The 57,671-nt window shown below is 68.3% G+C and carries 49 protein-coding genes (1 of these 49 running past the window's edge); 22 read left to right on the top strand and 27 right to left on the bottom strand.

Annotated features, from left to right (window positions below; genetic code table 11):
• The 4 genes from VF329_15485 to VF329_15470 form a co-directional block, all read right to left on the bottom strand.
• Positions 1-628 carry the 5' portion of a fasciclin domain-containing protein gene (locus tag VF329_15485; protein HEX7082410.1) on the bottom strand. It extends 824 nt beyond the left edge of the window, so the window shows 628 of its 1,452 coding nt (coding positions 1-628); the start codon lies at positions 626-628; the stop codon falls past the left edge of the window.
• 191 nt (positions 629-819) lie between these two features.
• Positions 820-1,458, bottom strand: coding sequence for a GDSL-type esterase/lipase family protein (locus tag VF329_15480; protein ID HEX7082409.1), 639 nt, complete (start codon positions 1,456-1,458; stop codon positions 820-822).
• Between the two features lie 137 nt (positions 1,459-1,595).
• Positions 1,596-4,724, bottom strand: a complete 3,129-nt coding sequence (locus VF329_15475) for an efflux RND transporter permease subunit (GenBank protein ID HEX7082408.1) — start codon at positions 4,722-4,724, stop codon at positions 1,596-1,598.
• Positions 4,725-4,774: 50 nt separating this feature from the next.
• Positions 4,775-5,920 carry an efflux RND transporter periplasmic adaptor subunit gene (locus VF329_15470; GenBank protein ID HEX7082407.1) on the bottom strand — a complete coding sequence of 382 codons (1,146 nt, stop codon included), beginning with the start codon at positions 5,918-5,920 and terminating at the stop codon, positions 4,775-4,777.
• Between the two features lie 363 nt (positions 5,921-6,283).
• Here VF329_15470 and VF329_15465 point away from each other — a divergent pair, with 363 nt between their 5' ends.
• Genes VF329_15465 through VF329_15455 form a run of 3 tightly spaced genes read left to right on the top strand, consistent with a single transcriptional unit; the run spans position 6,284 to position 8,722 of the window.
• Positions 6,284-6,718, top strand: coding sequence for a DUF3019 domain-containing protein (locus VF329_15465; GenBank protein ID HEX7082406.1), 435 nt, complete (start codon positions 6,284-6,286; stop codon positions 6,716-6,718).
• Positions 6,715-7,422 carry a response regulator gene (locus VF329_15460; protein HEX7082405.1) on the top strand — a complete coding sequence of 236 codons (708 nt, stop codon included), beginning with the start codon at positions 6,715-6,717 and terminating at the stop codon, positions 7,420-7,422. The genes VF329_15465 and VF329_15460 overlap by 4 nt, the downstream gene beginning before the upstream one ends.
• Before the next feature lie 7 nt (positions 7,423-7,429).
• A complete protein-coding gene (locus tag VF329_15455; GenBank protein ID HEX7082404.1) occupies positions 7,430-8,722 on the top strand; it encodes an ATP-binding protein in 1,293 nt (430 codons plus the stop codon).
• A 68-nt stretch (positions 8,723-8,790) separates the two neighbouring features.
• Here VF329_15455 and VF329_15450 read toward each other — a convergent pair whose 3' ends face one another.
• Complete coding sequence (locus VF329_15450; protein HEX7082403.1) at positions 8,791-9,606, bottom strand: MipA/OmpV family protein; 816 nt, start codon at positions 9,604-9,606, stop codon at positions 8,791-8,793.
• Positions 9,607-9,834: 228 nt separating this feature from the next.
• Here VF329_15450 and VF329_15445 point away from each other — a divergent pair, with 228 nt between their 5' ends.
• The 3 genes from VF329_15445 to VF329_15435 all read left to right on the top strand — a co-directional run bounded on the left by VF329_15445 (position 9,835) and on the right by VF329_15435 (position 13,319).
• The gene (locus VF329_15445; GenBank protein ID HEX7082402.1) at positions 9,835-11,043 is read left to right on the top strand and encodes a DUF6152 family protein; all 1,209 of its coding nucleotides are present in this window, start codon (positions 9,835-9,837) and stop codon (positions 11,041-11,043) included.
• A 155-nt stretch (positions 11,044-11,198) separates the two neighbouring features.
• Positions 11,199-11,804, top strand: coding sequence for a hypothetical protein (locus VF329_15440; GenBank protein HEX7082401.1), 606 nt, complete (start codon positions 11,199-11,201; stop codon positions 11,802-11,804).
• Between the two features lie 396 nt (positions 11,805-12,200).
• A complete protein-coding gene (locus tag VF329_15435) occupies positions 12,201-13,319 on the top strand; it encodes a 5-methyltetrahydropteroyltriglutamate--homocysteine S-methyltransferase (protein HEX7082400.1) in 1,119 nt (372 codons plus the stop codon).
• Here VF329_15435 and VF329_15430 read toward each other — a convergent pair.
• From VF329_15430 to VF329_15420, 3 genes are all read right to left on the bottom strand, one after another.
• Entirely contained in the window at positions 13,316-13,600 is a 285-nt protein-coding gene (locus tag VF329_15430) for a hypothetical protein (protein HEX7082399.1), read from the bottom strand. The two genes, VF329_15435 and VF329_15430, sit on opposite strands and share 4 nt — an antisense overlap.
• A 66-nt stretch (positions 13,601-13,666) precedes the next feature.
• Entirely contained in the window at positions 13,667-14,560 is an 894-nt protein-coding gene (locus tag VF329_15425) for a DUF1932 domain-containing protein (protein ID HEX7082398.1), read from the bottom strand.
• Between the two features lie 2 nt (positions 14,561-14,562).
• Positions 14,563-15,246, bottom strand: a complete 684-nt coding sequence (locus VF329_15420) for a helix-turn-helix domain-containing protein (GenBank protein HEX7082397.1) — start codon at positions 15,244-15,246, stop codon at positions 14,563-14,565.
• A 114-nt stretch (positions 15,247-15,360) separates the two neighbouring features.
• Between VF329_15420 and VF329_15415 the strand changes: the two genes are divergently transcribed.
• A complete protein-coding gene (locus tag VF329_15415) occupies positions 15,361-16,155 on the top strand; it encodes a hypothetical protein (GenBank protein ID HEX7082396.1) in 795 nt (264 codons plus the stop codon).
• Between the two features lie 304 nt (positions 16,156-16,459).
• On the top strand, positions 16,460-19,144 hold the full coding sequence (locus VF329_15410) for an ABC transporter transmembrane domain-containing protein (protein ID HEX7082395.1): 2,685 nt from the start codon (positions 16,460-16,462) through the stop codon (positions 19,142-19,144).
• Between the two features lie 63 nt (positions 19,145-19,207).
• Here the strand turns inward: VF329_15410 and VF329_15405 are convergent, their stop codons facing one another.
• The 4 genes from VF329_15405 to VF329_15390 all read right to left on the bottom strand — a co-directional run bounded on the left by VF329_15405 (position 19,208) and on the right by VF329_15390 (position 23,892).
• Positions 19,208-21,538 carry a PAS domain S-box protein gene (locus VF329_15405; protein ID HEX7082394.1) on the bottom strand — a complete coding sequence of 777 codons (2,331 nt, stop codon included), beginning with the start codon at positions 21,536-21,538 and terminating at the stop codon, positions 19,208-19,210.
• A 205-nt stretch (positions 21,539-21,743) separates the two neighbouring features.
• Positions 21,744-22,334 carry a DUF6152 family protein gene (locus VF329_15400; protein HEX7082393.1) on the bottom strand — a complete coding sequence of 197 codons (591 nt, stop codon included), beginning with the start codon at positions 22,332-22,334 and terminating at the stop codon, positions 21,744-21,746.
• An 18-nt stretch (positions 22,335-22,352) separates the two neighbouring features.
• Complete coding sequence (locus VF329_15395; protein HEX7082392.1) at positions 22,353-22,778, bottom strand: hypothetical protein; 426 nt, start codon at positions 22,776-22,778, stop codon at positions 22,353-22,355.
• Positions 22,779-22,800: 22 nt separating this feature from the next.
• On the bottom strand, positions 22,801-23,892 hold the full coding sequence (locus VF329_15390; GenBank protein ID HEX7082391.1) for a DUF6152 family protein: 1,092 nt from the start codon (positions 23,890-23,892) through the stop codon (positions 22,801-22,803).
• A gap of 218 nt (positions 23,893-24,110) precedes the next feature.
• Here VF329_15390 and VF329_15385 point away from each other — a divergent pair, with 218 nt between their 5' ends.
• From VF329_15385 to VF329_15360, 6 genes are all read left to right on the top strand, one after another.
• Positions 24,111-25,310: an aspartyl/asparaginyl beta-hydroxylase domain-containing protein gene (locus tag VF329_15385; GenBank protein ID HEX7082390.1), complete on the top strand. Its 1,200-nt coding sequence runs from the start codon at positions 24,111-24,113 to the stop codon at positions 25,308-25,310.
• A 142-nt stretch (positions 25,311-25,452) separates the two neighbouring features.
• Positions 25,453-25,848 (top strand): DUF6152 family protein, encoded by a 396-nt coding sequence (locus VF329_15380; GenBank protein ID HEX7082389.1) that lies wholly within the window; start codon positions 25,453-25,455, stop codon positions 25,846-25,848.
• Between the two features lies 1 nt (position 25,849).
• Positions 25,850-26,719 (top strand): hypothetical protein, encoded by an 870-nt coding sequence (locus VF329_15375; GenBank protein ID HEX7082388.1) that lies wholly within the window; start codon positions 25,850-25,852, stop codon positions 26,717-26,719.
• 3 nt (positions 26,720-26,722) lie between these two features.
• Positions 26,723-27,697: an MBL fold metallo-hydrolase gene (locus tag VF329_15370; protein HEX7082387.1), complete on the top strand. Its 975-nt coding sequence runs from the start codon at positions 26,723-26,725 to the stop codon at positions 27,695-27,697.
• Positions 27,694-28,575 (top strand): hypothetical protein, encoded by an 882-nt coding sequence (locus VF329_15365; protein ID HEX7082386.1) that lies wholly within the window; start codon positions 27,694-27,696, stop codon positions 28,573-28,575. The genes VF329_15370 and VF329_15365 overlap by 4 nt, the downstream gene beginning before the upstream one ends.
• Before the next feature lie 74 nt (positions 28,576-28,649).
• A complete protein-coding gene (locus VF329_15360; GenBank protein ID HEX7082385.1) occupies positions 28,650-29,909 on the top strand; it encodes a GGDEF domain-containing protein in 1,260 nt (419 codons plus the stop codon).
• 35 nt (positions 29,910-29,944) lie between these two features.
• On the opposite strand, the gene VF329_15355 is transcribed toward VF329_15360, so the two are convergent.
• The 5 genes from VF329_15355 to VF329_15335 form a co-directional block, all read right to left on the bottom strand.
• Positions 29,945-31,990 (bottom strand): peptidase M4, encoded by a 2,046-nt coding sequence (locus VF329_15355; GenBank protein HEX7082384.1) that lies wholly within the window; start codon positions 31,988-31,990, stop codon positions 29,945-29,947.
• A gap of 14 nt (positions 31,991-32,004) precedes the next feature.
• Positions 32,005-34,908 carry a caspase family protein gene (locus tag VF329_15350; GenBank protein ID HEX7082383.1) on the bottom strand — a complete coding sequence of 968 codons (2,904 nt, stop codon included), beginning with the start codon at positions 34,906-34,908 and terminating at the stop codon, positions 32,005-32,007.
• 203 nt (positions 34,909-35,111) lie between these two features.
• On the bottom strand, positions 35,112-35,348 hold the full coding sequence (locus VF329_15345) for a hypothetical protein (GenBank protein HEX7082382.1): 237 nt from the start codon (positions 35,346-35,348) through the stop codon (positions 35,112-35,114).
• Positions 35,345-35,554 (bottom strand): hypothetical protein, encoded by a 210-nt coding sequence (locus tag VF329_15340; protein ID HEX7082381.1) that lies wholly within the window; start codon positions 35,552-35,554, stop codon positions 35,345-35,347. Before VF329_15340 ends, VF329_15345 begins: the two co-directional genes overlap by 4 nt.
• Entirely contained in the window at positions 35,554-36,018 is a 465-nt protein-coding gene (locus tag VF329_15335) for a helix-turn-helix domain-containing protein (protein ID HEX7082380.1), read from the bottom strand. Before VF329_15335 ends, VF329_15340 begins: the two co-directional genes overlap by 1 nt.
• A gap of 219 nt (positions 36,019-36,237) precedes the next feature.
• On the opposite strand from VF329_15335, the gene VF329_15330 reads away from it, so the two are divergent.
• A complete protein-coding gene (locus VF329_15330; GenBank protein ID HEX7082379.1) occupies positions 36,238-37,368 on the top strand; it encodes a DUF1566 domain-containing protein in 1,131 nt (376 codons plus the stop codon).
• A gap of 19 nt (positions 37,369-37,387) precedes the next feature.
• Positions 37,388-38,374 carry a DUF1566 domain-containing protein gene (locus tag VF329_15325; GenBank protein HEX7082378.1) on the top strand — a complete coding sequence of 329 codons (987 nt, stop codon included), beginning with the start codon at positions 37,388-37,390 and terminating at the stop codon, positions 38,372-38,374.
• A 48-nt stretch (positions 38,375-38,422) separates the two neighbouring features.
• On the opposite strand, the gene VF329_15320 is transcribed toward VF329_15325, so the two are convergent.
• From VF329_15320 to VF329_15300, 5 genes are all read right to left on the bottom strand, one after another.
• The gene (locus tag VF329_15320) at positions 38,423-40,942 is read right to left on the bottom strand and encodes an ABC transporter permease (GenBank protein HEX7082377.1); all 2,520 of its coding nucleotides are present in this window, start codon (positions 40,940-40,942) and stop codon (positions 38,423-38,425) included.
• Positions 40,943-41,273: 331 nt separating this feature from the next.
• On the bottom strand, positions 41,274-42,368 hold the full coding sequence (locus VF329_15315; GenBank protein HEX7082376.1) for a hypothetical protein: 1,095 nt from the start codon (positions 42,366-42,368) through the stop codon (positions 41,274-41,276).
• Positions 42,369-42,390: 22 nt separating this feature from the next.
• Positions 42,391-42,603 carry a hypothetical protein gene (locus VF329_15310; GenBank protein ID HEX7082375.1) on the bottom strand — a complete coding sequence of 71 codons (213 nt, stop codon included), beginning with the start codon at positions 42,601-42,603 and terminating at the stop codon, positions 42,391-42,393.
• Positions 42,600-43,592, bottom strand: coding sequence for an NAD(P)-dependent oxidoreductase (locus VF329_15305; protein ID HEX7082374.1), 993 nt, complete (start codon positions 43,590-43,592; stop codon positions 42,600-42,602). Before VF329_15305 ends, VF329_15310 begins: the two co-directional genes overlap by 4 nt.
• A 113-nt stretch (positions 43,593-43,705) precedes the next feature.
• Positions 43,706-44,263 carry a hypothetical protein gene (locus tag VF329_15300; GenBank protein ID HEX7082373.1) on the bottom strand — a complete coding sequence of 186 codons (558 nt, stop codon included), beginning with the start codon at positions 44,261-44,263 and terminating at the stop codon, positions 43,706-43,708.
• Positions 44,264-44,350: 87 nt separating this feature from the next.
• Here VF329_15300 and VF329_15295 point away from each other — a divergent pair, with 87 nt between their 5' ends.
• Together VF329_15295 and VF329_15290 are read left to right on the top strand one after the other, a co-directional pair.
• Complete coding sequence (locus tag VF329_15295; protein ID HEX7082372.1) at positions 44,351-45,997, top strand: response regulator transcription factor; 1,647 nt, start codon at positions 44,351-44,353, stop codon at positions 45,995-45,997.
• Between the two features lie 165 nt (positions 45,998-46,162).
• The gene (locus VF329_15290; GenBank protein HEX7082371.1) at positions 46,163-47,317 is read left to right on the top strand and encodes an acyl-CoA dehydrogenase family protein; all 1,155 of its coding nucleotides are present in this window, start codon (positions 46,163-46,165) and stop codon (positions 47,315-47,317) included.
• Positions 47,318-47,453: 136 nt separating this feature from the next.
• On the opposite strand, the gene VF329_15285 is transcribed toward VF329_15290, so the two are convergent.
• From VF329_15285 to VF329_15275, 3 genes are all read right to left on the bottom strand, one after another.
• The gene (locus tag VF329_15285; GenBank protein ID HEX7082370.1) at positions 47,454-47,966 is read right to left on the bottom strand and encodes an OmpH family outer membrane protein; all 513 of its coding nucleotides are present in this window, start codon (positions 47,964-47,966) and stop codon (positions 47,454-47,456) included.
• Positions 47,967-48,300: 334 nt separating this feature from the next.
• Complete coding sequence (locus VF329_15280) at positions 48,301-48,954, bottom strand: carbonic anhydrase (protein ID HEX7082369.1); 654 nt, start codon at positions 48,952-48,954, stop codon at positions 48,301-48,303.
• A gap of 224 nt (positions 48,955-49,178) precedes the next feature.
• Positions 49,179-50,291 (bottom strand): NADH:flavin oxidoreductase/NADH oxidase, encoded by a 1,113-nt coding sequence (locus VF329_15275; GenBank protein ID HEX7082368.1) that lies wholly within the window; start codon positions 50,289-50,291, stop codon positions 49,179-49,181.
• A 550-nt stretch (positions 50,292-50,841) separates the two neighbouring features.
• Between VF329_15275 and VF329_15270 the strand changes: the two genes are divergently transcribed.
• Together VF329_15270 and VF329_15265 are read left to right on the top strand one after the other, a co-directional pair.
• The gene (locus tag VF329_15270; GenBank protein ID HEX7082367.1) at positions 50,842-51,660 is read left to right on the top strand and encodes an alpha/beta hydrolase; all 819 of its coding nucleotides are present in this window, start codon (positions 50,842-50,844) and stop codon (positions 51,658-51,660) included.
• 47 nt (positions 51,661-51,707) lie between these two features.
• On the top strand, positions 51,708-52,100 hold the full coding sequence (locus VF329_15265; protein ID HEX7082366.1) for a VOC family protein: 393 nt from the start codon (positions 51,708-51,710) through the stop codon (positions 52,098-52,100).
• A 50-nt stretch (positions 52,101-52,150) separates the two neighbouring features.
• Here the strand turns inward: VF329_15265 and VF329_15260 are convergent, their stop codons facing one another.
• Positions 52,151-52,651, bottom strand: a complete 501-nt coding sequence (locus VF329_15260) for a VOC family protein (protein ID HEX7082365.1) — start codon at positions 52,649-52,651, stop codon at positions 52,151-52,153.
• 103 nt (positions 52,652-52,754) lie between these two features.
• Between VF329_15260 and VF329_15255 the strand changes: the two genes are divergently transcribed.
• Entirely contained in the window at positions 52,755-53,771 is a 1,017-nt protein-coding gene (locus VF329_15255) for a GlxA family transcriptional regulator (GenBank protein ID HEX7082364.1), read from the top strand.
• Between the two features lie 19 nt (positions 53,772-53,790).
• Here the strand turns inward: VF329_15255 and VF329_15250 are convergent, their stop codons facing one another.
• Positions 53,791-56,232 (bottom strand): fused MFS/spermidine synthase, encoded by a 2,442-nt coding sequence (locus VF329_15250; protein HEX7082363.1) that lies wholly within the window; start codon positions 56,230-56,232, stop codon positions 53,791-53,793.
• 173 nt (positions 56,233-56,405) lie between these two features.
• Between VF329_15250 and VF329_15245 the strand changes: the two genes are divergently transcribed.
• Positions 56,406-57,671 (top strand): amidase family protein (locus VF329_15245; protein HEX7082362.1); only part of this gene is annotated, 1,266 nt, incomplete at its 3' end.

Genomic DNA, 57,671 nt, shown 5'->3' with positions numbered 1-57,671 from the left:
CCCGCAGCTCCGCCGCATCGTTCAACGCATCGGCCGGCCAGAACCGCTGGCCGATCGCGTCCACCTGAGCCATGAGCCCGCCGTCGGTCAAGCGATACGCACGAATGCCGCCGAGAAACTGCTCGACGGCCGCAACGCCCTCGTCCCCGGCGACCGCGTGCGCGGAGAGATTTCCGTCCCACAGCCCCGAGACGAAGTCGCGGTAGGTTTGCTCGTCGGCGATCAGCAGCACCAGCCTGTAGTTCTGAAATCCGACTCCGATGCCGACTCCGGCCGCGCCGACGCGCATGAACGTGACATCCCCGCCCGCGAAAGGCCTGGCCACGCCCGTGCCGCCGGCGCCGGTGAGAATGAGCCCGCCCTGCGTCGTGTCGAAGACCGCGTAGCCGTAAGCCTGCTCCATTTCGCGCGCCGCGGTCGGATTACGCTCGCGCAGCTCCTCGATCGCCTCTTCCGCCATTCGAACGATGTCGTCGAGGCGCTCGGCAGTCCGGCTCTCGTCGTCCGCCTCGCGCGTCGCCGTTGTGTCCTCGTTTTCGCTTTCGCTCTGCTGACCATGAACGACGCCGCAGCCGAGCGCGATCGCGGCGGCGAATGCTGTTGCATAAGCCTTTGATTTTCCGCTCATGCCAAACTCCTCGTGTCATCGACCCTCTCCCGACTGACGCAAAGGTCGTGCCATCGGAAGGTCCCGAAGCGATCGGCGGACTCTGAAAGCCGGCTCCCGGCACGGTGGGCTCCTGCAGCCGGGCGCAGGGCAGGGGCGAATGAGGGCTGAAGAGGCGAAAAAGGGAATGCGCGGCGTGGTTGCGCTCGGCGCTACTCGCTGAAGCCTGCGAGCAAGCCCGCGCGGGCGAGGTCTGACGCGATTCGCTCGGCCATGATGCGGTAGCCGGCGGCGTTCGGATGGATGCGGTCCGAGCGGAGCGCGGCGTCGGAGAGGACGTCGGCGAACACCTCGTCGACCAGCAGCACGTTTTCCTCGTCGGCGAGCGCGGCGTAGATCGGCGAGTCGCCGAGCCGGCCGGTGACGGCGCCGAAGAGCGAGAGCTCCGGCACGCTGATCAGCACCGGTATCGCCCCGGTATCGCGCACGGCGGTGACGATCGCGCGAAGATCTTCCTTGACGCCGCTCGCCGGGCGGCGCTGAAGGAAATCGTTGCCGCCGAGCTCGATGATCGCAACGGCCGGACGCGCCTCCCGGAGCGCGCCCGAGATCCGCTCGGCGGCTTCTTGGGCCGTGTCACCGGGGATTCCCGCGTTCACGATCTGCCACCCGGTGAGGTCGGCGAGGACCGAGGGGTAGCTTTCGCCCCGCCCGGCGCCCGTGCCGTACGTGACGCTGTCGCCGAACGCGAGCACGACCGCACCGGCCGGCAGCGGGTCGTAGCGCGGAGGCTCGCCGCAGGCCGCAAGCAGGACGAGCAGCGCGGCGGCCAGATGCCGTGGAAACCCCATGGCGCCACTCTAGGCCCGCGCACCGAATTCCACCGTGACCGGGCGCAGGAAAAATCGTGTCAGACACGATTTTTCCGAAAAAGGTGTCTGACACTTTTTTCAGTGTCAGACACCCTTTCTTGCGGAGACGCCTTTTTTCAGGCGTTTGCGCCGGCCAGAGCGGGGGCCGGCGTGCGGACCTCGCGGTGCTCCTTGGCGAGCAGCACGTAGAGCGCGGGGACGACGAACAGCGTGAAGATCGTGCCGATCGTCATGCCGCCGACGAGCACGAGCCCGATGGAGTTCCGCGCCGCGGCACCGGGGCCGTCGACCAGCGTGAGCGGGAAATGGCCCGCCACGGTAGCGACCGACGTCATCAGCACCGGGCGCAGACGCGTGATCGCCGCCTCTCTCACGGCTTCGAGCTTGCTCTTTCCGAGCACCTGCATCTTGTTCGCGAACTCGACGATCAGGATGCCGTTCTTCGCGACCAGGCCGACGAGCGTGACGAGCCCGACCTGCGCGTAGATGTTCATCGTCGTCGTCCAGCCGTCCGTGAAGTAGGGCAGACCGATGTCGGGCATCTTCAGGACGGTGAAGATCAGCGCGCCGAACATCGCGAGCGGCACGGACCCGAGCAGGATCACGAGCGGATCCCGGAACGAGTTGAATTGCACCGCGAGCACGAGAAAGATCGCGAGGACCGCGAGCCCGAGCGCCGGTAAGAATTTGCCGCCCTCCGTGCGCAGCTGCCGCGATTCGCCGGTGTAGTCGACCGTGTAGCCCGGCGGCAGAATCTCCTTCGCCGCGGCCTCCAGGACTTTGAGGCCCGCATCGATCTGCGCGGTCATGCCCGAAAGCTTGATCGCATTCAGCTGCTGGAAGCGGTTCAGCGACCGCGGCACGGTCGTATCCCGGAGCGTCGCGATCGTCGCGAGCGGCACGAGCTCGCCTTGCGGTCCGGTCACGAAAATGTTCTGCAGCTGCTCCGGCGTCAGACGCTCCGCGCGCTCGATCTGCGGAATGACCTTGTACGCGCGCCCGTCGATGTTGAAGCGGTTGACGTAGTTCCCGCCGAGCGCGGCCGCGAGATCCGCGCCGATCTGCGCGTTGCTCAGACCGAGCGCCGCCGCTTTGTCATAGTCGATCACGATCTCGGTCTGCGGCTGGTCGTACTTCAAATCGATTTCCGGCGGATAGTAGAAGACGCCGCTCTCCGCGGCTCTCCGCCGAAGCTCGAGCGCGAACTCGAGCATCTCCTCGGGCTCGGCCGTCGACGTGATGACCATCTCGACCGGGTAGTTGCTGCCGCCGGGCAGCGCCGGCGGGCGGCCGGCATACACCTGCAGGCCGGGAATCGCCGCGAGTCGCGCCTGGATCTCCGGCAGGATCTCGGCGACGCTGCGCTCGCGCTCGCTCCATGGCTTCAGCACCATGCCGCCGAAGCCGCCCACGCCTTGCGCGACGCTCATCGGGTCGGTCGGCGACAGCAGCAGCTGGAACGTGAGATCGCGCTCCGGCGCGTCGAGAAACACCTGCTCGACCGCGCGTCCGTAGTGCGCCTTCTGATCGGCGGACGCGTTCGCCTGGTTCTGAATGATGCCGAACACGAAGCCTTGGTCCTCGAGCGGCGCGAGCTCCTTCGGCGAGAGCATGTACATCGGCACCGCGAGCAGGCTCAGCACGGCCCACACGGCGTAAACCGCCGGCCGCGATCGCAGCGTGCGGTCGAGGGCGCCGCCATACGCGTCCCGCAGCCGATCGAAGGTGAAGGCGCCCCAGCCGGCGAAGCTCTGCCGCTCGCGATCGGAGCGCAGGAGCTTCGCCGCCATCATCGGCGACAGCGTGAGCGCGACGATCCCCGAGATCGCGACCGCGCCCGCAAGCGTCAACGCGAACTCCCGGAAGAGCGCGCCCGTGAGGCCGCCTTGCAGCCCGATCGGCGTGTAAACCGCCGCGAGCGTGATCGTCATCGAAACGATCGGGGCGGCCAGCTCGCGCGCGCCGCGCCGCGCCGCCTCCAGCGGAGCGAGTCCCTGCCGGATGTGCCGCTCGACGTTCTCGACCATCACGATCGCGTCGTCGACGACGAGGCCGACCGCGAGCACGATCGCGAGAAGCGTGAGCAGGTTCAGCGTAAAGCCGAAGACCTGCATGAGAAAAACGCCGCCGATCAGCGAGACGGGAATCGCGACCAGCGGCACCAGCACAGACCGCATAGACCCCAGAAACAGGAAGATCACGAGCACGACGATCATGAGCGTGTCGACGAGCGTGCCTTCGACCTCGCTGATCGCGTTCTCGATGTACTCGGATGCGTCGTACGCGATGTCGGCCTCGATGCCGCTCGGCAGGTCGCGGCGAATCTCCGCGAGCTCGGACCGGACCCGATCGATCACCTCGATCGTGTTGGCGGTCGGGAGCGTCAGGATGCCGACGAACACCGCGGACTGGCCGTTCATCGTCACGCGCGTGTCGTAGTCCTCGGCGCCGAGCTCGACCTCCGCGACGTCCCCGAGCCGCACGAGCGCACCGTTCTCCCGCCGGATCACGAGCCGTCGAAACTCCTCGGCCGTGTGCAGATCGGTGTTCGCCGTCAGGTTGACCTGGACCAGTGCGCCCTTCGTGCTGCCGACCGCGGCGAGATAGTTGTTGGCCGCGAGCGCCGCGCGCACGTCCGCCGGGCTCACGTCGAAGGCCGCCATGCGGTCCGGATCGAGCCACACGCGCATCGCATAGGTCCGCGCGCCGAAAATTTGCACGTCCTGAACGCCGGTGAGCGCCGCGAGCCGCGGCTGCACGCTGCGCACGAGATAATCGGTGATCTCGCTCTGCGAGCGCGTGCTCGACGAGAAGCTCAGGTAGGCCGCCGCGAAGTCCGAGTCCGCGCTTTGCACGCTGATCGACGGAATCTCGGCTTCCGCGGGCAGCTCGTTGCGCACTTGGTTCACCTTCGCCGTGATGTCGACGAGGGCCTTGGTCGGGTCGTAGTTGAGCTTCAGCCGTGCGCTCACGAGCGAGAGGCCGAGCAGGCTCTTCGACTCGACGTACTCGATGCCGTCGACCGACGCGATCGCGCGCTCGATCGCGCTCGTGACGAAACCGCGCACGACCTCCGCGCTGGCGCCGACGTACACGGTAGAGATGTTCACGACCGCGTTGTCGCTGCGCGGATATTGGCGCACGCTCAGCGACGACCACGCGTTCAGGCCCGCGATCACGATCACGGCGCTCACGACGATCGCGAGCACCGGCCGGCCGACGAAGGCGTCGGTGAAGCTCTTCATGGGCGCAGCTCCTTCATTCGTTTCATTGCCCGGCTTCGGCCCCGCCTTTGTCAGCCGTTGCCGGGGCTCGGCGAGAGCGCGAACTCGGGCCGAAGCCCGTTATCGACGACGACGGGCATGCCGGCGCTCAGCTTGAAGACGCCGGTCGCGACGATCCGCTCGTGCTCCGCGACGCCGCTCTCGACGACCACGAAATCGCCGCGGCGTGCGCCGAGCTGCACCGGACGCTCGGTCACGACCAGCCCGTCGCCGCCGGCCGACTCGGCCGGCTCGATCACGAACACGGAGTCGCCGTGCGGCGCGTGCACGACCGCGGTCGCCGGAATCACGAGCACGGGATCGGCGCGCTCGAGCAGCACGTCCACTGACACGAACATGCCGGGCCGCAGCCGCCGGTCGCCGTTCGGGAACGTCGCCTGGACGCGGACGTTGCGGGTCGCGCGATCCACCTGCGGCTCGATCGCCGTGATCTCTCCGGTGAACCGTTCGTCGGCATAGGCATCGACCGTCGCGACGACCCGCTGGCCCGCCGCGAGCTCGCCGAGCCGCCGTTGCGGCACGGAAAACTCGACGAACACCGGGTCGAGGGACTGCAACGACACGACCGGCGTTCCTTTCGTCAGGAAATCCCCGATGCTCACGCGGCGGATGCCGAGCTTGCCCGCGAACGGCGCCCGCACGACCTTCTTCGCGATCACCGCGCGGAGGTTGTCCACTTCCGCGTTCGCCTGCTTCCAGGCGGCTTCGGCCGACTCGAGCTCGGAGCGCGAGATCGCGTTCTCCGCGATCAGCCGCTTCGCCCGCTCGAACGTCAGGAGCGCGAGGTGGGCTGCCGCCTCCGCGGCGCGGAGCTGGCTCTGCTCGATCTCGTCGTCGAGCCTCACGAGCGCGTCGCCGGCTTGGACCTCCGATCCCGGCTCGAACAAAATCTCGCGCACGACGCCGTCGGCTTCGGTGCTGACCTCCGTGCCCTGCACCGCGACCACCGACCCCACGGACGACACCTGCCGTTGCCACGGCCGCCGCTCCACGTCGACGCTGTTGACCGGCGTGGGCGGGGCGACTTGCGTGGCGAACGCCTCGCCGATCGCCGCGATCTGAAGCGCCTTGATTCCGGCGATCGCCGCGACGATGACGACCGCGATGCCGGTTCCGGTCAGTGCCGCCGATACCGCTTTTCTTCTTCTCCGGTCCACCTTGTCCTCCTCGGGCGTCTTGCCCGCGACTAGTCGCCTGGCGCGCCGCCCGATCGACAGACCGCGAAAGTCCCTTTTCGCGACCGTCGAAGTCGTGCGGTGCGCCAGGTGCGCGCAGCCTAGTCGCCCGCGCGCGCGGACTCTGTGTGCATTGTTTGTGCGATTTGTCGAAGCCGTTCGCCGCACGCGCCGCGCGGCCGAGCGACGAACGGCCGTTGCCATGCAGCCGGGGCTGCGCAACAATTCGCGCGAACGCGGTCCGTGCCGCACTCGCCGGCCGCGGGCCGCGACGGCGGCAAACTGGAATGGTCTGCCGTCCGGTCACAGTTGCTCACAAAGTCGATACAGATTTGCGCGAAGCGTGTGCTGCGCGTCTGCGATGATTGCGGCGCCGCGGTCGGTTGGGCGTTCGGCGCATTCCTCGTGGCGGTCGCCGGTTTCGGTGCCGCTGCGTATGCCGCGGAGGGCCGGGTCGCGCTGACCGTCAAGCCCGTGCTGTGCATCACGGACCGGCGTGAAGACGGCTGCGCGATCTCTATCCTGGTGTCTTGGCACAGCGACGACGCCGGAGCGTACTGCCTGCACAGCGATGTCGCGGACGGACCTCTTCGCTGCTGGGCGCTCGCGGCGTCGGGAATGTTCGTGGAAGAGCGTGTGCTCACTGAAACCATCAGGTACTGGCTGACCGAAGGCGGATCCGAGGTGCGCCTCGCGGAGGCCACGCTCGAGGTGATGACGACCGATTCGGACGACCGCCGGCGCAACCGGCGGCGCCGCCATGTATGGGACATCCTATGAGCAACGAGCCCGTGGACGTGCTGCTCGTGGAGGACGATGCGCGCCTCGCCGAGCTCACGAGCCGGTACTTGCGTCAGAACGGCCTCGCGGTCACCGTCGAGTCGAACGGCGCGGCGGCCGTGGCGCGGTTTCACGAGGCGCGCCCGCGGCTCGTGCTGCTCGACCTGATGCTGCCCGGCAAGGACGGGCTGACGATCTGCCGGGAGCTGCGTCAGACGTTCAAGGGTCCGATCCTGATGCTGACGGCGAAGGACGCCGACATCGATCAAGTCATCGGCCTCGAGGCGGGCGCCGACGACTACGTCGCGAAGCCGGCCGAGCCGATGGTGCTGCTCGCCCGTATCCGCGCGCTGCTGCGCCGTGCCGACAACGGGCAGGCGGCGGACGGCGTGCCGGGCGACATCGTGCTCGGGAGCCTGCGCGTGAGCGAGGCGTCTCACCGCGTGTGGCTCGAGGGCCGCGAGATCGCTCTGACGACGCAGGAATTCGAGCTGCTTCGCGTGCTCGCACGATCGGCCGGCACGATTCTCAGCCGCGACGAGCTCTTCAAGCAGGTGCGCGGCATCGACTACGACGGCCTCGATCGGTCGATCGACGGCCGCATTTCCAGGCTGCGCAAGAAGCTCGGCGACGACGGGCTCGCGCCGAAGCGCATCCGCACCGTGTGGGGCAAGGGGTATTTGCTGGTGCCTGACGCCTGGTGATCGGCCTATGGGGCTGCTCTCGCCGCGCCGGCACGGCCGGCTGCTGTTCCGCACGTACATCGTGATCGTCGGCGGGCTCGTCGCCACCGCGGCGCTCTTCGACTACGGCTTCGGCCGTTTGCAGGAGGCGCGCGCGCCGACGACGACGGGCTGGGTCGAAGGCAACCTGAAGCTCATCGAGCGCCGGCTCGCCGAGGCTGCGGCCGAGGAGCGGCCCGCCGTGGTCGAGGAGCTCGAGCGCGAGCTCGGCTTCCCCGTCAGACTGCTGCCGCTCGACGCGGTCGTGCACGTCGGTGAGACGCCGGAAGGCACGCAGGAGCTTTTCGACGAGAAGGGACGCTCGACGTTCTTCCGGCCGTCCGCAACGCTCGGTGCGGCCCTCCAGATCGGCCCTCTTCCCGCCGACTCGCCGCAGAGCCGGCTCATGAGCTTGGTTCCGCACCTGTTCTATCTCTCGATATTCGTGCTCGTCGGGATCTGGCTATGGCCGCTGATTCGCGATGTGGATCTTCTCACGACGGCGGCGCGTGACTTCGCCGCGGATTATCGCCAGCCGATGGTCACGCGCGACAAGGCCGGCACGCTCGAGGAGCTCGCCGGAAGCTTCGACGAGATGGCGGCGCGCATCCGTGCATTGATACAAGGACAGAAGGACTTGACGAGCGCGCTGTCGCACGAGATCCGCACACCGCTCGCGCGTATCAAGTTCGCGATGGCGGTGATCGCGCAGAAGGCGCCGATCGCCGCCGAGCTCGAGTCGATCGGCGAGGACGTGCACGAGATCGACCGGCTGATCGGCGCGATGCTCGAGTTCGCGCGCCTCGACCATCCCGACACCGAGGTGAGGTGGCAGCTCACGCCGATCGGCGAGCTCGTGGAGCAGGCCGCGGGCAAATGCCTGCTGCGCGAGGGGCAGCGCGTCGAGCACGACGCGCCGACCGGCGCCGTGTACATGGACCCGAGGATGATGGATCTTGCGCTCTCGAACCTGCTCGTCAACGCTTGCCGTTACGCGGTGCACCGCGTGCGCATCGGTTTCACGAGCGACGCGAAGAACCACGTCCTCGCGGTCGAGGACGACGGCCCGGGCATCCCGGAGGAGCAGCGCGACGCCGTCTTCAAGGCGTTCGCCCGCATCGACGACAGCCGCAGCCGCGGCACCGGCGGCTACGGCTTGGGCCTTGCCATCGTCGCCCGCATCGCGGCGTTGCACGGCGGCACGGCGCGCGCCGAGCGGTCGGAGCTCGGCGGCGCCCGCATCGTCGTGTCCTGGCCGAGGCGCGAAACGGAGGCCGCCTAGCGCAGCGCCTCTCGACCGATCAAGCCGAGGCCGCCGCACGGCCGGGTCTCGACGTGCGCCTTTATCGTCTAGAAGTGATAGCTGAAGCCGGCGAAGGCGCTGCGCACGGAGCGGTCCGCGACGAGCGGGCTGTCCGCCGCCTCGTCGTTCAGGCGCTCGTACTCGGCCGCGGCCTGGAACGTCCAATGTCGGTCGAGCTGGTAGCTCGCGGCGACCCGCGCGTGGGCATTGAGGCCCGCGTCGGGACGGTAGACTTGCAAGCGAGAGTTCGCCTCGTCCACGCGCACGCCCCAGTAGTAGTCGTTCAGATCCTTGCTCTTCCAGCTGAAGCCGAAGGACGGCTCGAAGGACCAGCGCTGCCGGCGGAAGCGGCGGCCGTAGTCGGCATACAGCTCGTAGCCGTGGTGCCGGTCGCTGACGTCGTGGTGGGCGGCGAGCTGCAGGTAGCCCCACTCGCCGTCGGTGAGAAGCTCGAGACCGACCTCGAACGCGTAGTCTCGATCCGGTACCTCTATGGGCTCGAGCGTACTTTCGCCGAAGTTGAATACGGAGACATGCTCCGTGTCGGTCTTGCTGAAGAACAGACGGTCGCTATTGATGCGGCCGATTACGTTCAGCGTGAAGCGCTCGTCATTGCGCAGGGTGAGGCCCACGTCTCCGTTGTCGAAGAACCAGCGCTCGCCGAACCAGGCGATGTCGATGTCCACGAGGATGTCGATGTCGTCCGACTGAATGAGCGGGTTGGTGCGTTCGCCGTAGCCGAGCGCGATGCCGATCTCCCAGGGCGACTCCTTCTCCGAGCCGTCGTCCGCGCAAGCGAGCGGGGGTGCCGCCGAGAGCACGACGGCGGCTGCCGCCGCCGGGAATCCATGGCCGTAACGCATTCTGTCGGGTCACCTCCCTCGGACCGGTTCGGCCGCAGCATTCCCGAAAACCGGCCGCGAATCTGTAGCGAAATTGTCGCGACCCGACGACAGGGCGGCCCCCTGCGGCACGACGGGGATCGGCGACGGCACGAACTGTGCCACGGCCCGCCGTGCCGGGGCTACACTGACGCCGGAGGGCGGGGCCGGGAGACCCCGCTGCCCCGGGCCCGCCACGGAGAAACGAAGATGAAGGGCACACGCTTGCCGGCGCTCGCGGCGCTCGCTTGGGCCGGCGCCGCGCACGGTCATCACGGCATCGCGAACTTCGATCTGAACCGGGACATCGAGCTCGAGGGCGTCGTCACCGGCGTCGAGTTCATCAACCCGCACTCGTGGCTCTATCTCGACGTGACGGGCGACGACGGTCAGGTCGTGCCGTGGCGCTGCGAGATGCGCGGAGCCACGGTGCTGCGCCGCTCGGGCTGGTCGGAAGCGATGTTCCCGGCCGGAATGCCGATCCGCATCCTCGGCTCGCCGGACCGTCGGGACCCGACGACCTGCTATCTCGCGACGGCGTACTTTCCCGACGGCCGGAGCGTCGACCGCTACGGCCAGCTCGAAGAGCCCGAGCGGATCGTCCCGGCCGCCCGGCCCCTTCGTCTGCCGAACGGCGACCCGAACGTCGCCGGGGACTGGGCCGCCGAGCAGCGCGTGATGAGCGACCCGCGCGGACAGGTCGGCACGCTCGTGCCGATCAGCATCGCGGACGAGCTCGAGCCCGGCCAGGTGCCCGGCGGCGGGCCCGGCTTCCCGGGGGCTCGCGGCACCCCGCTGTCGTTCGAGGAAGACCCGGTCGAGACGTATTGGAACGAGCGGCCTAGCGCGATGCCGCTGACCGAGGCCGGCCACGCCGCGATCGACGGCCTCGACCTGTCCTCGACGGACAACCCGCGCCTGCGCTGCGAGCCGACGAACATCCTTTTCGATTGGACGTTCGAAATGGACGTCAACCGCATCATCCAGACCGAGAGCGAGATTCGGATGCTTTACGGCTCGATGGGTATCGAGCGCACGATTCATCTCGACATGGAAGCGCATCCGGAGGACGTGGAGCCGAGCTTGGCCGGGCACTCGATCGGCCGATGGGAGAACGACGTGCTGATCGTCGACACCGTCGGGTTCGAGCCCGGGATCCTCTCGGCGGACGGCCGCGTGCCGCACAGCGCGGCGCTGCACGTCGTCGAGCGCTTCACGCTCGATCCGGAGACGATGGCGTTGCGGCGCGAGTACGTGGCCGAGGACCCGCTTTATTTCGAGGGTCAGTACACGGGCTCCGACACCGTGCTGCTCTCCGACCTGCCGTACCACGGCACGACCGAGTGTGAGGATCGCACCTACAGAAGCACCGCGGCCGAGGGGAAGCCGTGGTGGGACTTCCTGATCTTTTGGGATTGAGCCGGCGCTTTGTCGCGTGTGCCGCGGCGATTTCATTCGCTCCGTGGCCCGCGTCAGAAAACGGTCACAAAAAGATCACAAAATCGCTATAGCGGCTGCGGGCGCCCTCGTGGACACTCTCGGCTTCCTGGTTCCCCACATCGGCCGGAGCAATCATGTCGCAGGGCAACTCGATCGAGCTCGACGCCGAGCCGCGTTCCAGAAGGCACCCTTCGCGCGTGCACGAGCGTGCGGCCCGAGGTGCGGGTCTCACGAAGCCGGTGTTCCGCAGCGATGGGCCCTCGCCGGTGCCGCATGTGCCCGCATCGGCTCACGACTTCGATTTCCTGCACGGCTGCTGGGTCGTCGGCAACCGCCGGCGGACGGAATCCCTCGCGGATGCCGGCCCTTGGGCGGCGTTCGAGACCGTGCACACGTGCCGGCCGCTGCTGAACGGGCTCGGAGTCCTCGCGGAGATCGAGGCCGAGGATGGCGAGCGGCTCGGAATGCTGCACGTGCTCGATCGCGACGCCGATCGTTGGCTCATCCACGTCTTGTCGGCGGACGGGACGATGCAGCCTCCGCTTCGCGGTCGCTTCCATGCAGGCGTCGGCGAGTTCGTCGGCCGCTGGCCCTTCCGCGGCGGATCGGTTCTCGTGCGTCACACGTGGACTCCCGCGGCCGAGAACCCGCAATGGGCTCAGTCCTTCTCGCAAGACGGCGGCAGGACGTGGCAGACGAATTGGACGATGGCCTTCGCGCGGGTGCACTGGCCGGCCTGATGCCGGCGGGGAGCGGCTTCGATGACTTCCGGTCGTCCGTTCTGAGAACGGGATAGGCGCCCTTTCGGCGCGCTGCCAGGCATCATGCCGGCCGAGACCGCCTCCTGGGCCGCGAAACGGCGAGCGAGGTGCTCCGCTCGTTGAGCGCGCTGACCGGCATACCGGCAGGCACGTCGACGCCGCCGAACGCGCGAAACCCGGAGCGATGTGCACAAATTGCAAGGCGCTCGCCTGTCACGCGTCGGCTTTTTCGGTAGCATAACGCGCACAAGTCGACCGGCCCTCCTCGAGTCACGGCACTCGCGATCCACGATCGCTTCGGCCCGTCGGCCGCGTGCCGTGCGCCCACGCGCATCCATCGACCGTGCGCAATCCATCAAAGAGGAGACGAAAAGGATGTCATCTACCAGTCGCGCCCCCTTTCGCGCCGATCACGTCGGAAGCTTGCTGCGTCCCCGAAGCCTGCTCGAGCTGCGCGAGCGCGTCAAAGCCGGAAAAGTCCATCACGACGCTCTGAGAGCGCACGAGGACGAGTGCATCCGCGAGGTCGTGAACATGCAGGAAGCCCTCGGGCTCGAATCGATCACCGACGGCGAATTTCGCCGCGAGACGTTCCATGGCGACTTTCTCTCGAAGCTCGAGAATGTCGAGTTCAAGCAGCTGTTCGAGCCGGGCGGAGACGGCTCCGGTCGGCACGAGGCGCCATTCGTGGCGATCGTCACCGGGACGCTGCGGCGTCCACCCGGCGGCATCGAGATCGAGCACTTCCGCTTTCTGCGCAGCCTGACGAAGCGAACGGCGCAGCAGACGATTCCTTCACCGACGATGACGCACTTCCGCGGCGGCCGGGAAGCAATCGACAAGCGCGCCTACCCGGAGATGGAGGAGTTCTTCGCGGATCTCGCGCGGGTGTATCGCGAGGAGGTCGCCGATCTCGCGCAGGCGGGCTGCCGGTACTTGCAGCTCGACGACACGAACCTCGCTTACCTTTGCGACGAGAAGATGCGCGCGCAAGCGCGTGAGCGCGGCGAGGACGTGGAAGCGCTGCCGGAAGACTATGCGCGGCTGATCAACGAATCGATCCGCGGCCGGCCGAGCGACATGGCCGTGTGCGTCCACCTCTGCCGCGGCAACGCGAAGAGCCGCTGGTTCGCCGAAGGCGGTTACGAACCGGTAGCCGAAATCATCTTCAACGAGATGGACGTCGACGGCTTCTTACTCGAGTACGACGACGAGCGCTCGGGCGACTTCGCGCCGCTTCGGTTCGTCCCGAAGGACAAGAGAGTCGTTCTCGGCCTCGTCTCCACGAAGCGGAGCGAGCTCGAGGACAAGGACGAGATCAAGCGTCGCATCGACGAGGCGTCCAAGTACGTGCCGCTCGAGCAACTGTGCCTGTCCCCGCAGTGCGGCTTTGCGAGCGTCTCGGAAGGCAACCGCATCAGCGAGGACGCTGAGAAGCGCAAGCTCGGGCTCGTCGTCGAGGTCGCGAGCGAAGTCTGGGGCGGGACGAGCTAGCGCCCCGAGGAGTCGAGGAGCTTCGCGACCAGAAAGCCGATGCCGAAAGCCGTGAGCAGCGCCACGAAGGGCCGGTCCTCGATTTCGCGCTCGATCCGTTCCTCGGTTTGCGCGGCGCGTTTCCGCGCCCGCTCGCCGAAGTGCTCCACCTTCGCGAGCGCGGCCTGGCCCTTGTCCGCGCCGAGATCGCGGAGCGAGCGGCTCAGCGTCTTCAGATCCTTGCGGATGTCGTCCACCTCGGTCATGAGCTTGTCCATGTCGCGCGTGATGTCGATGGCCATGGGTGCCTCCTCGGGCTTCTTCTCCCGCCGGGATGCAAGATCGCTGCCAGCGAGCCGCCGTGCCGGTCAGCGCTTCCCGTCCGCGAACGCCGCGAGAAACACGGTGAGCGCCTCGTCGAGCGAGCGGTTCGGCGGGGCGGTGAGGCGCGTCTCGGCCGCTAGCGGCGTGCGCGCCAGCGCCCGATACAGCTGCTCGGCGGCCTCGTGAAAGCCCGAGGGCACTCCGGCGGCGGCGAACGTGGCCGCGATCTCGCGCATCTCCCCGGCGTAGCGCTCGGCGGTCGCGGCGAGGTAGGGGACCCTTCGCGTCATTCGCTCCGCGGCGTCCGGCTGGCTCGCGCCGATCTCGCGGATCAGCTCGGCGCGCACGACGTGCCGCTCCGCGGCGAGCGCGGCCGCCGCGCACAGCGCGTCGATCCCTTTGTTGAGCGCCGCGTAGCACATCTTCATGGCCGAAGCCCGGCCGACGTCGGGCCCCAAGTCGACGAACGCGAGCTCCGGGACGTCGAGCGCGAGGAGCTTCTCACGCTCTGCGCCGGACACGTAGCAACGCGTGGGCCGGCGCGTGTCCGCGCGCGGAGCCGGCCCGACGATGCCGGCGTCGAGGAATGGTGCGCCGAGCTCAGCGAAGAGCGCCGCGATCCGGGCGACCGTCGCAGGCGCGACCGCGTTGCAATCGACGAAAGTCGGCCGCGCGTTCTCCTGGCGCATCGCGTCGGCCGTGCGCCGCGCGAGCTCGAACGCCGACGCCGGCGGCAGGATCGACAGAAACACGTCGGCGGCCGTGACGAGCGCGGACAGCGAGCCGAGGTCCTCGATGCCGGCCTGGGCCGCGAGCGCCCGGCTCTGCGCGCTCCGGCCGGTGAGGTCCGTAACGACGCGGTGGCCGCGGCGCCGGAGAGCGGCGCCGACGGCGCTGCCCATCTCGCCGGTCGCCACGACCGCAATCGTCTCGCTCATCGTCACCGCTCCCGCTTGATCGACGCGTAGGCGCTCAGCAGCAGCCATCTCGGGAACGCCCGGCAATGCCGCGGCGATCCGGCGATGCGCAGCCGGCCGGCTCGGAGCTCGTCGCCGATCGCGCGCACGCCGCGCCACACCTCCGCGAGCACGCGCACGGTCGTCGATACGGTCACGTCGACCTCGAAGCCCGGATCCTTGAGGCACACGTCGACATTGCCGTCCTCGTGAACGAGCCAAAACCGCCGCTCGCTACGCGGCGCGTCGACGAGCTCGATCTCGATCACGGTGCGGCCGGCCGGCATGGCTGCCGTGTTCAGACGCCGATGGATGTTCCAGACGAGCCAGCCGGGGTCGAGATCGTCGGGCCGAATCTCGCGCGCCCATCGCTGACCCCACTCGCCGATCGACGCGACCACCGGCTGCAGGTCGTGCCCGGCGCGCGTCAAACGGTAGTCGAAGCCGCGCCCGGCCGAGGACGCGTGCCGCTCGACGACGCCGGCGCGCTCGAGCGCCCGGAGGCGTTGCTTCAACAGGGTCGCGGACATGCGCGGAACGCCGCGCCGGATTTCGTTGAAACGGTGCGTGCCGGCCAGCAGCTCGCGGACCACGAGCAGCGTCCAACGCTCCGCCAGCACCTCCGAGGCCAGCGCTACCGGACAGAACTGTCCGTACTCTTGTCGCATTGCTGTCCGGATGATGCGGCGGCTCCGGGGCCCCCGGCAAGGTCCAGATTTCGGACTGGATAGGGCCGCGGCCGCGAGGAGAATCGAACCGGAAGCCCATGCCGGAGACGTCGGATGCGCAAGGGGGATGTGATGAGCCGAGAGCAACCCGGCTTTGCGCCGGAAGAAGCCACCGGTCCGACGCTGTCGCGCCGCGCGGCGCTGCTCGCCGCGGCCGCGGTGACGAGCGGGATCGCGCGTGCGCAGCAGCCGGAGACGGATGTCCGAGTCGAGGAACGCGGCGGGGACGCCGCATCCCCGTCGCCGCCCGCGCCCGGCGGCCCGTCGCGCCGCCGCGCGTCGCGGTTCGATGTCGACGCGTTCGTCGACGAGTGCCGGCGCGCGAACGAGGAATCGGATCCGCAGGCCGCGGTCCGCGAGGTGCTGGCCCGTGCGATCGCGGAGCCCACCGCGGTGCTCCGCGGCCTCGGCGAGCCGGAGAAAGGCGGCATCCGCACGCTCTATCGTTCCCCAACGCTCACGGTGCTCGACATCGTCTGGGCGCCGCTGATGCAGCTGATGCCGCACGAGCACAACATGTGGAGCCTGATCGGCATCTATACCGGCCGCGAGGACAACATCTTCTGGCGGCGCGCGCCGGGCACCGTGGAGGCGGTAGCAGCCGAAGCGATAGCACCGGGACGGGCCGTTCCGCTTCCGCGCGACGTGATCCACTCGGTCGCGAATCCGATCGCGAAGCCGACCGGAGCGATCCACATCTACGGCGGCGACTTCTTCGCGGTGCAGAGAAGCGAGTGGGACCCGGAGACGCTGCGCGAGCGCGCCTGGGACATCGACAAAGCGGTCCGGCTCTTCGAGCAATCGAACGCGCGCTTCTTCGCCTGGAACGCGAGCCGCACGTGCGGTTGACCCCGGGGGCCTGGCGCCGGGCGCGTACATTTGCAAAGCTCGTGGCCGCACGAGTATCGTGACGCGCGAGCCCGCCCGCGTCACGGAACGGCGTGCGGCGGGCGGTGCTGGCACGAGGCGCTGGCACGATATGTGCTGCGCCCGGTCCTTTTGTCGTCACACATCCAGATTTGCCGGTCGGCGGTTTCGTCGGACGCGCTTCGAGCGCGCAGGGAAGGGGCGCCGGCGACGCCGAGGCGGGTGAGCTCGCGCCTCCCGCCGTGCGCGTCCCGGCTCGATCGTGAAGCCCGCATCCGAAGAAAAGGTGCTCCTCACGCTCGCCGCGAAGGCGTGCGGCTTTCGCGGGCGCGTCCTCGCCGCGCTCGCGCTCCTGATCGTCGCGAAGATCGCCGCCGTCTCGGTGCCGTTCGTCCTGAAGCGCGTCGTCGACCTGCTGAGCCGTCCCGAGGCGCTCGTCGCGCTTCCGGTGGGTCTGCTCGTCGGGTACGCGCTCGTCCGCTTCTCGACGACGCTGTTCAACGAGCTTCGCGACGTGATCTTCGTGCGCGTCTCGCAAAGCGTCGTCGCGGACTACACGCTGCGCGTCTTCCGCCACCTGCACGCGCTCGGCGCCCGCTTCCACGCGAACCGCGCCACCGGCGCGCTCACCCGGGACGTGGAGCGGGGCACGTCGGCGATCGGCTTTCTGCTCGGCGTCGCGCTCTTCACGATCGTGCCGACGGTCGTCGAGATCGGCATCATCGTCGCCATCCTGACGGCCGGCTACGCGCTCGGTTTCGCGCTGATCATCACGGCAACCTTCATCCTCTACGCGGTCTTCAGCGTCGTGTTCACGCGGCGCCGGGCGATCCGTCAGCGTCGCGTGAACGAGCTCGACTCGAATGCGCATAGCCGCCTCGTCGACAGCGTGCTGAACTACGACACGGTGAAGTTCTACACGAACGAAAAATTCGAGGCCCAGCGCTTCCGGGCGATCATGGACGACTGGATCGAGGCGGGCGTCGGCAACCAGCGTGCGTTGACTCTGCTGCACGTGGGGCAGAGCGGGATCATCGCCCTCGGGATCGCGTCCGTGATGCTGCTCGCCGGCCAGGGCGTCTTCGCGGGCGACATGACGGTCGGCGATCTCGTGCTCGTGAACGCCTACGTGATACAGGTCTGCCTGCCGCTCAACTCCCTGGGCTTCGTTTTTCGCGAGGCGAGCGACGCCATGGTCAAGGCGGAGCGCTTGTTCGAGCTGCTTCGCCAGCGCCCCGAGGTCGAGGAAGACGGCAAGCTTTCCGCGCTCGAGGTCCGCGGCGCGGAGGTGCGCTTCGAGAAGGTGAGCTTCGGTTACGAGCCGAACCGGCAGGTGCTGTGGGACGTCGACCTCCGCATCGCGCCCGGCACCACTGTTGCCGTCGTCGGCGGCAGCGGCTCGGGCAAGTCCACGCTCGCGCGGCTGCTGCTGCGCTTCTACGATCCCTGGCACGGACGTATCTGCATCGACGGGCAGGACATCGGCGAGCTGGCGCCGGAAACCGTGCGAGCGGCCATCGGCATCGTGCCGCAGGACACGAACCTCTTCAACGAAACGATCGCCTACAACATCGCGTACGGCCGCATCGGCGCCACGCCCGAAGAGATCGTTGCGGCCGCGAAGGCGGCCAACGTGCACGACTTCATCAGCGCGCTGCCGGAGCAGTACGACACCGTCGTCGGCGAGCGCGGGCTCAAGCTTTCGGGCGGCGAGAAGCAGCGCATCGCGATCGCCCGCGCAATCCTGAAGAATCCGCCGATTCTGCTGCTCGACGAGGCGACATCCGCGCTCGATATGCGTTCCGAGCGTGCCATCCAGACGGCGCTGGACCGGCTCGCGAAGCGGCGCACGACGCTGGTCATCGCCCATCGGCTGTCGACGGTCGTCGACGCCGACGAGATCCTCGTGCTCGAAGCCGGGCGCATCGTCGAGCGCGGGCGCCACGACGAGCTGCTCGAGCGGAACGGCCTGTACGCGCAGATGTGGTCGTTGCAGGAGCAGGAGCGGGCATTGCGCCGCAGCGAGCGTCGCGCCGGCCTGCGGCCGGTGAATCTCGCGACCGTGATCACCGGCGCGATCCACGGCGTTCGCCCCGACATCGACGCGAAGGGCATCAACCTCTACACGACGCTCGGCCTCGACGTCGGCCTCGTGACCGGGAACCCGATCGCGTTGCAGGACGTCGTGTGGGGCTTGCTCGCGCGCTCGATCCACGTCAGCGAGCCGGGCGCCCGCATGGAGGTCAGCCTCGAGCGCTCCGGGAACGAGGTCTTGCTGAAGGTCAGCGACACGGCGTCCGACCCCGCGCCTCGAACCGTCGTCCAGGAGCCCGCCAGTCCGCGGGAGCGGGGCGAGCTGCTGCGCTTCGATTTGCGCGAGCTCTCGGAGATCGTCGCCGAGCACCAGGGCCGCCTGCTCGTCGAGCATGGGCCGGCGGGGACGACGTACACGGCCGCGCTGCCGGTCCGGGCGGTGGCCGTCGAGCCCTGGGTGCCCGAGCCGTCCGCGTCGGAGCTCGCCGCGGCCGCGGTCTCTCTCACCGGCCGCCGGGTGCTGATCGTCGACGACGACGAGGACGCGCGCGTCACGCTCGGCGAGCTTCTGCAGACGCGCGGCGCGCAGATCGAATCCTTCGATACGGGCGGCGGCGCCCTCGCGTCGCTGCGCGTTCGCCCGCGGCAGGCGTGGCCGGACGTGATGATCTGCGACATCGGGCTGCCGGACTCGGACGGCTACTCGGTGCTGCGGCGCGTGCGCGCGCTCGAGGCCGAGCATCGCTTGCCGCTGGCGGAGCGCATGCCCGCCATCGCGCTCACCGGTTACGCGCGCTCGGAGGACCGGGTGCAAGCGCTCGTCGCAGGCTTTCAGGCGCACGTCGCGAAGCCCGCGCGGCCCGAGGAGCTCGTCGCGACGATCGGCCGGCTGTTCGGCGGCGCCCGGACGGCGGTGCAGCGCACGGGCCGCGCGTGATCGTCTTGCGGCGCCCGGGACGCACGCGACGAGGCCGGGCTCCGGGGACTCTCCCGGCGCCCGTCAGGATCGATCGCGGCTCCGCTGCCGCGCGTCGGCGACGCCTTGGAGGAGCGTCTGCAATGCCTTCGCGTCCACCGGCTTCACGAAATGATGCTCGAACCCGGTGTCGCGCGCGCGGCGCTTGTCGGTTTCCTGCCCAAAGCCCGTGACCGCGGCGAGCACGGGAGCATGATCGAACGACGCGGATTTGATTTGATCGGCGACGTCGTAGCCGTTCATGTGCGGCATCCCGATGTCGAGCAGCACGATGTCCGGCTGGAATCTCTCGACCGCGGCGAGCGCGAGACGCCCGTCGTAGACGGCGTACGCGACCTGCCCCATCGCTTCGAGCAGCAGCCGCAGGCTGTCGGCCGCATCGCGGTTGTCGTCGACGACGAGCACGCGCAGCGTCGGCACGCTGGCCGCCAAGTCCGGCGCCTTCACGTCCGGAACGCCCTTCAGCCGCTGCACGGATAGCGGCAGGCGCACGATGAACTCGCTGCCCCGTCCGGGGCCGCCGCTCCTCGCCTTCACGCTGCCCGCGTGCAGCTCGACGACTCGGCGGACGAGTGCGAGGCCGACGCCGAGCCCGCCTCGCCCTTCGGTGCTGTTCGGATCGATCTGCGCGAACAGATCGAATATCCGCTCGATGTCCTCGGCGGAGATGCCGCGGCCGCTATCGCGCACGCGAACCTCGACATCGGCGGCGTGCGCCTCGGCCGTGAGCCAAATTTGGCCGCCGGCCGGCGTGTATTTCGCTGCGTTGTTCAAAAGGTTCACCATCGCCTGCGTCAAGCGCACCGAGTCGCCTTGCACATGAAGCGAATCCGGCGAGATCTCGACGTGCAGGCGGTGGCCTTGCGAGTCGATCAGCGGGCGGCTCGTCTCGACAGCGCGGGCGAGAACCTCCTTGACATCGAGATTCTCCTTCGCGATCGTGAACTTGCCGCGCGCGATGCGGTTCACGTCGAGGAGCTCGTCGATGATGCGCGTGAGGTGGGCGCTCTGCCGCTCTATGGTCTGCCGCATCGACTCGAGCGTGGGGTCCGGAAGCCCCTTCTTCGCCATCAGCTCCACGGCGTTGCGGATCGGCGCGAGCGGGTTGCGCAGCTCGTGCGCGAGCATCGCGATGAACTCGTGCATCCGCTGGGCCCGATCCGCCAACGCCTCGGCGTGCCGCCTGTGCGTGAGATCCTGCATGACTTGCGCGAAACCGTACGGCCGCCCGTCGGCATCGTGCAGCGCCGTGGTGATGCTGCTCGCCCAGAACAGCGAGCCGTTCTTGCGGGCCCGCCAGCCTTCGTCCGTGACGCGTCCGGTTGCCATCGCGCGGGCTAGGTGCATCCACGGCTTGTGCTCGGCAACCTCCTCGGACGTATAGAAATGCGAGAAGTGCCTGCCGAGGATCTCCTGGGCGGTATAAGCGGTCAGCTTCTCGGCGCCGCCGTTCCAGCTGCTCACGAGCCCCTTCGGGTCGAGCATCACGATCGCGTAGTCGGCGACGCCATCGACGAGCAGCCGAAAGCGTTCCTCGCTTTGCGCGAGCGCCTGCTCCTGGCGCCGGCGCTCGGTCAGATCGCGCGTGATCTTCGAGAACCCGATCAGGGCGCCCGTGCGCTCGTCACGCAGCGCAGTGATCAGCACGTTGGCCCAGAAGCGCGACCCGTCCTTGCGGATGCGCCAGCCTTCGTCCTCGAAACGCCCTTCCATCGTGGCCGCGCGCAGCTCTCGCTCCGGCCAACCGCGCTTGATCGCGTCGGGCGGGTAGAAGCGCGAGAAATGGGCGCCGACGATCTCCTCGGCCTCGTACCCCTGCAGCTCCTTCGCCCCGACGGTCCATGTCGTGACGAATCCCTGAGGGTCGAGCATGAAGATCGCGTAGTCCCTGACGCCCTCGACGAGGGCGCGGAAGCGCTCCTCGCTTTGTCGGAGGGCCTCCTCGCGCCGGCGTCGCTCACTGAGGTCGCGCGTGACCTTCGAGAAGCCGATGAGGTTGCCGTCCGCATCGTGCAGGGCGGTGATCACGACGTTCGCCCAGAACAGCGTGCCGTCCTTGCGGACGCGCCACGACTCGTCCTCGAAGCGGCCGTCGGCGGCCGCCCGCGCCAGCTCGTAATCCGGCCAGCCCCGGTCGATCGCTTCCTGCGGATAGAAGCGTGAAAAATGCGAGCCGATGATGTCCTCGGCGGTGTAGCCCTTGATCCTCCGCGCGCCTTCGTTCCACGTGACCACGCGGCCCGTGGGATCGAGCATGAAGATCCCATAGTCGCGTACGGTCTCGACCAGCTGTCGGAAGACCGGCTCGTCCGGGCCGGAGCGCGGTCCGCGCTCCTTGTTCTCGGAATCGGTCATCGGGCACTCGGCGGGAGGCCCGCTGAGGAAGGGGCCGGGCTCCGTTGGACCGATTGTACCGCCGCGGAAAAAAGAAGCACGCGCGCTGCGACGGGAGCCGCGGCCGGCAACGATCCCGGTGCCCGGCGCGCGCCGTTTTTCTCTATCGAATCAAGAGCGCCGGCGCTCGTGTCGGATCAAGGAGGTCGTTCGGGCGGTTGCGGCCTCAATTCGCCGCCGTGTCCGGCGGCGGCCAGATCATGCGCCCCTGCTCGTCGAGGAGCCCCATCGCCTCGAGCTTACTGACGGTCTCGGGGCCGGCGCGCCCGGCCGGAGACCCGTTCAGGTTCGCCGCGGGCTGGATGTGCAGCGATTCGAACACGCCGTTCGCAATGTCGATCATGTCCGTGAAGCGCAGGTTCGAGCGCAGCGGCCCGTCGTTGACCTGAATTGCACGCGGCCAGATCAGCGGCTGGCCCCGGACGTGCGTCCAAGCGAGAAGCTTCAGCGTGTCGCCGACCTCGAAATCTTCGCGCTTGAAGCCGTACTCCTCCATGATGCGGATCGGATGGCTGACGATGCGCCATTTCTGCCCCGCCGGCAGCTCCCCGCCGGTGGTTTCCATATCGATGCTGATGTGCGGATTCGCCCAGTTGATCCGGACGATGCGGCCTTCGACGTAGATGGTCGGCGACCCGAACGGGCCGAACTCGGCCTGGCTGTCGTGATGAGCTTCAGCCGCGGCCGCGGCGAGCAGCAAGACGCCGAGCACCCGCGGCGCGAGCCGCGCGCCTCTCTTCGCAGTGTGCGTGTTCACGTCGTTCGGCTCCTCGACTTATTCCCAGACCAGGCAACGGGCGTTGCACCGCACCTCCGACCGGCTCCCTTCCTCGACCGCGGCCGTGACCTGCCAATAGCCCGTGAAGTCATCGATGCCGATGCTGCACGAGCTCGAGTCCTCCGGCCCCTGGATGCCCTTGATTTGGACTTTCGTGAGGTAGCAAATCGAGCTCTCCGCCGGCGCGAGCGGCTTGTGCTCGGCGCCCGGCGCGCGCGCGCCGTTCACCCAGCCGTCCTGGATGAGCTCATCCGTGTAGGTCAGCGACGGGCCGTCGAGGCGCTCGGCGATCAGCGGATGGGCCGCGAGGTGCTCGGCGAGGACGTCCTCGTCGATCGGCTCGTCGCGGGTTCGCTCGCCGATCTCGAGCACGAGAAAGCTCACGACGGCGGCCACGACGCCGCTGACCACGACCTGCTTCATCGTCGTTCTCCGTGCGCCGGCGTCAGCGCGAGAAGTGCGCGTCGAGCCTGCCGGCGGCGGCCAGGTCGCGGTAGTAGCTGTCCGGGTCGCACGGGGCCTGCTCGGTGAGGTCGAGCTCGTCGTCGCGCGCGGACGCTCTGCGGCGCACGAGCGGCTCCGTGTAATACGGGTCGTAGATCGTCATCACCCGGTCCATCGTGAGCCGGTCGTCGCTGAACGTGTACCGCTCGACGATCCGCGTTCCGTCGCCGGACATCGGCAGCCCGGAGCCGTCGAGCCACCCCGCGCTCAGGTGCGTGGTCTCGATCACGAGCTCGTCGCCTTCCCAGTGGCCGACCGAGAAGCCCATCGGCGTCGGCGGCGTGTCTTCGGGCGGCGTGCGGCCGTCCATCCAAACGCGGCGCGGCGTGTTGTGCTCGATGTAGACCATCAGGTAGTGCGTGCCGGCGTCGACGATATCCATGTTGTACGGCGCACCGAAGATGCGCGGCAGGCCCGGCGCGACGCAGCGCAGGGACGGGTCGTGCCACGGCTCCGTGGCCTCGAATATGCGACGGCCTTCGGCCGTGAACGGAATCGGTTTCGGCTCGAGATCGTCGACCGTCACGTGCCACTTGTAGCTGTTGCGCCAGCCGCCCGTGATGTCGATCGGATAGTCGTCAGCCGCGGCCGAGTACGTGTAATCCTTGTCGGCGCTCGCGTTCACCGCGTTCCGGTCGGGACGCCGCTCGGCGTTGCTGCGCGGCGGGAAGTGCCGGCCGTCGGCGGTCTCGAGATCCCGGATCAGCAGCTTCTTCGCTCCGCGGCGGCCGAGCTGGCCGCTGACGGTGACGACGTCACCGACGCGGATCGAATCGGCATTCCAGTTGACGCGCCGCAGATTCGTGACGTTGCCGGCCTGAAGCTCCCAGTCCTCGGTGCTGCCGTCCGCGTTCGTGACGTGCAGCCGATAGCGCACGTGAGGGTTCGTGAACCATACCTGCGTGATCTCGCCGCGGAGCTCGCCTTGGCGGTCCGTGTCGAACTCCGCCGCGACGGAGTGATGAGCGACGGCCGATACGGCCGCGAACAGGCACGTGACGGCGGCAATGCCCGCCAGCGCGATCCGAAGCATGAGACGTCCCCCTGGTTGAGCCCATCGATACGCTTGATTCTACCCGCATCGGGAAGGGGAGGGCGCACCGCGCCGCCCCCAGTTAACCATAGTTCAGTCGGCCCGGGCCGTCGAGAGGCGGCCGCGGGCCCGGGAGCGTCCGGGCACCGGCGGCCGTGCCGAGTGCCGATCGGGGTTGTATCCTGTGCAGGCCGAGGCCCGCTTTGCGCGGTGAGTGGATGGCGAACGCTGACCTACCCGGGCTGCTCGCGCGCGCCCGGCGCGCGATGGGGGCCCGCGACTACGCGACGGCCAGGGCCCTCTGGTCGCAAAGTCTCGAGATCGATCCGCGGAGCATTGCTGCGTGGCTGAACCTCGCCGGCGCCTGCCGGCAGCTCGATGACCTCCGCGGGGCATTCGCCGCGTTGCGCGAGGTCTTGAGGCTCGACCCGCGCAACTTTCACGCCCTGCTGATGAACGGCTCGCTGCTCGAGCGGGAGGGCAGGCACCGGGCTGCGGCGGCCGCGTACGGCGCGGCCCTCGCGAACGCCCCGCCGGAGTCGCACCTCGATTCCGCCACCTGCGCCGCGCTCGAGCACGCGCGGGCCTTCCATGCGAAGCATACGCGCGAGCTCGGCGACTTCATTCGCGCGGAGACGGCCGAGGCCCGGGCGCGCTGCGCGCCCGCCGGGCGCCGGCGCGTCGATGCCTTCATCGACATGGCCTTGCGCCTGCGCAAACGATACCGGCAGGAGCCGACGGACTATTTCTATCCCGGGCTGCCCGCGATCGAGTTCTACGATCGGGACGAGTTTCCGTGGCTCGCGGAGCTCGAAGCCGCCGGCGACGGTATCCGGGCGGAGCTCGAGGCGATCCTGCGCGAGGACGCGCAAGGTTTCGAGCCCTACATTCAGTACGACGATCATCTCCCGCTCGACCAATGGCGCGAGCTGAATCACTCGCCGCGGTGGAGCGCGTTCCACTTCTTCGACCGCGGGCGGCCGATCGAGGAGCGGCTGCGCCGCGCGCCTGCCACGGCCGGCGTCCTCGAAATGCTGCCGCAGCCGCACGTGCAGGAGCGCTCCCCTTCGGCGCTCTTCTCCGTGTTGCAGCCGAAAACGCGCATTCCGCCGCATACCGGCGTCGCGAACTTCCGGCTGGTCGTGCATTTGCCGCTGATCGTGCCCGGCCGTTGCGGCTTTCGCGTCGGAGGCGAGACGCGCGAATGGCGGGTCGGCGAGGCGTGGGTCTTCGACGACACGATCGAGCACGAGGCGTGGAACGACAGCGACGAGCCGCGTGTGATCTTGATCTGCGACATCTGGAGCCCGCGCCTTGCCGCCGAGGAGCGTGAAGCGATCGCCGCGGTGATCGCCGCGGCGGACGCATTCGGCGGCGCGCAGGCCGAGACCGCCGAGCGCGCCGCCCGCGAAATCTAGCGCGCCGCCCGCGAATATCGATACGCGCCGCTCGCCGCGGGCGCAGGACGATCGCGGAGTCGATGTAGTAGAATCATCCGAAACCAAAAACACCGGCGTCTGCCCCGCGCCGCGGGGCCGCCGGGGCGCGGGGAGCAGGCCCATGATTTCGAGATCGGTCCTTCTGATCATCTTGACGGCGCTCGGCGCAAGCGTGGCCCAGGCGCACCACTCGTTCGCGGCAACGTACTTCGAGGACCGGACGATCCAGATCGAGGGCAAGCTGCTCCAGTTCCTGTTCCGCAACCCGCACTCGTTCGTGCACGTCGAAGCGCCGGACGAGAACGGCGAGCTCCACCGCTGGGCCGTCGAGTGGGGCGGCGCGGGGCAGCTGTCCAATCAAGGCGTCACGAGCCAGACGCTTCGGCCGGGCGACATCGTCACGATCACGGGCAATCCCGGCCGCGATCCCTCCGACTACCGCATTCGCATGCGCTACCTGCGGCGCAACTCCGACGGCTTCGACTGGGGCCGGCGGCCCGGCGAGACGTTTGACTAGCATGCCTTCCAGCTGGGCGCGCAGCGCCCGCGCGGCAGGCGCCGCCGCGCTGCTGCTTCTCGCGTCCGCACCCGCGGCGGCGCAGCTCGCCCTTGCGGGCGAGTGGACCGGCAAGTACCACGAGGACTGGACGGACCGCATCCCGGGCGACGTGCAGGGCGACTTCACCGGCGTGCCGCTCAACGACGCCGCGCGGCGCTACGCGCAGGCGTTCGACGTCACGCGCGTCGCGCTGCTCGAGCATCAATGCCAGCCCTACAACGCGCCGCACATCTATCGCGGCCCGCTCCAGTTCCGCATCTGGGAGGAGAAGGACCCGGCGACGCAGGAGATCGTCGCCTATCGCCAGTACCTCGGAACGTACATGCAGTGGCGGACGATCTGGATGGACGGCCGCCCGCATCCCCCCGAATACGCGCCGCATACGTTCATGGGGTTCTCCACCGGGCAGTGGGACGGCGACATCCTCACGGTGACGACGACGCACATCAAGAAGGAGTTCTACCGCCGGAGCGGCATCCCGAGCAGCGACCTCACGACGATGGTCGAGCACTACATCCGCCACGGTGACCTGCTCACCCACGTGACCATCGTCACGGACCCGGTCTATCTCACGGAGCCGTATATCACGAGCGAGGAGTTCGTGCGGATGGAGCGCGGCAACCGCAACTGGCTCTACAACTGCGAGTACGCGATGGAAGTGCCGCAGCCGAAGAACGAGGTTCCGCACTACCTGCCCGGCGAGAATCCGTTCATTCGGGACTTCGCGAACAAGTTCGGGTTGCCGTTCGAAGCGGTTTTCGCCGGGGCTGAGGCGACGTACCCCGAGTACATGCCGAAGGTCGAAGCGATGATCCGCGAGTCGAGATAGCGGATGCGGCTCGAGCGGCCACGAACGCCGTCCACGGCCTCTGGAAAGGCGCCGATCATTCCGGCGCGGCGTTCGGCGGCGGTGCTCGCGGCGTGGCTTCTTGCCGCTCACGCCGCGAGCGCTCAAGAGCACCCGATCGAGATCTTCCACGTGCAAGGCAACGTGCACATGCTCGTCGGCGCCGGCGCGAACATCGCCGTGCAGACCGGCGACGAAGGGGTGCTCGTCGTCGATACGGGCCTCTCGGAAAGGCGCGACGACGTGCTCGCGGCGATTCGCCGCCTGTCGGACAAGCCGATCCGCTGGATCGTCAACACGCATGCTCACGCCGACCATACCGGCGGCAACGAGGCCCTATCGCAGGCGGGAATGACCGTGAACGGCAATCCGGCCGCGATCATCGCGCACGAGCGTGTGCTCGCGCGGATGTCGGACGCCGGGCGTCCGATCACGGAGTTGCCGCTGAACACGTTCTTCGAGCCGCGGCGCGACTTCTACTTCAACGGCGAGGCGATCTTTCTGTACCACGTGCCCGCGGCCCACACCGACGGCGACGTGATCGTCTATTTCCGCGGCTCCGACGTGCTCGTCGCCGGCGATCTGTTCGTGACCACTCACTACCCGGTCGTGGACCTCGAGGCGGGCGGCGGCATCGACGGCTTCATTCAGGGCTTGAACACGATGCTCGACATCGCCGTGCCGGCCTACCTTCAGGAGGGCGGCACTTACGTGATCCCGGGGCACGGCCGCGTCGGCGACGAGGCGGACGTCGTCGAGTATCGCGACATGGTGCAGATCATCCGCGACCGCGTGCAGAGCCTGGTGGAGCAGGGCGCGGGTCTCGACGAGGTGCTCGCGGCGAAGCCGACGCTCGACTACGACCCGCGCTACGGGCATCCCGACAACGGCTGGACCACGGAGGCGTTCGTGGAGGCGGTGTACCGCGATCTCGTGAATCGAAGGAGCGCGACGCAATGAGCGGCCCGCTCGCGAAACGGCTCGAGCGCGCGGCCGGCGCCGTGCTGCTTGCCGCGGCGCTTGCGGCGGCCGCTCCGGCGTCGGCGCAACGGGGCGGTCCGGGGCCCGCGTCCGCGCGCGCGAGCGCGCCGATCGATCTGACCGGGTACTGGGTCTCGGTCGTCAGCGAGGACTGGCGCCACCGCATGGCAACGCCCCGCAAGGGCGACTACGAAAGCGTGCCCTTGAACGACGAGGGTCGGCGCGTCGCCGACGCCTGGGATCTGGAGGCCGACAACGCGGCGGGGCTCGCCTGCAAGGCCTTCGGCATCGGCGGCATCATGCGCCAGCCCGGCCGGCTGCACATCACGTGGGAAGACGACGCGACGCTGCGGATCGACTTCGACGCCGGGATGCAGACGAGGATTCTGCATTTCGATCCGAACGTCCGCCCCGCTTCCGAGAAGACGTGGCAAGGGCACTCGATCGCCGAATGGGAACGGCCGCCCGGCGGCCGCGGGGACGCGCCGCAGAGGGCTCAGATCGGCAACAATGCCGGCCCGATCGCGCCGGGCGGCGGCGGCCTCGGGCAGCGCGGCGGGCCCCCGCTCCCGGGCTCGCTCGGCATCGGCGGGTCGTTGAAGGTCGTGACCACCGGCTTTCGCGCGGGGTACCTGCGCAAGAACGGCGTGCCGTACAGCGAGGAGGCCACGATCACGGAGTACTTTCACCGGCTGCCTCGGCATCCGAGCGGCGACACGTGGCTGCTCGTCGTGACGATCGTCGAGGACCCGCGGTACCTCACGGAGCCGTTTTACACGAGCACGCAGTTCAAGCTCGAGCCGGACGGCGCGGGCTGGAACCCGCGGCCCTGCCGCACGGCACCGCCGCCCCCGTAGCCCCCGAGCCGCCCCCCGACCGTTTCGTGGGCCGCGTCGCAGCAACCGCGGCGGGGGCCGCGTACATTCGCCCGGTGGGCAACCGTCGCGAGATCGATCTCGACGCCGTGCCGGGCTCGCCGTACGCCCGGGAGCGGCGCGTGCGCTTCGGCCGGCTGCGCTTTGCGCCGGCCGTGGAGCGCGAGTTCGCTCAGGAGCACCTGTACCACGCGCGCGGGCGCATTCGCGCGTGGCACTCCACGGTCCTCGCCGTGCTGCTGTTCTCGATCCTGCCGCTGCTGCTCGCGCTGCGCGCGGGCGACGCCACCGGCCCGTTGGCGGACGCATGGAGCAGGGCGGATACGAACATGCTGCTCTTCATGATCGTCCTGAACACGGCCAGCCGGAGCATGCTCGTGCTGATCGCGTGGACGCCGTGGTTCGAGCGCTTCTATCCGCGCGTCGCTTTCCCGCTCGTCGCCGTGTGCCACGGCACGTGGACGTTCGCGTGCAGCGGCGAGATCCTCGCCGCGCATCCGGAGTACCTCGCGCCGCTCGTCACCGATACCTTCGCAGCGTACTTCTTCAGCGGCCTGCTGTTCCGGCAAGCGATCGTCGTGAACCTCGTCGGTGCCGGCGGTCTGCTGATCGGCGGCTGGTATTACGCGGGGAACATCGTCGCGATGCTGCCGTTCGGCAGTCATTTCGTCGTCAATATCGTCATGTCGGCAATCGCGGGCTTCGCGCACGAGCGGGCCGCGCGCAGCCAGTTCCTCGAGCAGTCGCTGCTCGGCGAGATGGCCGCCCGCGACGGCCTCACGGGGCTGAAGAACCGGCGTGCCTTCGACGAGCATCTCGCGCGCGTGTGGCAGCAGGCGCTGCGCGATTCGAAGACCCTCGCGATCCTGATGGTCGACGTCGACGGGTTCAAGCACTACAACGACTGCTACGGTCATCAGGCGGGCGACCAGGTGCTGAAGCGCATCGCCGCGATCGTGAACCGGCTCGGGAAGCGCCCGTTCGACATCGCGGCGCGCTACGGCGGCGAGGAGCTTGCGGTGATTCTCTACGATGCAACGCGGGAGCAGGCCGAAGAGCTCGCGGAACGGCTGCACGGCGCCGTCCGGGCCCTCGCGATCGATCACCCCGGCTCCGTGTCGGGTATCGTCTCCGTGAGCATCGGCGTGGCGATCGTCCGTCCGAGGCCGCGCCGCAGCCCGCAGGGCGCGCTGCAGCTCGCCGATCAGGCGCTCTACGCGGCGAAGCGGGAGGGGCGCGATCGCATCACCGTGCTCGAGCACGAGTACGATTCGCTGTCGACCGGGGTGTTTCAGACGATCGCGTCGGTCCGATAGCGCCGGAGTACTGCTACTGCGCCGCCTGGCGGCGTTCAACGTTCAAGCGCATGCAGCAAGCGCAACGCGTTTCCCCGCGCCACGTACGCTCCGCCCTCGTCGCTCCAAAACCGCTTGCCGACTCCGCTCCTGATAAATGCTCGCTGGCGGTCGATCCGCTCGGCATTCAACACGCTCTTGGAGACGACATAGCGAATGGACCCATGGGGATCCAGAATCACGGTGGCGCCCCCGTAAAAGTCAAACGCCTTTCGCCTGCTCCCGCCTACTCTGCGCCGTTGCGTAACCTCGCCAATGAGGTCGAAGACGATCTGCCCGTCCGGACCGACCCGGCGCAACGTGCGGACGGATTCGATGCAGGGCGGATCGACCGTATCGCGGCCGAGTGCCGGGTGGCCGTTCCGGCAGAAACCGAACTCGCCCATATACCTCGGGTCGCAAACGAGGCGACCGAGGGCGTCTGCCTGGCGCTCGAGCTCCGGCCGCCCGGCGACGCGGCCGGGATCGCCCGCGAAACGCAGCGCCGAGAAGCTGAGCTCCTCTTGCCTGCCAATCGGGACGCGCGTCGGTCGCCATAGCAACGCATCCTCGGACAGGCTGAGAGTGCGCGGCGGATAAATCGCACGCCGCCGGAAAGCATCTATCCAGGCTTCGCGGTACCCCCACGGGTCGTTCGGCACGAGATCCTTGTCGGCGGTTATCACGGCGCGCAAGAATTCGCCGAACTCGAGATCGACTGCGGGGCAATAGTCGATGGCCCGGATGCAGATCGAGAGGAACTGGCTTGCGAGCTTCGCGGCCTCCTCGGCCAGCACGGCGCTAAGGTCCGGGTGAATTTCGCCTTCGGGCAACACGCCGGAGCCGCCCGTCGCGAGGCGCACATAGCGTTCCACTTTGCGATCGAACACCGTCGTGAACGCGTCGAAGACGGCGCTCGTCAGCACCGCGCCTCGCGCATGCGGCTCGGTGGCTTCGCCGTATTGCAGCGGCTTTCCGTCGAGACCCTGCACGTCGATAGCCGTGCGCAACGGCTGGCTCGAGCCCGTCGTATGGCCGAACTGGGTGGCAAGCGCCGTTAGTAGCTGTGACTTGCGCAGGTCACCGCGCGTGCGTCGAATGGCCGCATGGAGCACTTCCTTGTAGCTGAAATGCTGGAAGATTGCCACGAGATCCGCGAAGGCCTCGTGAAAGGCGAGGACGTCCGGACCGCTGGGATAGGCGAAGTGTGCGCGCAACCCGTCGAGCAACGCGTGTGTCATCTCGTGTGCGATGATGTCGTGCGACAGGCAGGTGAACACGAAACCGCCCGGCAGGTTGCGACCTGCCACGACGCGATCGGCCCGGAAGTAACCGAAAGAGATCGACCCATCGGCCTTGTCGTAATACGCGTTGCGCTCGATGCAGCCGTGCGGACGCAACGTGAGGCGAGTGGGTCGTCCGGCGCGGCCGTCGCCATCGAATCCCCAGGCGATGTCGCGGCCCAGAGCCGACCTGAATGCCGCGTACGTCAATGAGCCGACCGCGTATACCATCTGCTGATGGAACCGAGGATCGGAGGTGGACGGATCGTAGCCGTCACGTATCAAGACGTCCGGGTCATCGAGGTTGGCCGAACGATACCGCACGCCTATTGCGCCGTCGGTCGGATCGACCTCCAGCAGGACACCGCGGGGCCCTGGGTCGAGCGGCTCGTAAGGCACGTTGAGGAGCGCCACGGCGCCTTCGAGCCGAGAGGTGGCGGGATCCAGCGAGAAGATTCTCAGGGGCCGATAGATCGGATCCGTGGACCGGCGCTCGTAAGGATGCGTTTCCACCGCACGATAGATGCGCGGGCCCAGCTGCCAAGTGTTGCCCCGCGCACCGGCCGACAGCCCCGCTGGGCCTCGCGGCGAGTCGTCTCGTGCCCGGGAGCCGAGGCCGGCGTCCGCTGCCGAATCTGCGCCCGCCCCGCGCGTGCCGTCGCCTTCGAGCCCCGCGTCCGCTTCTCGGTCCATTGCGCGCGACTGGATAATGCTGCTTTGCGCAACGGCCGCGCTCGCGCCCGGCGTCGACGGTGACTTCGCGTCGTCGCGCGCCGCCATGCCTCGGCCGCCTGCTAGCCGTCGAGCTCGCCGGCAATCTCACGCAACAGCGCCGGGATCCGCGATCTCGTCCTGTTCTGTACCGGCTTGCCGCAGTACGTGCCCAAGTCGCTCACCGTGACGCTGGTCAGCGCCGACTCTGCCCCGAGGAGGGGGCCGCTGCGCCGCTGCGGCGCACAGTCGAGCTCGGGATGCTGACGCGGCTGCGCTCCGAAAGCGCGACGCACGCGCTCGAGAAACGCTTCATTCGAGAGCCCCTCGATGCCTGCGGCGAGCTCACGCGTGGCCCGGAGCGTGAACTCCCCTTGGCCCGCACTTTCCCACGCCACCTCGTGCGAGAGGCACGCCGAGAACAGCACCTCGCGCATCGTCTCCGGTCCTCGTCGACGGTGCCGCGCCCCGCCGAGCCGCAACCGGAACCGGCGGTGCGCTTCGAGCGCTTCAGGCGACGGCGTGATATATCGGAACCGCGCGTCGCCGCGCGCCCCGCTGCTCGGCGCCCCGACGCCGAGCCGCGAGATCGTTCCGCTATGGCAGCAATCGATGAAGAGCGTCACGTTGACTCCGGCCGGTGCCTCGGCGAGCACTTCCGCAAGATCGTCGTCGATGAGGAATGCGCCCGCGTCCATGTCGAACGGACACAGCGCCTCGTCGAGGCCCGGCGAATCGCCCGCCGCCTCGTCGTTGTCGACATCCGGCACCTGCGTGCCGTGGCCGGAATATTGAAACACGACGACGTCGCCTGCCTGGCTCGAGGCCAGGGCCCGCGCGAGGGCGTCGAGGATCCCGCTGCGCGTCGCGACTTCGTTGACGAGCACCGTCGGCGCGTCGAACCCCAGATCCGTCAGCGTTCGCGCCCACAGTCGCGCATCAGCGACGCAGCCGGCGAGCGGGCTGCTCGCATACGCGTCGATGCCGACGCATACGGCGAGCCGGCGCCCGATCGCAGGTGCGACCACGGGGCGGGTCTGCGCAGGAGCCGACGTCGTCACGCCGATCGTCGCGCCGGCAAGCGACGGACGCGACCGAACCGGGGGCGAAACGAACTCGAGGCCTTCGGGCCAGTCCACGGCATCGCTCCAGTCGTCTGCTGCCAGCGCGCGCCGGCCGTCCACCTCGGGGAAGGCGCGCTCGAGCCGCTCCGTATCGCCCTTGTTCAGTACGCGCCGGGCGACGCTGTTCATCGTGGCGGGGTCGTTGTCGAAACCCCCATGGGTCGTCGACCGCGACGCGCTGCGTCCGTCGTCGCTCGCCGAAAGCGACCACACGACGTCGCCGTCGTCGCCGTGCCTGCCGAGCCCGAAACGTCGACGCAACTCGGCGTTCGCTCGCAAGCACTCCTCGAGCCCCAAGATCGGCGCCTTCGGCTCGTCCTCGAGCGCCCGGCTCACGAGATACAGCAGCGACTTGCGGTAGATCGGCGTGCACCGATCGGCGCGCTCGAAATCCTCACGCATCGTGAACAAGGTCGTTTCGCCGATACCGTTGGGCTTGCCCATGAGCGGCGCTAGCCGATCGAGAAAGAGGTCGACTCGCGCCGCCGGCGCGAGGAGATGGAGCGTCTTGAACGGCAGAGAGCAGGCTTCGAGCGCGACCGGCAGGAAGTGCGCATGGAAGATCGAGCCCGCGCTGTGGCCGACGGCGTGCAGCTCCACGGCCCCGCCGTTGCTCTTGCAGAACTCCGCAAGCTTCCCGGCGGTATACCGCGCACCGCCCGCGTCGGCCGACGCGCGCTCTGCGCTGCGTTTCATACCACCCCAAATCATGGGGCCGTAAAGCGCGCGGACGGCGATTTCGACGAGAGGATCCGTCGTGTAATCCCAGAGATCTCGGGCAGCGGCGCGAGTGCGTACCCTAGTGCGCTCGAGAAGCTGACCCACCGTCTCGAACAGCCCCGTTTCCCAGACGAAGTAGATCGGGTAGACGCCGTTAGCGAGCCACCACGTCACGTGCTGCTGCGCGAGATTCAGCGCGGAAGACTCCGAGACCAGGCCACCGTGGGCGTAGAACACGATGGGCAGCGGCTTGCCGTCGGGTTGTGCGGCCAGTCGGCGCGGCAGGTGCTCCTCGAAGATGGCGTCGACGTCGGCCTTCGAGCACGTTATCGCGCCATCGTGCGAGAAGACGCCCTGCCGCAAGTTGATGACATGGGGCCGCAAATCGGCAAGCTCAGCCGGCGAGAGTTTGCGCTCCCGCGCGAGGATCTCGGGCTTCGGCCCCGGCAGCCCGGAGGTGTAGGCGAACGGCGAGCCGGCCTCCTCCTCGGGCTCGGCGTGCGCCGGATCGTCGGCGCGAGCCGCGCCCCGGTTCATGAGATCGGTCTGGACGTCGGCCAGCGCCAAGGCCGACCTCGGGAAAGGCAAAGCGTCCGGGGGCGCCGTCGGTGCGATGTCGATGCCGCTCTCGAGAAGCTCCTGAGCTGCGTTTACGACCTCGTCATAGTCGATCGCGCTCCCCGGGCACGTTTTCGACGACATTTGACAGTGGAACCGCAGTGAGCTTGCCTTGAGCTCGAAGCGCTTCTGCACAAGCGCGATCACCTTCAACACCGTGTCGCGCTGACAACCCTCGAAGCGGTCTCGTCCAGCATCGAAGTCGCCCACTGTCTCGATCATGAACGGCCCAAAGGACGCATTGCCGTTCTGCCCGGATGCGCTGGCCGGCGGGCGATTCCAGTTGCGCCCGGTCCAGATCATCCCTTCGGGATCGATCGTGACGTGTTGGGCGATGTCACTCCAGCCCTTCTCCTGCGTGTGATACCTCCACATGGCCACGATGGTGTCGTGACCGCGGAACTGGGCATGGTTCGGCCGCCAGGTATGATGCAGGTGGACGGCGTTGATACGGCGAGAAAACGGAAAGCATGCGAGCAGGGCGGCGAACTCCTCGAGGGAGAGACGGTGGAATCGAGGTGTCATGGATGCCTCCCAGACACGTTGACTTGTTCTTATCGAAATGAGCTCTATCGAATGAGCGGCTCCGCAAGCGCGTCCCAGCCCCTGCTCTATCGATCGCTTTTGGGAATATGCTAGCTCATAGAATACCTTTGCATCTGTCCGGTCCGCGACACTCGCGCCGGTCTTCCGGAAGACGAGCGTTTCGTGAAGGCTTCAGGGTGCCCCTAGGCAAAGGAGAGTGCGGTCTCGAGATCCGTGTGCACGAATGCCGATTCCATACGGTCGCACTGTGCGCGCGTCAGACCGAAGCGCTGCGCTTCCGCGCGCCACTGCGCGGTCGCCGCGGCGACTTCTCCGGCAATCTCCTGTGCTTGGCGCTGCTCGAGATCGAAATATTCGGCGACGGACAGTGCCAGCGCGAGCGAGGCCGTCTGATCCTCCTCGTCGATCGCCGTGCTCAAGATACGCGGCTGTCGGTAGCCGTATGAAAAGGGCCGGGCCCCAGCTTCAGGGCCGGCTCGAGCGCAAACCGTTCCGGGTGGCTCAGCCAGCTGTCGTCGTATTCGAAGGTCGCGCTTTCGCGGCCGTTGCGCAGGCGAGTGTAGAGCCGGCCCACGAGGTGCGGCCGGCCGTCGAGATCGGCATGGACGAAAGTTTCCCGATCCATCAGGCCGTTTCCGCCGGTGTGCGCCGTCGTCGCCGGATGCGCTGGGGCAGCCGCTCTTCTTCGAGGGCAAGACCGTGCTCATCGTGCCTGACATCGGCGAGCTCGCTCAGCCGCTCTCCCAGCCCGAGCACGAACAGCACGGTCGCGACAATGCCGATGGAGACGCCGGGCTCGCCTTTTTCCAGCTTGAACAGCGTCGTGCGGCTGATCGACGCCCGTTCCGCGACGACAGCCGCGGGCAGGCGCCGGCGCAGCCGCGCCTGACGCACATCCTGGCCCAGCTTGCGCAGCGCCCGTCGGACCGGAAGCGGAAGGGCGTAATCAGCTTTTCGGCTCGTAATGTTCATGAAAACAAACGTTAACGCTTTTAATGTATACGATAGCGGACATAACAGGCAAGAAAAAAGCGCACCGCCGAACAGCGCGCCGCTTGGACATATGTCCTCCATCGTGAACGTAAACATTGATTGCGTCCACGATCATGGACGCAATAGGGGCCGCGACAGCCCGGCCACGAATGCGGATTTTCGTGCAAGGCGTGTGACTCGTTTCGTCGCGCGCAGCACCGCTTGCGCCTACTGTCACTGGCCATGCGCGGGCCGATCGCTGCCCGCGCGCGAACCTGCGAAAAGGCACTGCAAGGAGGCGGCGTGACGGCAGCGGTTCCGTCGGGGAGCCATACCGTGCGCAAGCTCTGGCTCGGGCTCGCCGCGGCGAGTCTCGCCGGCTGCGGCGGAGGCGGCAGCGGAGGGGCGCCGAGCGGGAATTCGCCCACGGACCCGGGCGAGTCCCCGAACGAGCCCGAGCTCGCGGCACCGGAAGACGTGACGCTGACCGCCGGCCACGGCAGCGTGACGGTCGTCTGGAGCGAGGTGCCGAACGCCGAGGGTCATCACATCTATTACGCCGAGGACCCGGATCTCACGCCGGACGACTACGCGGCCTACGAAGGCGGCGTGTGGCTTCAGAACGTCTCGAGCCCGCACACCGTCACGGGCTTGACGCACGGCGCGACGTACTACTTCATCGTGACCGCCTTTGCGGACGGCGAAGAAGGCGTGCCGAGCGCGACGAAAGCGGTGACGTTGCCGGACAGGATCGCGAACGCCGCATCCGGCATGCTGAACGACTCCGGTTTCGACCGGTGCGCCGACGCCGTCGATCTCGCGCTCGACTGCCCGCATCCGAGCTACCCGGGCCAAGACGGCGACTGGGGCCGCGACGCGGCCGCCCGCCGCGGTGCTCTGAGCAAGCAAGGGGCGGGCGCGGCCGGTTTCGACTTCACGAAGGTGTCCCACGCGGGCATCGCGCTGCCGCCCGATGCGGCGCTCGGCTCGAACGAGGCCGATTGGGCCTGCACGCTCGATCATGTGACGGGCCTGCTCTGGGAGATCCGGCCGGACGCGCCCGGCACGGCGCGCCATCGCGGCCACACGTACTCGTGGTACTTGCCGGATGCCGAGCGCAACGGCGGCCAGGCGGGTGTTCCGAACGGCGGCGTCTGCAGCGGCTCCGCATGCGACACGCAAGCCTATGTGGACGCCGTGAACGACGAAGGACTCTGCGGGTTCGACGACTGGCGCATGCCGACTGCGGCCGAGCTCGCGTCGATCGTGCACCATGGCCGGGTCTCGCCGGCCGTCGACATCGACTACTTCCCGGACGTGCCTTCGAGCGACCCGCTCTACTGGACCGCTACGGCTTTCGCGCCGGACGCCAATATCGCGTGGAGCATCGACTTCACGGACGGCCAGCTGGTGAACCCCGCGAAAAATTACGCCGCGCACGTGCGGCTGGTGCGCGCCGACGACTGAGCGCCGGAGGCCGATCGTGATGCGTTACGGATGGATCCTTTCCTTGCTTCTACCCGCCGCCGCCGGCGCAGCCGACTTTTGCGACAACGCGCAGATCCCGGTGACGACGCCGTTAGACGAGTTCGAGATCCACGGCGACGGCACCGTCACGCACGAACGCACGCGGTTGATGTGGAGCCGCTGTCTGATCGGCCAGAGTGGCGAGCTTTGTGCCGGCACACCGACCGTGATGCCGTGGGATCAGGCGTTGCAGGCGGCGGCCACGGCCGCGCTCGCCGGTTATCAGGACTGGCGGCTGCCGAACCGGGCCGAGCTCGCGAGCCTCGTCGAATTCTGCCGCGCCGGGCCGTCGCTGAACACGATGGTTTTCCCGGCCGGCTCGAGCGCGGTCTGGACCGGCACGCCGTACGCCGGCCTGCCGGGGCTCGCGTGGGTCGTTCGCTTCGACATCGGCGCGGCGCTGCCTTTCAAGCACGAAGCGGGCGCGTACGTGCGCCTGGTGCGAAAGGTCTATTCGATTGGCGACAGGGGCCCGGCCGGCGGCATCGTGTTCTACGACAAGGGCGACGACGCGGGCGGATGGCGATACCTCGAGGCCGCGCCCCGGCAGTGGAATGCCGGCGAACCCGATCCCTGGGAAACGTGGGGCTGCGCTGGCACGCTCGTCGGCGCGACAGCGGCCGCAATCGGCGCGGGTTCCGACAACACTGCGATTCTGGCCGACCCGGGATGCAGCGCGCCGGCCCGGATTGCGGCCGCGGCCGAGATCAACGGGTACGACGACTGGTTCCTGCCTTCTCGGGACGAGCTCGAGGCGATGCACGACAACCTCGCGACGCACACGAACTTCCGCGACGAGCACGGCTTCGCCGTGATGTCCTACGCGAGCTCCACCGAGCTTGACGAGAACTCCGCCGTAGCGATCGACTTCGCCGGGGGCGGCGGAGCGGTGCTGGTGTCGAAATCCCTTGCCACGGTGGTCGTGCGCCCGGTCCGCGCATTCTGACCCGTGTCTGCATTTCCGCGCGCGAGGCGAGCTGCCTCGCCGGTATCCTCAATCCTGCCTCAGCGCCGCGATCGGATCGACGCGTCCCGCGCGCAGCACCGGGACGAGCGCCGCAAAGGCGCATGCCGTGACGACGCACAGCAAGCCGGCAGCGTAGGCCAGCGGATCCAAGAGACGCACCGTCTGCCCGATCTGCTCGGCGAGGGGCGTCGCCAGCAGCGCGGCGCCGACCGCGGCCGGGAAGCTGCTGCCGAGGAGCAGCCCGACCGCGACGGGCCGAGCCGTTTGCGCCAACACGAGCGCACCGATGCCTCGCCGCGTCGCCCCGAGCGCCATCCGCACGCCGATCTCCCGCCTGCGTCGCTCGACGAGATACGAAAGCACGCTGAAGAGTCCCGACAAGGTCAAAAAGAGCGCGAGCGCGCCGAGCGCGAACGTGATCCAGAACGGAATCGCGAGAAGCTCGGCTTCCATACGCGAGAGCTCGCGCAGCGGGATGATCTCGGCCGCGCCGGCCTCCACGGTCTCTAGCCGTGCGAGGAGCCGGCGGCTCACCTCGGACGGATTGCCGCGCACGCGCAACGCAAGCGAGGTTCCGGCAGCCTCGGCGGCGATCGGCAGGTAGACATCGGGTCCCGCCAACACGCTCTGGCCGGCGAGCCGAAAGCCCGGCACGTCGCGCGCGACGCCGACGACGACGGCCGTGCGCGGGAGAAGCGGCGCGTCTTCCCGTTCCGCCGCGTCTTGTTCCGGGCCGGGGTCGAGCCGCAGGAGTTGTCCGATCGCGTCGAGACCCGGCCATAGCTGTTCCGCGGCGCTTTCCGAAACCACGGCGACCGCGGCGGCCGAGCTCGTCTCCGTCGGCGCGAAGCCGCGTCCTCGCGCGATTTCGATGCCGAGGACCTCGAAGTAATTCGGCGACACGAACCGGTACGCGGCGTTCGGCTTGACGACTGCGCCCTGCGCCGCAGCGCTCAGCGAGAACGGCGTCGCGGCGGCAACCGACGCAACGGACGGCTCGCTCCTCACCGCGTCGAGCATCGCGCCCCGCCGCTCGCTCGCGACGTTCACGAACACGGTGTCGGTCGTGCGGATACCGGGGTCCAGCGACGCCGCTACCCAGCTGCTGCGCAGGAAGACCGCCGCGGTGACGAAGAGCAGCACGGATCCGGTCACCTGGAGAGCGACGAGCGCGTTTCGAGCGCGGCCGGGTCTGCCTTCGCCCGCGGCGGCCTCGCCATGCATCGGCCGCACGAGATCGAAGCGCGTGGCTTGAAGTGCGGGCGCGAGCGCGAAGAACAGGGTCGATGCAAGGGCGGCGATCACGAGGAACAGCGCGACGCGCCAGTCCGCCGGCGGCACGACGAGGCGAATGTCGCCGAGATTCGCCCAGGCGGTCGTGACGTAGTAGACGACGGCTTCGAGGACCAGCCGTGAAACGCCGAAGCCGAGCGCGGCGGACACGAGCGCGAGCAGCAGGCTCTCGGTGAGCAATTGCGCAATGATCCGGCGCCGCGTGGCGCCGATTGCAAGGCGAATGCCGATTTCGCGCCGGCGGGCGACGGCTCGGGCGAGCAGCAGGTTGGCGACGTTCGCGCAGCCGATCATGAGGATCAGACCGAACGCGAAGAAGAGCGGCATGAACAGCACGATCGCCTCGGCCGAGAGCGGCACCGTGCCCTGCCGCGGCTCGAGCACGAGGTTCGCGTCCGGCCGCTCGCCGGAAGTCTCCACGGCCCGGCGCACGTCCCACGCGACGAGCTGCGCAAGCGCCTGGCCGCGGGTCAGACCGGGCGCGAGCCGCCCGACGATGCCGAGGGTGGGCTCGCCGGAGTCGCTGTTGGGCCGGAGCTCGCCGAGGAGCGAGAGCGGCGCCCAGAAGTCCGGCGGCGCGAACGCGAGTCCCCGAAAGCCTTCCGGCATCACGCCGACGATCTGAAACGGCACGCCATTCACGTCGATCGTGCGGTTCAGAACGCCGGGATCGCTCGCAAAGTACCGCGACCACGCGCGACCGCTGAGAACGATCACGTGATCGTTGCCCGTCTCGTCGTCCGCCGGGACGAGAGTGCGTCCACGGGCGGCGCTCACGCCGAGGACCTGAAAGAAGTTTCCCGAGACCAGCTGCCCCTCGATCCTCTGACCGTCGATGATTCGATCGACTTCGGGGCCGAGCGCGAACGCATCGACGAACGCGTCCGTCTCGCGGAGGAGCGCTTCGTACTGCTCGCGAGTGAATTTCTCGGGTGCTGAGTCGGCCGGGGCCTGGCGCGTCACCGCGAACAGCTCCTGCGGATTGCGCACCTCGTCCACGCGAAAGATCACCGCGTTGAAGATCGTGAACACGGCGGCCACGAGCCCGAGGCCGAGCCCGACCGTCGTCACGACCGTAAGGGCCACGAGCGGCGCGCTGCGCAGCGAGCGGCAGGCGTATACGAGGTCTCGCATCACCGCATCGAACCAGCCCGCGCCGCGCGTGTCGCGGCGCTCGCCGTCGGCGTCGGACGCCGATCCGGCGCGGATGATCGCGCGCACCCGCGCCGTCGGTCGGAAAGGATTCATGGCCATGACCGCAACCTCGTCAGGCGCCCGATCGGCGCTGCAACTCTTGTGGGCGAACGTCGGCTCTCACCGATCGATACGGCGTCCGAGCAACGGGCGTGCCACCCGGCCGACCGGCGCGTAAGGTGTTGACTGGAGGGCGCCGCTCCGCTTTTGTCCGTCCTTCAGGGCAACCGCGTCGTCCCGGAGGCGGGCACGTCGTCCCGATTGCGGGATTGCGGGACGAGTGACTCGGCCCGAACCGCCGTCCTTGACGCCCGGCTCGCTGCGCTCGTCGTGCGCGGGTGGAAGCCCGCGGCCCTCGACGAGCGAGCGCGCACGCGAGGAATCCTTCGAGTCACTCGACGCTCGCCGGCGCTTCCGTATTCAAATCGCTGCCCCGGGCCGTGACGTTCGGGTCGTCGCTGACCTCCGCGTCGTCGTCGACGAATGTGAAATCGGGAAATTGGCTGGTCCCGTCGTCGGTGACGATGATGTCGTTGTTCGGATTCTCGCGGCAATCCCAATAACGGATGCGGAGGAAGCCGTCTTCGTTCGAAAGCCGCGTGTAAGCCTGCCTCGTATACCACGGCTCGGCCAGATTGACCGGGTCGTACACCCAAACGTCCGCCTCGATCAGGTCCTCCCCGGTCCTGCGCCAGCGCTCGACCGTCTCCACCTCGAAGGAATAATTCGGCATCGTCCCGCGTTGATACTGGCCTTCCATCAGGTACTTCGTCGAGAAGATCAGCGTGCCGTCGTCCCAGAAGCCGACCGAGTCGCCGTTCCAGGAAGGATAGGCGTCCTCGGGCGCCGTGTGCTCGCGGCCGTCGGTATACACGCGCCGGATATCGTTGACCATCTCGTTGATCAGCCAGGTTTGATGCGGCGCGACCGTGAATTCCCTCAAGAAAGGCTCCGTCAGCCAGCGCGGCACGCCCGGCGGGCGGCAATCGCTGATCGGATCGTACTCGCCGCCCGTCGTCGAAAGCTGCCGGATCTTGGCCGCCACGGCCGCCTGCCCCGCCGGCGTAAGCTGCGCCGTGTTCTCTTCACCGGGCCGCACGTCGGGGTCGTACTGAAGACCGCCGCTGGCCCGGGTCCATATCCCGCGCCAATCGTAGAGCTCCGCGTGCTCGAGGAGATCCCGATAGGTGAGCGGCGTGATGTTGCCCGCTTCTTCCCTGAAGTGTCGATAGAGGGCTTCGGCGGAATCGAACCGCTCACCGAGCTGCTGGAGCCGCTGTTTCTCGGCGGCCCATTCCCGGCTGTCGCGCCGGCCTTCCCCGATCACCCACCCGACGGCTTCGGCCGCCCGCGCCGCGGCATCCGTCGCCGACTCCTCCTGCGCGAAGGCCGCCGTGGCGACGGCGCCGAGCGCTGCTACGAGCAGCGACGCCGCAGCGAGCGCAACCACATTTAGCCGCTTCATGGCTTGCGTAGAATTCGTCATCGTTCGTCCCCCTGGTGAGTCGTTAGGTCTCGAGCAAGGCCCTGGCTACGGACCGGCACTGCTCCTGCACTGTACGCCAATCGTTCCACGGTGGCGTGATGCCCTTGTAGTCGGCCGCCGGGCGGCTCGTGAGTATCGCGAGGAACGCCGGCTCCGGACCCCCGGCCCGGTCCGCCGATTTTACTCGTCGCGTCGTCAGACGTCCGAGCTCGAGGCCGAGTGCGAGAGCGCTCATTCGGCGGGATCGGTTGGATACATCCGTCCGGCAAACTTCCCGGCATGGTAGCCCTTGAAGCCGACGGTCCGCGCGAGCGCGCTCGCGATGTCTTCATCCGCTCGCAGCCGTTCGAGAACGTACGCGAAGCTCCAGCGAGGCTCCCATTCGAGCTCGCGCCGCGCTCGCGTGTTCGAGTAGATGCGATCGATGCTCCGGAACATCCTCCAGCCTCGGCGTTCGTACTCCGCTTCGTACGATGGGAACAGCCGCTTGAGCACGGCGGGCGCATCCGTTCTGAGCTGCGCCGCGTCGTCCGGAACGAACGGCGTCGTCGCGCTGACGATGTAGCAGCCGAATCCGAGGGAGGTTGCGCGCTCGAGCGCGCGCAGGTGAGCCGAAACGACGTCTTCGAGGTCGATACGCCGGTAAAGGTACTCGTTGGCCTTGACGTTTCGGTCGTCGTACGCGTTTCGTATCGCGGCCTGGTCGTCCTCGTCAGGGAAGAAGCGCGACGTTCGCAATATGACACAAGGCAACCCGTGCTTGCGGTGAAAAAGCTCGCACAGATCTTCCGCCGCCTTCTTCGTGACGCCGTAGATGTTCTTCGGGAGCGGTACGACGTCCTCCGTTATCCAGGCTGTCGGCTCGCCGGCGGCGGGCGTGAGCGCGCGGCCGAAGACGCTCGTCGTGCTCGTATAGACGAACGCCTTCAGCCCGTGAGCGACGCCGGCTTCGAGCAGGTTGAGCGTTCCAATGACGTTCGTGTCGACGAACTCTCGCCGGCTGTGCGTCACAACGTGCGGCTTGTGGAGCGCCGCGGCGTGAAGCACCGCCTCCACGCCTCGAATCGCGTCGTCCGCTACCTCGGGGTCCGTGAACGACCCGACGACGCTCGTGAACGGCGAGGGCTGAATGTCGAGCCCGATCGGGTCGTGGCCCGCCTCTCGTAGCGTCCGGACGAGCGCTTCCCCGAGATGCCCCGCGCTGCCTGTGATCAGAACCTTCATTTTGCCGTATCGTCAACCGGCGCATTATCCACTCACTGTTATGGCGAGCTTACCGCGCGGCTTGCCAATGCGATCGCCGCCGGGTATCTGAATTTGCGTCCGAGCGCGGCCGATCATTGCTTCTGCGCCAATCGTTTCCCCGGCTTGAACACCGCGAGCGCAGTGGCGACCATGAGCGCGACGACGTCGTAGGCCGCCCCAGCGATCAACCGTCCCTCGGCCCCGCCGCGTCCGGTCAGCATCGCGTCCATCCCGCCTTTGAGTACCAGCGCCCCGACGGCAATAACGGAGACGATCAAAAGGAGTTTGGCGATCACCCATGGGTATCGCAACACGCCCCACCTGGTACCGACGCCCAGCAGCAGCCCCGTCAACAATGCAGCGAAGCTGAGCGGAATACCGAACATGAAAGCGAACATCCGGAGCGTTTGGTACGAAACTTCGGCGACCGTCGGGTCGCCGGCCGCCGCCGCTCGGATGGCCACTGCGAGATATCCGGCCGAGTCGCCGAGGAGTCCGACAGAGACGGCGATGTGGGCCGTCAGGACCACCTTCCGCAATGACGGAGAAAGGGTGAAGAGTGGGCTGGAGGGCTCGTTTCTCATCGGTAGCTCCATCTGGCCGGTGCGGTCTACGACTGGGCGCTCGATTCCATCGAGCGAATGGATCATCGAGGATTCAGTCCCTCCGCTCCAAGTTGTTTTCCGGAGCGCAGGAAGCTATACACGAGTTGGCGACCGCATCGAAAGGATCTGCTTATGGAGGCCGCACCCGCCTCCGACCTCGAGCAAGCCCGCCGGCATCACGAGCGGCGGGCGTGGGCGCTCGCCTTCAACGCCTTCCAGAGCGCGGACCGCGCCTGTGAGCTCTGCGCGGAGGATCTCGAGCGATTCGCCCAGGCTGCGTATCTCGCCGGCCGCGACGATGACTATCTCGCCGCGCTCGAGCGCGCCCATCACGCGCATCTGAATCAGGGCCGACGCCTACAGAGCGTGCGCTGCGCATTCTGGCTCGGCCTGCGGCTGCTCTTTCGCGGCGAAGGCGGTCGCGCTAACGGCTGGTTCGCGCGCGCCGAGCGTCTCGTGGAGTCGGAGGCTCGCGCGTGCGCCGAGCGCGGCTACCTGCTGTTGCCCGCCGTGGAGCAGGCGGTCCGCGGCGGCGAGCTCGACAAGGCCGCGGCGCTCGCGGACGAGATCGCCGCGATCGCCGAGCAATTCGCCGACGTCGAGCTCTTGACGTGCTCGCGGCTCGACCAGGGGCGTATCCTGCTGCGGCAAGGCGACGTCGCGCGCGGCCTCGCGCGGCTCGACGAGGTGATGCTCGCGGTCACGACGCAGGCGCACTCACCGATCGTGACGGGACTGATGTATTGCGCGGTGATCGAGGCTTGCCGGGAAATCTGCGCGGCCGGCCGCGCTCGCGAATGGACGTCTGCGCTCGCGGAGTGGTGCGGGCAGCAACCGGAGATGGTCGCGTTCTCGGCGTCCTGTCTCGTGCATCGAGCCGAGGTTCTGCGGCTTCAGGGCGCGTGGTGCGAGGCGCTCGCCGAGGCCGAGCGCGCGACGCGTCGGGATCCCGAGCGTGATGCTCGCTCGACCGCGACGGCGTTCTACGAGATGGCAGAGATCCATCGCCTGCGGGGCGAGCTCCGCGAGGCCGAGGACGCCTACCGCGACGCGAGCCGCTACGGCTACGAGCCGCAGCCGGGGCTCGCGTTGCTGCGGCTCGCGCAAGGGCGAGCGCGGATGGCGGCTGCGGCGATCAGGCGTGTCGTCGGCGCGACGCAGGAGCCGCTCGAGCGCGTCAAAGTCTTGCCGGCCTACGTCGAGATCATGATCGCGACCGGCGACGTTGCCGCCGCACGCGCGGCCGGCGACGAGCTCGCCGGCATCGCGGCCCGCTTCGACACGGAGCTCATCGCCGCAACGGCGGCGCACATGCGCGGCGAGATCGAGCTCGTCGAAAGTGACGCGTACGCGGCGCTCGCGTCGCTGCGCCGCGCGCTCGGCCTTTGGCAGGAGCTCGGCGCGCCGTATCTCGCGGCGCGAGCACGTGTGTCGATCGCGCTCGCCTGTCGCGCGCTCGGCGACGAGGACGGCGCCGCGCTCGAGCTCGAGTCGGCGCGGGCGGCGTTCGAGCGTCTCGAGGCGCGGCCGGATCTCGCGCACGCCGATGCCTTGCGCGCGCGTCCTCATGGGCCGCGCGACGCCGCGGGCGGTCTCACGCCGCGCGAGCTCGAGGTGCTGCGGCTCGTCGCGACGGGGCGCACGAACCGGCAGATCGCGGCCGAGCTCGCGCTCAGCGAGAAGACAGTGGATCGCCACGTCAGCAACATCTTCGCGAAGCTCGGCGTGCCGTCGCGCGCGGCGGCCACCGCGTACGCGTTTCGGCATCGACTCGTGTAAAGCACGACGCGTCCAGCGCTCGCGACCCCGCGTCGGTCCCCTGCCGGCGTGGGTGAAATCACCCAACGTCCGCCCCCCTTCGTTTGGGTGGTTTCTCCGAAGCGCGTCGGCCGGGCGCCTCGCTATGTTGGCGCCTCGCACCGACCGACCGCGAGGAGGAACGCCATGGAAACCGCAGCGCTCGCCGCCGCCCGAGAGTTGTCGCCGTTGATCCAAAGCCTACGCGACGAAACGGACGCGGCCCGAAATATCGCGGCACCGATCGTCGAGCGGCTCCGCGACGGCGGGTTGTGCCGGCTCGCGCTAGCGAAAGAGCTCGCGGGCGCGGCGCTGCCGCTCGACGCGGCGCTCGACGTCTACGAGACGCTCGCGTATGCCGATGCGTCGGTGGCGTGGGTGGCGTGGAACAATTCGCTGCCGTGCTTCTTCGGGCGGTTTCTCTCGAGCGACGCGCGCGCGGCGGTGTTCGAGGACCCGCGCTGGCTCTACGCCTGCTCCACGCGCCCGACGGGGCGCGCCGCGGCGATCGCCGACGGGTATCGAGTGAGCGGACGCTGGGAAATCGTCTCCGGCTGCGAGCTCGCGGAGTGGATCCTGCTGCTCTGCGTAGTCGAAGAGAACGGCGAGCCGCGCATGATCGAACCGGACACGCCGGAGCTGCGCTTTGCATTCCTGCGGCGCGACGACTGCGAGGTCCTCGACACCTGGAAAACCTGCGGATTGCGCGGCACCGGAAGCCAAGACGTGGTTGCAAAGAACGTGCGCGTGCCGCAGGAGCTTACGTTGTTCGTTGCGGAGCCAAGCACACTCGACGGGGCCCTCGGTCGGGTTCCGATCATCTGCTCGATGGCGGCGGCGTACGGCGCGCAAGCGCTCGGCATCGCACAGTCCGCCGTCGACACGCTCATCGAGCTCACGAGCACGAAAAGGCCGCCCGAAGGCGCTCCGCTCCGGGAGCGGCCGTCGCTGCTCGCCGACATCGCGCGGCAAAGCGCTGCCCTCGAGGCGGCGCGCACGTACCTGCACGCGTGCGCGTCGCAGTTGTGGCGCACGGCGGTCGCCGGCGGGCCGCCCGCGATCGACGGGATCACGTCGTTGTGGGGCGCGAGCCTACATGCCGCCGACGCCGCCGAGACGGCCGTCGACACGATGTACGCAGCAGGCGGCATCAGCTCGCTGTACACGTCGTGCCCGCTCGAGCGCGCGCATCGCGACATGCACGCGATGCGCCGGCACATCGTGGGCCAGGCGCTGTGGCTCGAGGACGCCGGCCGAGTACGACTCGGTGGGGCGCCGGTACACCCGTTGTACGCCGTTTGATCCGCGGGCGGCAGCGGACATCATCCGGCTCCAGGGGCGGGTCCCGGCGCCGGCCGGGCCCGCCAGCCCGGCGGCCGCGGTATCGAGGTGGTTCCTCGGGCTCGCGATGCTCTGCGCGCGGGCGGTGCTGATCGGCCTAGTCTTCGTCCTCCCGTAGGGTCTCGAGGATCGCGTCGGTGACGTCGAGGTCCTCGTCGACGTAGGCGGCCGCGCGGAGTATCAGATCGTAGCTCTCGCTTCGCCCGTACGCTTGAATGGCCTCGAGCACCAGCCGACCAATCCTGTCGAGCTCCTCGTTCTCGCGGATGCTCAAGTCCTGCCGGCCCTCCTCGATGGCGCGCTGCACGTCCCGCGCGAGGTCGCGGACCTCCCGCTCGAGGTCGGCCCGTTCCTGCTGGCTCAGCACGGAAGCATCCCGCTCCAATCGCTGCCGCGCCTCGTCGAGCCGTTGCTGCATCGTCATGATCTCGCTCTCGATGCGGGCGGCCTCCGTCCGCAGCGTCGCCGCGGACTGCTCGTACTGGGGTGACTCCCGCACGAGCAACTCGAAGTTCACATAGCCGATCTTCAGATCCTGCGCAGCGGCGGGGGCGGCAACGAGCACGGCTAGGAGTGCGAAGATGCGTGGTGTGCGGAATTTTTCGAGCATGGCTTCGTTCCTCGAGGTAAGTCGTGCGATCGCGGGTCGGTAACGCTGGGGCGCGGGAAAAGAGGCGAGTCGGCGCAATCGGATGCGCCGAGATGCTGAAACGACATTAGGCCGCTATCCCCCCTGCTGTTCCGCGGGCGTCCCCGACTGCAAGAGACTGCGCCCGCGGATATTCGTTCCCGGGCCCGGGACTTAATCAGGCGGTTCGACCCTTCGCCGAGAGCCGACTCGGCGCCGCGCGGGCCTTGCAGCCGCGTTTTCGGCAGAGCCCTCGATTCGAGCCCTCGATTAAGGAGGCGCCGGGCGCTTTCTATCGTCCGTCATGATTCGCCTGTCACTCCGATGGCCCCGTTGGCCCGGGGTAGCTGACTTCCTCGAGCTTGCCGGTGTCGACGTCGTAGACAAAGCCGCGAACGGAGATCGCGTCCGGCCCGCTCGTCGGAAGCCATGGGTGGTTCAGAACCGCCGAGATTCCGCGTCGCACGTCCCACTGCAAACGTTCCCGCGCATGCTCGTCGTCAGCGTCGAGCGGATGCGGGCCGCCGCGAAAAGCGTGGAAGGCCTCAGGCGTCGATGCGGATCTACCGCAGCTCACGAACTTGCGTCCGGTCGCCTGTGCGAGCAGCTTCTCGGCTGATGCGTCGCCCTCGAGGCCGGCCTTCAGGAGGTCATCGGTGAACGCGAGCATGCCGCAGCGGGTATGGTGGATCAGCACGAATTCCTTCGTGTCGAGCAGGTGATGGGAGATGATGAGGTTGCGAATCGCGTCCTCATTGATGACCCCGCCCGCGTTGCGAATGATGTGCGCATCGCCGGTCTGTAGACCAAGCAGATCCTCGACGTCGATACGGGCGTCCATGCATGCAACTACGGCAAGCCGCTTGGCCGGTTGTATCTTCTGCTTACCGGGATGCTTGGCATCGTGCAATGCCTCGCCCTTGGCGTACTGCTCGTTATTCTTCAGATACTGATCGACGATGCTTGCCATGATGCTCTCCCGTGTAAAAGGTCTTCGCGAAAGAGCCTACGCCTCGGTTTGGCAGGCTGCCAGACGAAATGCGCAGAAGCATATTCCCGGGGGCGGGACGGGAACGGTTGGCCTAGGTGTGCCGCGCCGAGATTACTCGGGCTCCGTTTCCTCAGGCTCTTGGCTCGAGCGCAGTCCGACTGCAGCTCCGTCTCGGCAGTTTGCGATGCATGGCGGCGGAGGGATCAGTCATTCGCGCGGTAGTCGAACAAGTTCCGATAGCGCGACGGCTGCGAGCGCAGGTACTGCTTCGGCGCCTTCACGCTTGCGCCGAAGTGGGCGGCGGCGTGCCACGGCCAGCGCGGGTCGTAGAGCATCGCACGGGCGAGCGCGATCAGGTCTGCATCGCCGGCGACCAGGATGGATTCCGCGTGATCGAAGTCGACGATCAAGCCCACCGCGACAACCGGAATTTTCACCGCCGCCTTGACCGCTCGGGCGAGCGGCACCTGATAGCCCGGCCCGACAGGAATCTGCTGATCCGGCGTCAAGCCGCCGCTCGAGACATGGATTCCGTTGCAACCGCGAGCCTCGAGCGCGCGCGCGAACTCTACGGTTTGACCGATATCCCACCCGCCCGGCGCCCAGTCCGTTCCGGACACTCGAACGCTGACCGGGAGATCGGGCGGAACAGCCGCACGCACCGCATCGAAGACTTCGAGCGGAAAGCGCATGCGATTTTCGAGCGAGCCGCCGTACTCATCGTCGCGCCGATTCGAGAGCGGCGACAAGAACTGGTGAAGAAGATAGCCGTGTGCGGCATGAAGCTGAACGGCGTCGAGGCCGATCCGCACGGCGCGCCGCGCCGCGTCCGCGAACGCCTCGCGCACCCGCCCGAGGCCGTCGCGATCGAGCGCGGCCGGTGCGGCCTCGTTCGGGCGGTAAGGGATTGCCGACGGCGCCTCGGTGCGCCAGCCGTTGGGATGGTCCGCGGGCAGCTGTGCACCGCCTTTCCAAGGGACTTCCGTCGATGCCTTGCGGCCCGCGTGCGCGAGCTGTATCGCGATCGGCATGTCCGACCAACGACGCACGGCGTCGAGCGTACGACGCATCGCGGCCTCACAAGCATCGGAGTACAAGCCGACGTCCCCATACGTGATCCTGCCTTCGGGCGTCACGGCGGTCGCTTCGATCGTGAGGAGAGCGGCTCCGGAGAGCGCCAGATGACCCAGGTGGATGACATGCCAGTCCGTCATGCAGCCGTCCTTGGCCGAGTACTGGCACATCGGTGCGATGACGATGCGGTTGGCAAGCTCGAGCCGAGCGATATGAAACGGGGTGAATAGCTGAGCGGTCATCGAGCCCTCGGATGTTGTCTGCAAGACGGCGTCGCACGTAATTTAGCGCGGTTCTGCTTCCTTCGCGCCGGGGAACGTAGGGCAAATGTCTCGTCCCTGTGATCGTTGTCGACGGCGATCACCAATATTGACGAAGCGCTCGCTCGCCGCCGCTGGCATCCCGCGTCGTAGGCGTGGTGGGTGTGGTCGGCCATAGCGGCGGCGGGAGCGGTGATCGGCAACAGCCATGCGGCGGCGAGCTTGCCACGCGTCTTTTTCATGAGCCTCCTCCAGTTTGGTTTTGGAAATCGTCGAGGGGAGGGTAGAGACTCCAGCGCCGGCCGTAATCACCAGAATTGATGACCGGCAGAGCACCTGCTCGCGCTCGACGGCGTCTAGCGCGGAAGGCGGGGACAGCTGCGAGTGCTCTCGACGGACGGAGGGCCGACACGGTGTCGATTACGCGTTAGTCTCGCGGCGACCCCGTGACCTCGAGGCCCACCGCATATCCGTGTGCCTCTGCATAATGAACGACGCCGGCAGGTAGCCGCGCGTCGGGGAGTCGACATCGATGCTGAAGATTTTCGTCGCCCTGGTGGCCGGCTACGCGCTGATCGTCGCCGGCATCTTCTTTCTGCAGCATCGGTTGGTCTACCTCCCCGAAGTGCCGAGCCGCGCCATTCTCAGGACACCGCACGATATCGGGCTTGCTTACGAGGACGTGATCCTGCGCACGGCCGACGGCGTCGCGTTACACGGCTGGTTCGTATCGGGCGGCGACCGGGTGCTGCTTTTCCTTCACGGCAATGCGGGCAATATCTCTCACCGCCTGGAATCGATCGACGTCTTTCACGGCCTGGGCCTTTCCGTGCTGATCATCGATTATCGCGGGTACGGCGCAAGCGAGGGACGCCCCTCAGAGCACGGCACGTATCGCGACGCCGACGCGGCGTGGCGGTACCTCACCGAGACCCGCGAGGTTCCGCCGTCCGACATCGTCATCTTCGGCCGCTCGCTCGGCGGCGCGATCGCGGCTTACCTCGCGGCACGCACATCGCCGGGTGCGCTGATCGTCGAGTCGGCGTTTACCTCCATCCCGGATCTCGCCGCGGAGCTTTACCCGTGGCTTCCGGCCCGCTGGCTCAGCCGCTTCGACTATCCAACCCGGCGCTTCGTCGCGGAAGCCGAGTGTCCGGTCCTCGTCGTGCACAGCCGTGACGACGAGATCACACCGTTTCATCATGCCGAAGCGATCTTCGCCGCGGCACGGGACGGGCGCGCGCTCGTCGAGCTCGCCGGTACGCATAACGAGGCGCATATTCGCAGCGAGCGGCAGTACATCGCCGCTCTGCGAGCGTTTCTGGAGGAGACGGCGACGGCACGCCGTTGAGCGCCGCGGTGCTGCTCGGCTTACGCCGTAAGGGCAGGAGGTGATTCATGCGAATGATCGTAAATGTCGATGTCCCGGAGCTCGTGCCTGCGATCGAATTCTATACGGCGGCGCTCGGCTTCGAGCTCACGCGCCGACTCGACGACGACGTGGCTGAGCTCAAGAACGGCGCCGCATTGATATACCTGCTCGAGAAGCCCGCCGGATCCACACCGTCCCAACACGTTGCGGACCGGCGCGGCTATACGCGTCATTGGACGCCCGTGCACTTCGACATCGTCGTCGACGATCTAAGTCAGGCCGCAGAGCGCGCGACGCGTGCGGGCGCCACTCGAGAGAGCGGCTGTCTCGAATGGCGAGGGTCGAAGTGCATCACCTTCTCCGATCCGTTCGGCCACGGCTTTTGCCTGATCGAGTTCGAAGGCGACACGTACGCATGACGCGCCCGCGCAAGGTGGAGTGAAAGTCCAACGCGATTGCGGCCGCCGCATCAGCCTGCCCGCTCGACGACTTCGATCTCGTTACCGTCCGGATCGCGGATGACGAACGAGCGGCGCCGGCGCCACGGAGAATCGCACTGCGGCTCGTGCGTTCCGTCGCGAATCGGCACGATGCCGAGATCCCAGGTGATCGCACGCGCCCGGTCGAGATCGTCGACGACGAAGCTCCAGCCGAGCGCCCCCGTCGAGTCGAATTCGCCCCGCGGCCGCTCGCGGATGGCGAGATACAACCGTCCGGCTGCCATCAGCACCGATCGTCCGGCGCGGTCGTGTGAGGCGCCGACCACGCAAAACCCGAAGACGCGCGAATAGAGCTCGACGGAACGTCGCAGCTCGGGCGTGTAGATGCTCAAGTAGTCGACGCCGGCAACACCGACCGCGCCGGCAACGTCGGCTCGATCGTCGCCGCTCGGCTCCACGAGGGCCGTGGTCGAGACATGCGTTTCGCCGGAGGCGAACTGCTCCTCGGCGACAAGGGCCGTGCTTCTCATTTTCGTCGTGTCCCTGGATCGTGGAGTCCTCGACGAAGGTATGCTGCCGTTGACAGGTCCCCAAGCGCAATGACATAAAAAGGGGAAATCCTGCCGGGAGACAGTGACGTCCCCACGCCGCATCGTCATCGCCGCTTACCACGGGGTCTCGCTGCTCGACCTTGCCGGCCCCTTGGAAGCGTTCCGCCTCGCAAGCGCGTTGTCCACGCGCGGCCGCGGCGCTCCGCCCTACGAATGTGTGGTGGTCTCTTCTTGCGGAGGTCCGGTAATGACGTCGGACGCCGTGGAGCTCGTCACGCGGCCGATCGATGCGCTCGAAGGCACGCCCATCGACACGCTGATCGTGCCTGGCGGCTTTCTAATCGACGACGTCACGCGCGACCGGGCGCTCATCGACTGGGTACGTGAGCGAGCGAGCGACTGTTCGCGGATCTGCTCGGTCTGCGTCGGCAGCTTCTTGTTGGCCGCAGCCGGGCTGCTCGACGGCCGCCGCGCGGCCACTCACTGGCTCCAGTGCGGGCTCCTGGCGGAGCGCTATCCGACGGTCACCGTGGAACCGGATGCCATCTTCGTGCGCGACGGCCAAGTGTGGTCGTCGGCGGGAATGACCACGGGCATCGACCTGGCGCTGGCGCTGATCGAAGAGGATCTCGGGCGGCAGCTTTCCTTGGACGTGGCGCGCGTGCTCGTCGTGTACTTGAAACGCGCGGGCGGGCAGTCGCAGTACAGCGCGCTGTTGGCCGCTCAAGTCGAATCGGCATCGGACGAGTTCACCGATCTCGAGCAGTGGATCGCCGAGAACCTTACTGCGAATCTGAGCGTCGAGGCACTCGCCGAGCGAGTCCACATGAGTCCGAGAAACTTCGCACGCGTGTACGCGGCGAAGCGCAACCGCACGCCGGCCAAGGCCGTCGAAGCCATTCGCGTCGACGCCGCGCGGCGCTTACTGGAACACTCCGACGAGAAGCTCGGGTCCATCGCCAAGCGCTGCGGATTCAGAAACGAGGAACAGATGCGCGGCGCGTTCATGAGGACCATCGGCGTGACGCCGCGCGAGTACCGCAAACGCTTTACACCGTACCGCGGCGACGAAAGGTTCGTGTCCGTGGCTCGCGCATAGCACGACCGGGAAAGTCGGTTCAAAACCGCCCGTCGCGCGCGCGGAGCACCGAGTGCAGCGGCGCGAGCCGGGTCCGGGACCCGGTGAAGAGATCCTCCGGGAACTCCACACCGCCGGCGGTCATGCTCGCGAAGATCGCGTTCGCGCGGTAGAGGTTCAAGCCGTCGGCGGCGAGGTATTGCAGCCGCAGGTTTCGGTCGCGGTTGACGGCTGCGCCTTCGAGCCACGCGGCGAGATCCGACCGGCGCCCCGCGTACGTGGCGAGCAGGTCGACGGCCGTCGGGAAGCCGACCTCTTCCAGCGAGCGCGCAACCCGCGCGTACTCCGGCCGCGAGAGACGCGCATGCAGCCGGTCGACGTCGACGACCGGGTCGCCGGCGAAGCCCACGAGGACGGCGTCGTACCCGGAGCCTTGCACCGTGTTCGCGAACACGGCGCCGTTCGGGAACACCTCGAAGAACGTCGCCAGCTCGCTCCTGACCGCTTCCTCGGTGGTCTCGTAAAGCTGCACGAAGACCGTGACGACGCCGCCCGGCCTCAGGCGCGCTTTGACGAGCCGCCAGAACTCGACCGTATACAGCGAAGCCGCGCCTTTCGCCCACGGGTCGAGCGGGTCGGACGTGATGCCGTCGAAGGTCTCGGCGGTCGTCGCGAGGAAGTGCCGGCCGTCGTCGACGACGATCTCGACCTTGGGGTTGTCGACGACGCCGAAGTTCTGCGCTCGAAAATACCGCCCGGCGACCTGCCGGGCGAGCGGCTCGATTTCCGCCACGACGACGCGCTTCGCGGCGGGGTCGATGCTCACGGCGCCGGCCGTGACGCCGGCGCCGAGCCCGATCACGAGAAAGGACTCGGGATCCTCCGGAATCAGCGTCGTGAGATGACCGAGCATGCGCTGCAGCCGCATGTCCTGCGGGTAGGTCGACGCCTGGGCCTTGCCGGCGGCGTGGTACGTCAGATGGCCGCCCGGCTCCTTCGAGACGGCCACCGAAGCCGTAAGCCCTTCGCGCGCGTACACGACGTCGATGTCGGCCGCGCGTGTCGGCATGAAGCGGCCGTACGCGACGAGCTGTGGAGGCAACAGCGGCACCGTCCGCGCGAGAACGGCGGCCGCGGCGGCGACGGTCAGCGCCGCGGCGCCCGCGCGCATCGCCCCATCGCGCCACGGGGCGAGCACGAGCAGGGCCGCGGCCGCGGAGAGCGCGATCAGCACCTGCTGCGTGGCCTGGCTTCCGATTGCGACGACGAGGACGAAGCTCGTCGCAAGCGCGCCGACGATCCCGCCGAGCGTATTGGCCGCGTACAGGCGTCCGACGCCCCGCGCCGGGTCCGGCGCCGTGGGCGCCGCGGCCGCGAGCGCGAGCGGAAAGCTTGCGCCCCAAAGCAGCGCCGCAGGGAAGGTCGCGAATGCGGCGCGAACGAGATCGAGCTGGAGCATCACGGCGGACGTTGCCGGCAGCGTCACGTCGAGCGGCCAGTAAGGCAGCGAGCGCGCGAGGGCGTAGCCGGCCCACGCGACGGCCGCGCACAGCAGAAGCTGGCAGCCCGCGAACGCCGCGCTTGCGGGCAGCCGGCGCGAGAGCGCCGCGCCGGCGGCGCTGCCGAGACCGAGCGCGGCGAGAAAGACGGCGAGTATCAGCGCGAACGCATAGACCGTGGCGCCGAGCACGAGCGAGAGATGGCGCGTCCAGACGACCTCGGCCGAGAGCGCGGCCATCCCCGACAGCGCGATCGCGACGTGCACGCGGGTGCCGCCCCCCGCGGAGGCACCGGCGCCGACCGGCGCGGCGCGACCGGCCGGTCCCGCCGCGATGCTTTCGGGCCGGCGCATCGCGCGGGCGAGCAGCAGGCTGCCGGCGGCGATCGAGAGATTGAGGCCGGCCGCAACGAGCGTCGCGACGGCGACGTCGTGAACGCGGAGCAGGTAGAACCCCGCGAGCAGGCTGCCCGCTACCGCCCCCGCGAGATTCGCGCCGTAAAGCACGCCGATACGCGCAACGCCGCGAGGCGTGAGTCCGACGGCCCGCGAGACCGCAGGCAACGTCGCGCCCATCAGCATCGTGGGCGGCAGCAGGCAAACGGCCGCGACGCCGGCGCGCAGCGCGATCCCGGCGGAGCCCGATTCCGCCCACGCGGCATAGACCCCGCCGATCGCGGGCAGCGCGTAGAGCACCCCGAGGCCGCAGACGCCGATGCCGAGCTCGAGAAGCGCGTAGACGCGAAGCGGATGCGCCCGCGGCGATACGACGCGGGGAAAGAGGAGGCTTCCGGCGCAAAGGCCGCCCATGAACGTCGCGAGCAGCACGCCGGCCGACACGGCCGAAGCCCCGATCACGAAGCCGAGGAGCTGGAACCAGACGACCTCGTAGATCAGCGCCGCGCACCCGCTCGCGGCGAACGCGAGAGCCAGCAGCGGAAATGCCGCGGGAGGCGAACGGACTTCGGTCTCGAAGCGGGTCACGAGGCTCCCCCGAAAAGGCCCGAAAAGGCGCTGCAACCGGACGGCGCCGCCGCCGATTGTAGGAGCCTTCCCGGGTAATGCGGCATTCCCGGACGATCGCGCGGCCCTTTCGTCCGGCCGACCCGATACCGCATGGCCCTTTCGTTCGGCCGACCCGCTACGATAAGCGCACGATGTCCACGGCCGCAGGCTGCGCCCCTTCGTTCGAAGCTCGGAGCAGAGCGCGAGCGCGGCTTCGCTCCGCGGCCGCGTTGCTCGCGGTGTGGCTCGCGGCCGTCGCGTGCACCGACGAGCCGGCCGGCACTGCGCCGCTCGACTCCGCGCCCGGCGCCGACTCTGCCTGGCTCGATCTCGACGCGCCGGCGCTGGCCGAGGCGCTCGGGTCCGGCCGCGTGTCGGCCGAGCGACTCACGAGGGCCGCTCTCGCGCGAATCGCGGCCGTCGACGACGCGGGTCCGGAGCTGAACGCGATCATCGAGATCAACCCCGACGCGATCGAGATCGCGCGCGAGCTCGATCGCCGCTTCGCGGAAGAAGGCCCGGTCGGCCCGCTGCACGGGCTCCCCGTCGTGCTGAAAGCGAACATCGATACGGGCGACCGGATCGCGACGAGTGCGGGCTCGATTGCGCTCGCGAATCATCACGCCGCCGCGGACGCGGAGGTCGTCGCGCGGCTGCGGGCGGCGGGCGCCGTCATTCTCGCGAAGGCGAATCTCAGCGAGTGGGCGAACTTCCGCTCGCTGCAATCGACGAGCGGCTGGAGCAGCCTCGGCGGCCAGACCAAGAATCCGTACGTGCTCGACCGCAACCCGTGCGGCTCGTCGAGCGGCTCGGCGGTGGCGGTCGCGGCCGGGCTCGCGCCGCTCGCGGTCGGCACCGAGACCGACGGCTCGATCGTCTGTCCGGCCGGCGTGAACGGTGTCGTCGGCATCAAGCCGACCGTCGGGCTGGTAAGCGCCGAGGGCATCATTCCGATCGCGACGAGCCAGGACACGGCCGGTCCGTTCGCGCGCACCGTGCGCGGCGCCGCGATGCTGCTCGCCGTTATGCGGGACCCCGCCGCCGGCGAGGATCCGCGCAATGGCGCGCCGGCGACGACGCTCGCCGGGGACTTCCGCGCGGAGCCGTCCGATTCGGCGGCATTGGCCGATCTTGCCGGCGTGCGGCTCGGCGTCGTCCGCGACTATGACGGCGCAGGCGCGGATGCGAGCGTCGAGGCGGCCTTCGAGCGCTGGCTCGCGATGCTTCGCGACGCCGGGGCGGAGCTCGTCGATCCGATCGAGCTCCGGCTCCCTGCGGAGCTCCGGGCGGCCGAGCTCGAAGTGCTCCTCCACGAGTTCAAGGCGGGAATCGATCGCTACCTCGCGGCCGTCGAGGACGGCCCGCGCTCGCTCGACGCGCTGATCGCGTTCAACGAGGAGCATGCGGCCGAGGTGATG

It is taken from the genome of Gammaproteobacteria bacterium (assembly GCA_036381015.1).
GTDB lineage: Bacteria > Pseudomonadota > Gammaproteobacteria > Steroidobacterales > Rariloculaceae > ZC4RG20.
Note: the sequence above shows the minus strand (reverse complement) of the source record. Positions and strands in the feature narration are given on the sequence as shown.

Bases quoted from the DNA above. Each gene is read 5' to 3' on its own strand.
- VF329_15315 (HEX7082376.1), bottom strand. From the start codon at position 42,368: ATGACGAATTCTACGCAAGCCATGAAGCGGCTAAATGTGGTTGCGCTC.
- VF329_15430 (HEX7082399.1), bottom strand. From the start codon at position 13,600: ATGGCCATCGACATCACGCGCGACATGGACAAGCTCATGACCGAGGTG.
- VF329_15335 (HEX7082380.1), bottom strand. From the start codon at position 36,018: ATGTTTACGTTCACGATGGAGGACATATGTCCAAGCGGCGCGCTGTTC.
- VF329_15455 (HEX7082404.1), top strand. From the start codon at position 7,430: ATGGGGCTGCTCTCGCCGCGCCGGCACGGCCGGCTGCTGTTCCGCACG.
- VF329_15320 (HEX7082377.1), bottom strand. From the start codon at position 40,942: ATGGCCATGAATCCTTTCCGACCGACGGCGCGGGTGCGCGCGATCATC.
- VF329_15325 (HEX7082378.1), top strand. From the start codon at position 37,388: ATGCGTTACGGATGGATCCTTTCCTTGCTTCTACCCGCCGCCGCCGGC.
- VF329_15450 (HEX7082403.1), bottom strand. From the start codon at position 9,606: ATGCGTTACGGCCATGGATTCCCGGCGGCGGCAGCCGCCGTCGTGCTC.
- VF329_15300 (HEX7082373.1), bottom strand. From the start codon at position 44,263: ATGATCCATTCGCTCGATGGAATCGAGCGCCCAGTCGTAGACCGCACC.
- VF329_15435 (HEX7082400.1), top strand. From the start codon at position 12,201: ATGTCATCTACCAGTCGCGCCCCCTTTCGCGCCGATCACGTCGGAAGC.
- VF329_15280 (HEX7082369.1), bottom strand. From the start codon at position 48,954: ATGGCAAGCATCGTCGATCAGTATCTGAAGAATAACGAGCAGTACGCC.
- VF329_15295 (HEX7082372.1), top strand. From the start codon at position 44,351: ATGGAGGCCGCACCCGCCTCCGACCTCGAGCAAGCCCGCCGGCATCAC.
- VF329_15480 (HEX7082409.1), bottom strand. From the start codon at position 1,458: ATGGGGTTTCCACGGCATCTGGCCGCCGCGCTGCTCGTCCTGCTTGCG.
- VF329_15395 (HEX7082392.1), bottom strand. From the start codon at position 22,778: ATGAAGCAGGTCGTGGTCAGCGGCGTCGTGGCCGCCGTCGTGAGCTTT.
- VF329_15390 (HEX7082391.1), bottom strand. From the start codon at position 23,892: ATGCTTCGGATCGCGCTGGCGGGCATTGCCGCCGTCACGTGCCTGTTC.
- VF329_15385 (HEX7082390.1), top strand. From the start codon at position 24,111: ATGGCGAACGCTGACCTACCCGGGCTGCTCGCGCGCGCCCGGCGCGCG.
- VF329_15310 (HEX7082375.1), bottom strand. From the start codon at position 42,603: ATGAGCGCTCTCGCACTCGGCCTCGAGCTCGGACGTCTGACGACGCGA.
- VF329_15290 (HEX7082371.1), top strand. From the start codon at position 46,163: ATGGAAACCGCAGCGCTCGCCGCCGCCCGAGAGTTGTCGCCGTTGATC.
- VF329_15285 (HEX7082370.1), bottom strand. From the start codon at position 47,966: ATGCTCGAAAAATTCCGCACACCACGCATCTTCGCACTCCTAGCCGTG.
- VF329_15270 (HEX7082367.1), top strand. From the start codon at position 50,842: ATGCTGAAGATTTTCGTCGCCCTGGTGGCCGGCTACGCGCTGATCGTC.
- VF329_15265 (HEX7082366.1), top strand. From the start codon at position 51,708: ATGCGAATGATCGTAAATGTCGATGTCCCGGAGCTCGTGCCTGCGATC.
- VF329_15260 (HEX7082365.1), bottom strand. From the start codon at position 52,651: ATGAGAAGCACGGCCCTTGTCGCCGAGGAGCAGTTCGCCTCCGGCGAA.
- VF329_15340 (HEX7082381.1), bottom strand. From the start codon at position 35,554: ATGGATCGGGAAACTTTCGTCCATGCCGATCTCGACGGCCGGCCGCAC.
- VF329_15350 (HEX7082383.1), bottom strand. From the start codon at position 34,908: ATGACACCTCGATTCCACCGTCTCTCCCTCGAGGAGTTCGCCGCCCTG.
- VF329_15275 (HEX7082368.1), bottom strand. From the start codon at position 50,291: ATGACCGCTCAGCTATTCACCCCGTTTCATATCGCTCGGCTCGAGCTT.
- VF329_15405 (HEX7082394.1), bottom strand. From the start codon at position 21,538: ATGACCGATTCCGAGAACAAGGAGCGCGGACCGCGCTCCGGCCCGGAC.
- VF329_15440 (HEX7082401.1), top strand. From the start codon at position 11,199: ATGTCGCAGGGCAACTCGATCGAGCTCGACGCCGAGCCGCGTTCCAGA.
- VF329_15380 (HEX7082389.1), top strand. From the start codon at position 25,453: ATGATTTCGAGATCGGTCCTTCTGATCATCTTGACGGCGCTCGGCGCA.
- VF329_15355 (HEX7082384.1), bottom strand. From the start codon at position 31,990: ATGGCGGCGCGCGACGACGCGAAGTCACCGTCGACGCCGGGCGCGAGC.
- VF329_15375 (HEX7082388.1), top strand. From the start codon at position 25,850: ATGCCTTCCAGCTGGGCGCGCAGCGCCCGCGCGGCAGGCGCCGCCGCG.
- VF329_15305 (HEX7082374.1), bottom strand. From the start codon at position 43,592: ATGAAGGTTCTGATCACAGGCAGCGCGGGGCATCTCGGGGAAGCGCTC.
- VF329_15415 (HEX7082396.1), top strand. From the start codon at position 15,361: ATGCGCAAGGGGGATGTGATGAGCCGAGAGCAACCCGGCTTTGCGCCG.
- VF329_15425 (HEX7082398.1), bottom strand. From the start codon at position 14,560: ATGAGCGAGACGATTGCGGTCGTGGCGACCGGCGAGATGGGCAGCGCC.
- VF329_15370 (HEX7082387.1), top strand. From the start codon at position 26,723: ATGCGGCTCGAGCGGCCACGAACGCCGTCCACGGCCTCTGGAAAGGCG.
- VF329_15445 (HEX7082402.1), top strand. From the start codon at position 9,835: ATGAAGGGCACACGCTTGCCGGCGCTCGCGGCGCTCGCTTGGGCCGGC.
- VF329_15365 (HEX7082386.1), top strand. From the start codon at position 27,694: ATGAGCGGCCCGCTCGCGAAACGGCTCGAGCGCGCGGCCGGCGCCGTG.
- VF329_15460 (HEX7082405.1), top strand. From the start codon at position 6,715: ATGAGCAACGAGCCCGTGGACGTGCTGCTCGTGGAGGACGATGCGCGC.
- VF329_15420 (HEX7082397.1), bottom strand. From the start codon at position 15,246: ATGCGACAAGAGTACGGACAGTTCTGTCCGGTAGCGCTGGCCTCGGAG.
- VF329_15475 (HEX7082408.1), bottom strand. From the start codon at position 4,724: ATGAAGAGCTTCACCGACGCCTTCGTCGGCCGGCCGGTGCTCGCGATC.